A 57,671-nucleotide genomic window follows, 5' to 3' on the forward strand; every position below is an offset into this window, starting at 1 on the left:
TTAGTTACGCTGATCGATTTTCAGGTGCATAAGGATTGATTGGCGAAACAGGCCTCCGTGCGAGGCGAGACCCGACTTCCATGCGTTGCATGCCCGCGCAGGCGGGCAGTGATGTCCGGCTTAGGTCAAGCTGGCCAGAAACGTTTCCACTTCTTTCGGGGTCAATTCCACATGATCCCCCCGGGATAGCGAACGGGGCATTGTGAGTTTGCCGTAACGGATGCGAATAAGACGGCTGACCTCGACCCCCTGCGATTGCCACAGGCGGCGCACCTCCCGATTGCGGCCCTCCGTCAGCGTCACGTGATACCAGGCATTGGTCCCCTCACCGCCGCTGAATTCAATGCGCTTGAATTTCGCCATGCCGTCGTCCAGTTCAACCCCTTTCAACAGGGCTTTGATTGCTTCCTCAGAAACCTGGCCGTGTACCCGGACGGCATACTCCCGTTCCAGTTCAAATTTAGGATGCATGAGGCGGTTGGCCAAATCGCCATTGTTGGTAAAAATCAATAAACCAGAGGTATTAATATCAAGACGGCCTACCTGCACCCATCGTCCCTGGCGAAGCGGCGGCAATTTGTCGAAGACCGTGCGGCTGTGTTTGGGATCGCTGCGGCTTGAAATTTCACCTACCGGCTTATGGTAAAGCAAAATGCGTGTCTTTGCCTGTGCTTTCAGCGGATTGGCAATGACCTTGCCCTTGACAATGATTTTATCCTCAGGCCCTGCGCTGTCGCCCAGTTTGGCCACCGCACCATTGACACAGACCATGCCCATTTCTATCCAGCGTTCCATTTCGCGTCGAGAACCAAAGCCTGCCTGGCTCAGTATTTTCTGTAATCGTTCTGTTGTCATTTATTCTACACACTCTTCTGCTGATTCTTCGCGGATTGGGGCGGGTATGGCCTCTGTTATCTTAAGGGGCGGCAATTCATCAAGACTTCTTAAATTAAAATAATCAAGGAAGGCTCTGGTTGTGACATACACGGCGGGTTTGCCGGGAACATCACGATGTCCTGCGACCCGAATCCATTCCCGCTCCAACAAGGTTTTTAACATGGAACTGCTGACAGCGACCCCGCGGATGTCCTCGATGTCCGCCCGCGTTACGGGTTGCTTGTAAGCAATAATGGCTAAGGTTTCCAACAAGGCGCGGGAATATTTAGCCGGCTTCTCCGCATTGAGACGGTTTATCCAGTGACCATATTTTGCTTTGGTTTGAAAACAATAACCGCTTGCAACCTGTGTTAACTCAATACCCCGATCGCTGTAATCCTGTTTCAGCTCCAAAAGCGCCTGTTCCACGCGCTCAAGGCCCGGATTCTCCCACTCATTGAACACCGAAAGCAACTGTTGCATGCTTAACGCTTCCGAAGAACTCATCAACAAGGCTTCAAGGATGGCTTTTAATTGTTGATTATCCATGATCCACCGCCATAATATGAATCGGGCCGTAAAGGGCTCCCTGATTGATGATCACCAGTGACTGCCTTGCGAGTTCAAGAACGGCCAACAGGGTGACCGTCAGGCCCATTCGCCCTTCGGCCGTTGAAAAAAGACGCGTAAACAGCAGCGTTTTTTCCTGACTTAAGCGCTCGAGAACCATCGTCATTCGTTCACGAACCGACAATTGCTCACGACTGATCTGATGGTTGCTCTGATGGCCTTGTTTTTCAGCCAGTTGCCGCATCATTTCCGGCAATAAAGACAGTTCAACATCAGGATGAATGGTCATCACCGCCAGGCCAGTGGCCTGGATTTCAACCCGAAAATAATCACGTTCGCAACGCGGCAGCTCATCGAGGCTTTCCGCCGCCATTTTCATTTCCTCATAAGCTTTAAGCCTGCGCACCAGGGCCATGCGCGGGTCTTCTTCAGGTTCATCCCCGGCATTGGGAGTCGGCGGCAAAAGACAACGGGATTTAATTTCCGCGAGCATGGCCGCCATCACCAGGTAATCGGCAGCAAGCTCGAGGCGGGTCGTTTCAATCAGCTGGATGTACTGCATGTACTGCCGGGTAATATGCGCGATGGGGATATCCAGAATGTCGATATTCTGACGGCGAATGAGGTACAGCAGCAGATCCAGCGGACCTGAAAAACTGTCGAGGAGAACTTCCAGCGCATCGGGCGGAATAAACAGATCCGGCGGCATCTCGGTAAAGGGCTTACCGCTGACTAAAGCCAGAGCCGGTGCAGGATTATCCGCCAGGATTGGGTCCATTAATAATCCAGCCCCATCACTTCGCGGACATCATTCAGCGTTTTATTGGCTTCTTCCCTCGCTGCTTCACTGCCGTCTGCAACGATGCGCTTTACCGAACCCAAATCTTCCTCAAAATCCTTAATCGCGGCCTGAAGGGGTTTTAACTCCTGCTGAATGGCATCAACCACCGGACGTTTGCATTCAATGCAACCGATGCCGGCCGTGCGGCAGCCGGTTTGCACCCAGCCCTTCACATCGTCTGCGGAATAGATTTTGTGTAACTGCCAGACAGGGCACTTTTCAGGCTCTCCGGGATCGGTACGCTTGACCCGGGCAGGATCTGTCGGCATGGTCAGTATCTTTTTCTCGACCTGTTCAGGCTCTTCCCTAAGACTGATGGTGTTATTGTAGGATTTAGACATTTTCTGTCCGTCCGTCCCCGGCATTTTCGATGTCTCAGTCAGCAACGGGTGCGGCTCAGGGAGAATGATTTTTCCTGAACCATCCAGAAAGCCGAGCAGGCGTTCTTTGTCACCCAGCGACAGGTTATGCTGATTGGCAAGCAGGGCTTTGGCCGTGTTCAAGGACTCATGATCGCCATCCTGTTGAAACTGACGCCGTAATTCCGTATAGAGGCTGCCATTTTTCTTACCCATTTTTTTGATGGCTTCCATCGCCAGGGCTTCAAAATTAGGCTCTCGACCATAGATGTGATTAAAGCGACGCGCCACTTCGCGGGTTAATTCAATATGAGCCACCTGATCCTCGCCCACAGGGACATAATCGGCTTTGTACAGTAATACGTCAGCGCTCTGCAGCAGGGGGTAGCCTAGAAAACCATAGGTCGCCAAGTCCTTTTCGTGCAGTTTTTCCTGCTGATCTTTAAATGTGGGCACGCGCTCAAGCCAGCCAAGAGGGGTAATCATGGATAAAAGCAAATGAAGTTCGGCGTGTTCGGGCACCCAGGACTGGATGAAAATTTTGGAAAGGCTGGGGTTAATTCCGCATGCCAACCAGTCAATGACCATATCCCAAAGGATGGTTTCAATAAAGCCGGGTTCATCGTAACGGGTGGTGAGGCCATGCCAGTCAGCCACAAAGAAATAACAATCGTATTGATGTTGTAATTTCAACCAGTTTTTAATCACACCATGGTAGTGTCCAAGATGAAGACGACCACTGGCACGCATGCCAGAGACTACACGTTTACTCGCACTAAACAAGGCTGACATCGAACTCCTCAATGGTTAATTATTACTTAAAAGGTTCAGGATCCCCTTTCCCTTCCCGCAGAATGACAGGGTAATCGCCGGTTAAATCAACCACCGTGGTGGGTTCATAACCGCAATTCCCGCCATCGATGATCAAATCGACCTGATTGCCCAATAAATCCTGAATCGCTTCCGGCTGGCCCAAAGGGGCATTAGCGCCGGGCAGAATCAAAGTGGTGCTCATGAACGGCGTTTCCAGATGTTCAAGCAACGCCAGGGTAATGGTATTGTCCGGCACCCTCAAACCCAGTGTTTTTCGTTTGGGATGCAGCATTAAACGCGGCACCTCGTGGGTGGCATTCAGAATAAACGTGTAAGAGCCGGGCGTGAACGCCTTGAGAAGCCTGAAAATGGGATTGGACACGCGCGCATAGGTGCCAAGCTGCGACAAGTCGCGGCAAACCAGCGTCATGTTGTGGTTTTTATCAAGCTGCCTTAATTTGCGTATACGTTCCAGGGCGGCTTTATTCCCCAGTCTGCAGCCGAGGGCATAACCTGAATCCGTGGGATAAACCAGAATACCGCCCTCTTCAATGAGATTCGCTGCTTTTCTCAACAGCCGGGCCTGCGGATTATCAGGATGTATAGCAAAAAACTGACTCATTAATATCCCCTGTCAAATAGTCCATTGTTGCCATATAGGTGTACAGTTTAGCGGGAGTTGACGCTGACGTCCAAGGGAAATGCGCGACACCTGCGCGCCATGGTAATCCGACCCGGAAGAAGCCAGAAGCTCATAGCGAAGCGCCAATCCAGCCATCTCCTGGACCTGGGTGACGGTCATTTCACCGGATACGACTTCGATGCCCACGCCACCGGCTGACTTGAATTCGCTGACCAGTTCATGCAGTCGGGTGCGGGTTAAATTGTATTTTAAAGGATGAGCCAGAACCGCCTGCCCGCCGGCTTTCACAATCCCTGAAACGGCGTCAGGAATAGACAGCCAGGGCGTAGGGACATAGGCCGACCGACCACGCCCAAGATAGCGTTTAAACGCAGCCTGCCTGTCCATGGCCAATCTTTCCTCGACAAGCACCTGAGCAAAATGAGGCCGCCCTACCCGTTCATGCCCCGCTAAATCGCAGGCTTTTTGATATGCGTTATGAACACCGGCCAATTCAAGACGTTGGCCGATTTCACGGGCGCGATGGATTCGGCTTTCGTTTTGCTGCTCGTTGAGTTGGATTAACACCGGGTTATGCGGATCGATCATTAAACCCAGGACATGAATGTCGTATTTTTTCCAGCGGGTGCTGAGTTCGATGCCGTTAATCACGGTAAGTGACGCGTGTTGATTGGCCTGATGCAATGCCGCTAATCCGGCAACCGTGTCATGGTCTGTCAGCGCTAAAAGACTGACACCTGCCTCGACGGATTGCCTGACCAATTCTTCCGGGCTGTGCAGTCCGTCCGAGTAGTGGCTGTGGCAATGCAGATCAATCATAAGGGAATTAGGACTTAACGACACGGATTCATTCACTTTGAGTACTTTTTACCTAAAATTAGAGTAAATTGTCTATCATATCATAGTTTCGTGCTATTCGCTCATTTAAGCATTCTGACTTGCGGATAAACACGGTTATGAACTATCCTTTACTTAGAGTCACTCATTTCCATTTAACTAACATTGAGCAGTACACTACAGATTAAAAAGGTTTCCCTATCCCCTTTAAACATAAAGCGTCTTGCCAATCTATGTGGTGCCCTGCATGAAAACATCACCCTGCTCGAACGTCATTTCTCTCTGTCGGTTCGTGTTGCCAATGATCAGATTTTCCTTTCGGGACACTGCCTTAAGAATTTGTCCAGAGCGGAACAGGTTATTCAGCAATTGTACCGTGTTTCAGACAAGCCCATTGCCAAGGAAACGGTATTACCATTAATTCACGACGAGGAACCGCAAACGGTTATGAATCACCCAGTCAAATTAAGCCGAAAATCCATTCTTGCCAAAAACAGCAAACAGGTTGAATACCTGGAAAGTATCCAGCGCCATGATATTACCTTCGCCATAGGGCCTGCCGGTACCGGCAAAACCTACCTTGCTGTTTCCAAAGCCATTGAAGCCTTTGAGAAAGGCGAAGTCCAAAAACTTGTCTTTGTAAGGCCCGCTGTCGAGGCAGGCGAAAAACTGGGCTTTTTGCCTGGCGATCTGGTTGAAAAAGTATTGCCTTACCTGCGCCCGATTTACGATTCGCTTTACGAAATGATAGGCTTTAAGGAAGCGCAAAAATTAATCCAGAGCGATGTGATTGAAATTCTGCCCCTGGCCTTCATGCGCGGCCGCACCCTCAATGAAGCATTCATTATTCTTGATGAAGCACAAAACACCACCGTGGCGCAGATGAAAATGTTTTTAACACGCATGGGCTTTGGCTCCAAAGCCGTGATCACGGGGGACATGACCCAGACCGATTTGCCCAAGGGTATTCAATCCGGTCTTATCCATGCAGTGAAAATCCTTAAAGACATTGACAACATCGGCATTCATACGTTCACCAGCCGGGAAGTGGTGCGTCATCCGCTCGTGTCCCGCATAGTCGATTGTTATGAAGCCTCATCGAAGGAAGGCAAATCATGAGTTACGTGATAGACCTTCAGGTCGCCTGCGAGGACCCCCTGCCTGTCACCGAAGCCTCCCTGATTGCTTTCGCCGAATCAGCGCTGAAGGCGCACCGCAATAAAGCGGAGTTAACCCTGCGCCTGGTCAGCCCTGAGGAAATGATTGATTTGAATTCAACCTACAGGAAACAGCACAAAACCACCAACGTTCTGGCTTTTCCAGCCAATCTACCCGCCGCTATTGCCATGGATTATCCCTTGCTTGGCGATGTCATTGTATGCCCTGCCGTTTTACTGGCTGAAAGTCAGGCATTCAATAAAGCCCTGGATTTTCATTGGGCCCACATTGTCATTCATGGTGTCTTGCATTTACTGGGCTTTGACCACATGGAAGAAGACGAGGCCCGACTCATGCAGGCTCAGGAAATCCGTCTGCTGGCGGAACTTGGATTCACCAACCCTTATCTTGATGAGGATAATTACCTTGAGTAAAGAGGACGAAAACAGCTCCTGGTTCATACGTTTAAAACAATTTTTACAACTGGAGCCGAGAAATAAAGAGGAGTTAATCAGTCTGCTGCGTGATGCGCAGATCCGCGCGCTGATTGATTCAGAAACGCTGGGCATGATTGAAGGCGTGATTCAGTTTTCCCAGATGCGTGTCAGAGACATCATGCTGCCTAAAAAACAAATGGCCAGCATTTCCCAGAATGACAGCTTGAAACAAGTCATCGAAACAGTAACCAGTTCGGGTCATTCCCGCTTTCCGGTGACAGGGGATCACCCGGATGAAATCATCGGAATTCTGCATGCTAAGGATTTGTTAAGGTATCAGGCGCAAAATAATAGTGAGTTTGATTTAAACGACATTGTTCGCACAGCCACGTTTGTTCCAGAAAGTAAACGTCTGGATTTGTTGCTCAGCGAGTTTCGTACAAATCGAAACCACATGGCTCTTGTTGTCGATGAATACGGCGGCGTCAGCGGTTTTGTGACGATTGAAGATATCATTGAGCAGATTATCGGTGATATTGAGGACGAGTTTGATATTGATGAAGAGGCTTACATTAAAGAACATGGGGATGCGCAATACATTGTTAAGGCCCATACACCCATTGAAGAATTTAACGAGCAGCTTCATGCCAGTTTCAGCGATGAATCGTACGACACCATTGGCGGCATCGTCATGGCCAGCTTTGGTTATTTACCCAAACGCGGCGAAGTGACGACCATCGATGAATTTGAGTTTAAGGTGATAAATGCTGACGCGCGCCGCATTAAACTGCTGGCCTGTTATGACAAGCGCGCTGTATTTGAACATGAACCATTACCAGGACAACGAGTTAAATGAACAATAACATCCTAATTGTTGATGATGATACCGAACTGACTGATTTGCTTGTTCAGTACCTTGAACCCGAAGGTTTTCATGTCGTCTGCGCGCATGATGGTGAAAACGCGGTAAAACGGGCAGTCAATCAAACCTTTGATGCCATTATTCTGGATGTCATGCTGCCCAAATTGAACGGCTTTGAAGTACTCAAAGCCATCCGCGAACACACGCAGACACCGGTTCTGATGCTAACCGCACGGGGTGATGACATTGACCGCATTGTCGGACTTGAGATCGGCGCCGATGACTATTTACCCAAACCCTGCAATCCACGCGAACTGGTCGCCCACTTGAGGGCCATTTTGCGGCGCACGCAAAAAATGCCTGCTCACAGGCCCGTTATTGAACACCATGACATCGTGGTGGACTGCTCGAAACGCATTGTCACCTATCATGGAGACCCCATGGAACTGACCAATGCCGAATTCAATATTCTGGAAATGCTGATTAAATCGCCCGGTCAGGCCTTCTCCAAAGAGGAACTGACGGAATATGCCTTAGGCAGAAAATACACGGCTTACGATCGCAGCATCGATGTTCACATCAGCAATTTACGCAACAAGCTTGGCGATAATCCTGAGGGTGAACCTCTGGTCAAAACCGTTCGTGGATTCGGGTACATGTTTAATGCGTAGCCTGTATTGGAAAATTTTCCTGACCTTCTGGTTAGCCTCCAGCCTTATCATTCTGACTACGGCCTGGGTAACCAGCGAAATTGCGCAGAAATCTTCCATACCGGCCCGTGAACAGGTCTTTATGGACAGCTATGCCAATGCCGCCGTGGCCACATTTGAGTCCGGTCAGCATGCCGCATTAACCCAGTGGATGCAGCAAACCGGCACGTCAAAAAAGATGACCCTTTTTCTTTTGGTCAGTACCGGTGAAATCGTCAGCACCCATTCCCCGCCGCCGGTCGTGAAAACCATTGCCGATGAACTGGTCCATCAGCGTCTTGATGACGGTTTACTGAAATTTGGCGACATCGTTGTCAGTCATGAAATTTTGTCAACCACGGGCAAAGCGTATCGCCTGGTCGCCGTCAGCGAGAAACCACTGGCTCATTTTGTGCAAATTCCCTGGGCCGGTCTGACACTGCGCCTCCTGATTGCCATTTTTATCAGCGGCTTAATCTGTTATCTGCTCTCGATTTATTTAACCAAACCGCTGCGCTCCCTGCGTATGGCCGCCAAATCCATTGCCACTGGCAAATTAAATACCCGGGTTGGCCGCGTTAAAGGGCATCACCGCGATGAAATTGCCGAATTAAGCGGCGAATTTGATCGCATGGCAGAGCAATTGGAAAACATCATGAATTCCAAAGAAAGGCTTTTGCAGGATATCTCCCACGAGCTGCGCTCACCCCTGGCAAGATTGCAGATAGCCATCGAGATTGGGCGAAAAAAATCCAGTCGTGAGGCCGAAAGTGCTTTCTCGCGCATGGAAGAGGAATGCCTGCGCTTAAATACCCTCATTGGCGAGATACTCGAATTTGCGAGGCTCGATAAATCGGTCAACGAAATACACCTCTCGACGGTCGATATGCCTGTCTTGCTGCAGCAAATCGCTAAAGATGCCAATTTTGAGTCTGGTAATCAACGAGTGCACGTCATTTCCCGGGTCGATCATTTTATTTTAACGGTGGATGAGCGGCTTGTTCATCGGGCGATTGAAAACATCGTCCGTAATGCCTTACGGTATTCGCCCGCGGAAGAAGAAGTGTTTATCATTTTGTCGTTTAACGACGAGCGTTCATTGCTCTTCATCACCATTGAAGACCGCGGGCCAGGCGTACCCCAGGATCAGCTGGATAAAATTTTTAATCCCTTTTATCGGGTCGACACGTCGCGGGAGAAAAAAACCGGAGGTTACGGCCTGGGCTTATCCATTGCCCAGCAGGCCATTGCTCTTCACAATGGCAGCATTATCGCCAACAATCGCGCAGAAGGCGGATTACAGGTTATCATTACTTTGCCGGCAGGCGGCCTTTCATCCGATAAAGTCTGACATCGGCTCTGTAAGCAAATTTTTAGCATCTCAAACATTAAATTAACACTTTCTATAGTAATTTTCCTATGTTAATTTAATTGATTGATATCCCATCTGATTAAACCGATGAAAACAGCAGCCAAAAAGCTCCGCCATGCTAAACGCCTGGATAAAGCCAGTGGTGTTTTTTTTCTCATGGGTTTTATTTTTTCCAAACTGCAGACTATTCCCATTGTCTTTGTATCATCCATTTTCAATCTTTTATCGCTGATGTGTTACCTGACGGCTTATTCTCTCTGGCTTGCCGCCTGCGAGCGCTACCCTGATCACCCCCCGCGCGCGCAATCATGGTATGGCCTTGTCCAGTTTAAAAGCCAGCATAAAGTGGCAGCGGTCATGGGTACCCTGGCCATTCTGACTTGTCTGGCAGCCATTGCCTTTCCCCCTGCTCTAATCCCCTCAGCATGGCTCTTTCTCGTCAGCAATGTGTTATGGTGCATCGCAGAATACCATAAAATGCGCCATCCGCCAGTCTATGATGAGGATTATTCCTCTAAACGGCAGGCGGTGTACATGCGCTATGCGCTGTTGATGACCTCCGCAAGCCTTGTAACCGCGCTGGCCACGACGCTGGTTTTTTGTTTCCCTCCTGCGGCGTTGGCTACATTAATGACTGCCACCATTCTCTGCATTTTGATTAACCTGGCCGCTCTTCAGGACTGGGTTGCCTTTACCTGGGTTAAACATCCCCCCGACACATGGGATGAAAGCCATGCGCTTATAAACAATGAATTAGGCTGCGAGCCCGGGCATGAACTGGCATTGGAGGAGGAAGAAGAGGACGTTTCTATCGCGTCCTTGTCGTCTGAGGCGCCAAATTCCGGCGAAGGGACGCCATTACAGCCCATGTCGAGATCCACTGCTGTCTTTGATGACGAAGCATTGGGCGATGCGCCATTTACCCGCTTACAATCCACTTAAAATTCTTAACAATGGAGGGCTTGGATTACTGAAAGACTTCCGGTTAAAATGGGTTTTTGTTTATCTTGTCGTGGAAAATAGAATCAACACAGGATGTGATTAAGGATGTTAAATGGGTAAAATCGCTGAAATTTTTGCCAGTAAAATCGACGAGGTCAGCAATAAGGCGCTTAAATCCTTTCTTCTTAAACACTTCAATCCCAAGGCCGAAACCCAGGCCGCATTGTTCTGTAACGTTTCCTCATCATCACGTCAGGGGGTACTTCAGGGACGCGCCGCCCTTCTCGATAAGGAATTAAGCTACCAAAATCCCCTGAGCATGGTCTTTGCCTATGCTCCGGAAGAGGTCTGTAGCCAGGCAGCTGACGTGCTTCTTGCCATGGAAGCCCGTGACATGGTGGCGTTATTGTCCGCCTTCCGCACCCATCCTGCCAATGACTCATTGAATGAACGTGTCATGCACACGCTCATTCATTATGCCCCGCCGGCCACACGAAAAAAACTTCTGGCGGCCATCCAGTCCCTGCCCATGGATGACGTTGTCCTTCTCTTGTTCGGCAAAGATTATTTCAGCCGTTATTTCAGCGTTTTTATGGCGCTTTTAAATCCTGACGATCAGGAAAGCCTGAGTGATTTATTGTCCATCCTGCACAGTTACTCACAGAAGGAGGACAAGAAGGGTCAACTGTATGACTTATTGCAAACCGACCCTTTCCCATCCCGGGCTTACACCGCCCTCATTGATTTATTTAAACTACCGCTGACAGACGAACAGGCACTGCTTGTATTGTCCATTCTTGCAGTGTATGACAAAGACAGGTTAATGACATTAACCGCCGGCATCAGCGGTCAATTCAATCTGCTGCACCGCGTGTTTGAAAGCCAATCCGAAATTGTCGTCGCGAAACTTCTGACCATTCTTGAAAAACTGCCGGATGAGGAGTTGAAGTCATTATTGACTGCCCGGGCTTCTTTTAAGCAAAATGAAACGCCGCTATCCATCGCCTTTTCGCGCAAAAAGTGCCCGGGCATTGCCTGTCAGCTCATTGATTTTGTCAATAAACGACCGCCATTAAAGCCGTTATTGAAAGCCACATCCCTTCAACAACCCTTTTCGCCGGTGCATCATGCCGTGCTTCAACAAAACACCGCTGCTGTCGCCTATTACCTGAAACAGGAAAGCGACTGGGAGCACAAGAGCAGCATCGGCTCGAAGACGCTGCTCGATCTGGCCACTGAAAAACAGCATCATGATTTGGTTCACCTGATACAGATTCATCAGGCACGACTGAAAGACAACAGAGAGACACTGACTCATTTTATAACCCAAGCGGATGCCCATGCAGCCAGAGCCTGGGCTTACGAACTGGATGGAATAAAACCTGTCCCGCCAACCTGCACTGCCTTGCAGGCCGCATTCGAGCAGGTTAAACCCGCCTCCGTAAGCGATGCCCTTACCGACTATTGCCTCGAAAAAAAGGATACCTTTCTGTACTTCCTTTTATTGACAAGCAGGCTTCTTATCTCTCAAAACGGAGAACCTCTGGAATCGGCGGTCAGACGATTCATTGAAAACGCGCTGCGTGAACTGGATACGCAAGCCAGCCACGCCCTTGCCAATGGCCTGCAACTGCAATTAATCACCTTGTTTTTTACCCTGCCGTCCAGTGTTCAAATCCGGTGCATGGAACAGCTTCAACTGGATGGGCAACAGAAAAAGCAATGGGCTGCCGTTTTATTTCGCGGCCTGATTCAACCGGCTGTTTTTTCCACCTTGACGCTTAAAGAACATGAATTTTTCCTGGAAGCACTTAAGCAATTAAGCGGAGAACAAACCCTGCCTCTCGATTTGGCAACCCATTATCTGCTGCACGCCCCTTTAGAGCATTTGCCTCCGCAATGGGTATTGGTCTTAAGTGATCTGGTTTCAGTCTCTCAGCTAAACGAAATCATAAAAAAGAAACGCAACCCGGTGATTCTCCTGCTCACGCTGCAAAAACACCTGACCATGGGCAGCACGGATGAGGCGGCACTGGTTGATCTTTATAAGCAATGCGGGCAGGAATTGGCGTTAATCCGGCAGGATAAATCGCCAATGACTTCAAAAGAGAAGGTGTTATTGCTTAATTTGGCTCAGCATCCCAAGCTTAAGGAATGGATTAAGGAGCAGGCAGGAGACAGCTTAATCCCGCTGGTTAAACACACGTTTAAACATCTCTCAGCGAACACCGCCATTCTACCGCAAAGCCTTCTCAGGGACATGCTTCTGCAGCAGGCAAAAGCCCCGCAGACGACTTTAAATTCCGAAAATCAGGCGGTTTACTCCATTCTTTTCGCCACGGCCACGCCCAAAGAAACATCGGCCCTGCTTACCCATCTGCAGCCAACACTGGAACAGGCCGCCGCCCGTCGCGATGAGGTATTTCTTCAGACGAACCAGGCAGGGCTTTACGAATCCCTGCGTCGAGTACGAAGCCTCCGGTATAGACTGGATCTGGTGCCTTTTACAGAGCAACTGGAGGTCCTTCGTCAATCGCTGCCGCTTGAACCGGCGCTCGGCGAGTTTAAGCATCAGTTAGGCGTGCTATGCAACCTCCTGTCGAATAAACGGCTGGAAACGGCACCCTCATTGGTTTTCGACTCTGAGCTTAGGTCTTCGCTAAAAACAACCAGCGAGCTTTTTTCGGCACTGGACTTAAGGGGTGCTGAATTATTAAAAAACTCGCCCTGGCCCATAACCAGTTTTACTGAAATCATCAAACACATCCGCACGCTGGCGAAACATATTGATACCGAGGAAGCCAAGCTTACGGCCAGCCTGCCTGCTCAGCCGCTGCAGGAGCAGGATCATTTCCTCTCGCAGTTTCGACAGGCAGTGATCAAAGGATTGCGGAATAATACCCACATTGCAGAACAGCTCCCCTCGCTGTTTTACTGGTATTTTATGAGCTTTGACACCAGCAGCAATGACGGCATGCATGAGCAGATTCAGGCGCTGCGTGAACGGATTCCCGGCCAGTCCTGGACACCTATCCAGCAGCAACTGAATCAGTTCCTTTTGTTACGTCGTGAAGCCTCCCCTGTTATCCTTGCATTAAACACCCTGCTGAACGACAACCTGTTTTTTGGTCTGGATGCGTTGCTTCATTGCCTTGAAAAAATACCCGCGGCCACACTGGAACAATTTAAGGCTTATTGCGCCTTATGCCACCAGCGCGAGCTGGTGTCGATTCTGGATTACGTCATTGAATGCAAACTCCTGCAATTACCGCTTAAGTTAGAGGACGCACCGTCAGTAAACCCTTTCTCTACCATTGATCTCTGGCTTAAAGATTCTTTGAATTCGCTGGAAAAACAGGCTGCCAGAGCCGTGTCATGCAATGCATTAATCAGTGGATTCGATTTAAAAGCGCATCCGGTTTCTGAGCTGAAGCGTTTAAATCGGTTCATTGCCGATCAGGACGTGTCCCTGGATGCCAAAACCCTGGCTATTTTTATCAGTACTGCAACTGATTCGCTGGAGAAATCGCCGCCTCAGGGTGTCAATGACTTTATTCTAACCTTGAATGAATTGCTGAATGCTCATCGCATCCTGATCGTGACGGAGATGATTAATCAGCTTCCCTCTTCCGTAATCACATCGCTGACGAAGCATTGCCTTGCAGGATTAAACAGCAACGACAGGGCAATAAAGCAGGCAAGCCGGAATATAATGACCCTGCTCTGCCAGTGCGCGTCACAGTCGGAAGAGAATCTTGCGATCATTAAATCGAATCTGGGAGCTCAGGATTTGAGTTTACTCGGTGATGAGCAACTCATCAAAATGGCAGGGCATGTTTTAAAGCAGGAACACGCCACGCTTGCCGAATCCACACTGAACGGGGTTTGGATCCAGCGTCTTCTCACCTCACCGCAATTCGTCGCAGTCAGCACGCCAGAAGCTATACGTGCCTTGCTGGAACGCTACCGCTTTTTGTCGCTGACTCTGAAACAGGCCGAGTTTGAGCAACTGAATGCCCATATTAAGAGCCAGATGGTCTTCTTCAAACACCATGCCGTCAAGCTTGCCGAGGTAGATGAACAAATGGCCGCCAATGCCAGTCTTCGCGCCCGCCTATTGGAAAAACGTCAACGCCTGTTGCAATTTCGCGCCGATGACAGCATTCGTGCCTTGCTGATGCAATTGGAGGATGCCTGTTTTGCGCTGCGGAAAGACAACCCGGCCATGGCCAATGCCGCGCTTAACGTGCTTTATGCACATTACAATGCCAGCTTAAGCAGCCTGCGATCCGACTGGTTATTTAAAGTAGCTGACTTTGTTTTTGAACAAAGCACAGCCAGCAAGGGTGACCTGGCATTGGCGCAAAATACTTTCCTTGGTTGGCTGCAAAAATATTTACCTCATAAAAATTTTGAGCAAAGCGAATTGGCCCGCAAACAATCCGTTCTGCTCTACGATGTCGCCGGCAAAGAAATCGGCTTTATCAATGAAGCCAATCAAGCCATGACGTTTGTGGACGATATTCCCAAACCGTTAATCGAATTACGAGGCTACAGTGCGGGCATGCAGTTTTACGACAACAACCGCTATACCCTTGGCTTTCTTCTGCCTTCCGGCGAAGTCAAACGGATTAACCTGTTTCAGAGAGAAACGAGCGCCCTGTTGTTAGCCAAAGTTCCTGTCGAACAGTTATCCGCCACAACCGCAACCATGGAGTTGTTGCTGGCCGATGCCATCAATGAAGACTCATTGCCACGTCTTTATCAGGAAAGCGACACAGAAAAACTGGCCTGGATAAAACAACAGGTGGAAGCCTATGCGAGAAAGACCACTAAACCGCTGCCACGCGCTTTTTTTGAGTTGTTGATCCTGGAGCATGGCCCCGAGGCTTCGTTTAACCTGCTCGCTGTCATGCCTTCAAGCCAAAACAGCCATTCATTGTTTCAAACCATTCTTGAACAGGAAGGCGCGCGAGAACAATTATTCAGCAAAGAACGAATCGCCGTGTTTCAAGCCTACCTGGATAAACACGATCCCGCCCTCATTATGGCAGACTTTCTCGAAAAACATCATTCCAAACCCTATTTTGCTCAGGGGTTACAGGCTTTCGCAGACTATGCTGCTTCGCACAATCAACGCGATATTCTTCTTCGCGCCTTAACTTGTCTTCAGGAAAAAAGACAGAAAAACACGGTACTTGACAAGCAGTGGGATACACTGTTGACGGCTTTGATAGCAAAAGACAATATCGCCAAAATGGTTTGGCGGGCTTTTCTCGATGCGGACATCAACTCCCCTTTAGACACCATGGACAGCACCCTGTCAGGGTTGACGGCTTTCTTCCACAGAGTGCATTGCACGCCGGCCATTTCCGCTGTTAACTGTTTAAAAATCAATGACTTGTCCACGAGTTACCAATACCGTCTGCTGTTACTGATTCTTCACCGGCAACGTCAGGATTTCTTTCAACGGGTCGAATTGCGTTACAGCCCGGATCATTGGACGAACGAGGAATTGAGTAGCTACAGCCTGTTTGTCAAACGGCATTTCGGTCTCGCCGGTACGCTGGATAACAATAAAAAAATCGGCAAAAAATTATTAAGTGAGCTGGTCTTTCGCACAGCCAATTGCGGTAATACGTCACTGTTTTATCACCACAATCAATTTGACAGTCAACTGGCCGGCCTGAAATTTGAACGAAGCACCCTCAACGCCATCGCCGCCCGTAATTTTTTACCCCCGGCCTTTAAGGAGAAACTGCAGGAGGTAGTTGACACCTTAGCCAACTGGTTTAATGGCAAAGCGCCGCAAACGAAAAAAACCATCCAGGAATTAAAAGCCAACAAAGCCATTATTGATTGGAAAGAAATCAATAAACAAAGCTGGGCCATCACCGATTCCGTAAAAATGCCTTTAATCAGTGCCTACCTTGCGAATTACTCCGGTGACGTGTTGCCTTTAAAAAACCTGCTTAACGATTATTGCAAGACACCAAAGGCTGATTTGCTGCCGCTTTCAGAGGTGATGATTAAACTGCCAAACCGTAATGTCAGCCCCTGCATTTTTCAAGCGCTTGAACATTGCTTTACAGCCAACCCCTCCCGGATGGACTACACTCTGTTCAGTCAAATGGCCGCCCACCATGCCCAAAACCATCTCAAGCGTCAATCCTACACCCCTGAACAATGCCAACTGGCTTTGATCGAACATTTCGGGCAACAGAAAAAATATGATCTCGTCAGGCATGCCTGCGAGCTGCATAAAACCAACAGCAAAGAGAAAAAAACCAATCAAAAAATAGAACGAATTCATTTGGAAGCCGTGGTGGAGGGCGAGTTAAACGCCCATGTAGGCAGTTGGTATTTTAAATTCTGGCAACTGATTAAACGGTGGTGGCATTATGGCATTACCGGCAGTAAAACGCCGTCGGCTGCTGTGGTTTTTTGTGACAAGGAAAGCCTCTATGATTCGCCGGTTGTGGTGCCAAAGACGATTACGACACCCGAATTAAACGGGGGGCATATCGAAGCGCAATTGAACATGCACCAGAAATTAAAAAATTTAAAGCAACGCTATGACGTGTTTGTCGCACAACAACCCAAAAATAAAACGGACGCGTTACCACCGGTGATGGATATTAAAAAATTATTTTTCCACCCCATTGAACCCATTCAAGTGGAGTCCGTCCAGCCTGCGTCACGTGAAGAAATGGTTTACTAGATCAGGGACTCACCAAAGCCAGAAGACGCACCCAGGCTTCGGTAGCGCCCTGGACTTTTGTGGGGAGAATTAAGGCAAAACTGCCTTTGGCAGGAAGTCTGTCCGCATTAGCCACGTTTTCAACGAGGTATCGTTTTGACCCCAGTATGATTTGATGAACCGGATAGCCGCCATCCGGCCTGTCCGGTGACAGGGTATCGATGCCAAGCCCCGCAATGTCGCGCTTCAGCAATAATTCAGCCGTTTCTTTAGCCACGCAGGGAAAAACCAGATTGTTACGGTATTTTATTGGATCGGCCCAAAATCGGGCCCAGCCGGTATGAAACACCACAAAACTGCGGGGAGGCACCGGCCCGTGCTGTTGTTCAAACGCGATGAGATCATCTGGGCTGATGCGATAGCTGGCATGGGCTTTCGCCGACACATCAATCATCACACAGGGCACAAGCAAATCGCTTAGGGGCAGTTTGTCCACGGTAAGGCCATGGGGAATGCAGTGAGCGGGCGCATCGAGGTGGGTGCCCAGACCAGCCTCAAGAGTAAATTGTTGTACACAAAAAGGCGGTTCTGTAGTACATTGCCCGTAATCGAGCAAAACCTCCTGCTTAAATCCGACAGTCCCTTCCCAGGTTGGGATGGCGGGCGTAAGGGTGTGGGTTAAATCAATCACGTGGTAAGGAAACGTCATTTTTGTCCCCGCCTTTTATCCGGTATGGCTTTGCTTTAAATATCAATCAATTCTAAATGGAAATTACTGCGGTGGCCATGCAAAATAAAACATTGCAATCCTATCTTTTCCCCTCGTTGCTGCTTTTATCGATAGTTGGCGGCGGCGCCGCCGGTTATTGGTTTCCACAGGAGGTTAAATGCCTTAAACCCTTAGGCGATATTTTTTTAAATTTAATTTTTACAGTGATTGTTCCCCTCATTTTTTTCAGTGTGTCTTCAGCGATTGCCAAAGCAGGCTCATTAAATAAACTGGGTAAAATCATGGGCAGTATGGCCGTGGTTTTTGTATTAACCGGATTCATTGCTGCCTTGTATGCCCTGCTCGTCGTCAAGCTCTTTCCACCGGCACAAGGGGTTTATTTGCCCTTACCGCCAACCCCCGGCAGTGAAACCGTTCATTTTTCAGAACAGCTGGTTGGTATGTTTACGGTACCGGATTTCAGCCAGCTTCTGTCCCATCACCACATGCTGGCCCTGATTGTTTTTTCGATACTGATTGGACTGGCGCTGACGCATCATCCAAACCCGGCTTTTTTTAGTTTTTTAAAAGCCGGCGATGCGGTTTTTATGCGGGTATTTACCTTGATTATGAGGGTTGCCCCCTTTGGCTTTTTTGCTTATTTTGCCGTATTGGTGAGTGAACTGGGGCCACAGTTGCTGAGCAATTATCTTCGCATTGCCGTACTCTATTCCGCCTGTGCCCTGATTTATTTTGTCATTGGGTTAAGTGGTTACGCTTTTGTTGCAGGAAAAAAGGCCGGTTTGGTTTTGTTCTGGAAAAATATGCTGTTGCCGGCCACCACCGCCCTGGCGACCTGCTCCAGTGCAGCCAGTATTCCTGCTAATCTGTATGCCGCCAGGGCCATGCGCGTGCCTTCGGAAATCACTGAAACGGTTATTCCGTTAGGCACCCTGATTCACAAAGACGGCTCCGTCATTGGCGGCGTGTTCAAAATTGCCTTTCTATTTGGACTTTTTCATCTTGATTTTAACGGCCTTGCGGTGCTGACGCTGGCCGTTGGCGTTTCCGTACTGGTCGGCACGGTGATGGGCGCCATACCGAGCGGCGGCATGCTGGGAGAGTTGCTGATTTTAAACGTCTACGGGTTCCCGCCTTCGGTTCTGATTGCTGTAGCGGCCATCAGCATTATCATCGATCCCGTTGCCACCCTACTTAATGTCACCACCAATACCGCGAGCAGCCTGATGATTACGCGGTTGGTGGAAGGGAAAGGCTGGCTTTCATCGCAGGCATTGCCAAGCCCGCCCGAGGTTGACGATGCCCCGTCTGTCGAACTGCCGTCATTCCGGTAAGTGAATAACGCCTTCAAGATAAAGCTGGCACGCACCGCTTAACAAGACGCGGTTGCCTCTGACCTCGCAACTTAATTCACCGCGTCGGCGACCCCCCTGTTGTGCGGTTATTTTGTCTTTACCGAACTGTTCGCACCAATAAGGGGCAATCACACAATGGGCCGATCCCGTGACCGGATCCTCCGGTACATCACACCCCGGATAAAAACACCGTGAATACACATCAGTCCGTGTTGAGGGCGCCGTTAAAATCAGCCCGCGGTAATCCAGTTGAGCCACGGCCTCAAGGTGGGGTTTTGCAGAAACCACCTCCGCCTCGTCCTCATAAACAAACATCAAATCAAAACGGCTTTTAAATACCTTCGCGGGTTTTGGCAAGCCGGTTATCCCGTACTCAGGCTGCCAGGATATTTCTTCATAGGGCAAAGCAGGAAAGTCCATCATGAACCCCTGTGGCTGCCGCGAAACGACAAGCTCGCCGCTTAAACAGGTAAATGAAATGGTTTGCCGGGTATAATTGAGTTTCTCAAAAAGAACATACGCACTGGCTAAAGTCGCATGGCCACAGAGTTCAATTTCTTCATTTGGCGTAAACCAGCGCAAATGAAAGCCATCCTCTTTCGGAACAAAAAAAGCGGTTTCGGAAAGATTATTTTCACTGGCAATGGCCTGCATCAGATGATCAGGCAGCCATTCCTGCAAAGGGCAGACGGCGGCAGGATTGCCGCGAAAGAGGGATGAGGCAAAGGCATCGACTTGATAGAGGGTTACTGTTTTCATTGATTACTCCTGAATAACTGGGTATAGTTTAACATAGTCTATTATTATATAGCAAGCTATACAAATAGAAGGAAACCATGTACCTGTCAACCCTGTTAAAAAAAACCAATCGGCTGCTGCTGAAACGCGCCAATGAATTATTAAAGCCGCATGACATCAATCATGCGTACACGTTTATTTTGATGGAGCTTTTAAATCAGGACGGGTTGACGCAAACCGACCTGGTGCAACGCATCGACGTGGAGCAGCCAACCGCGGTAAGAACCCTGGATCGCATGGAACGCGACGGCTTCATTTATCGCCAACCCAGCCCCACGGATCGGCGTGCGGTATTAATCTACCTCAGCGAAAAAGGCAAACAGACAGAATCCATGCTCGCTGACAATGCCAATCGCCTCAACGAACATGCGCTGCAGGGTTTCAGTGAAGCAGAAAAAATTGAGCTTCAGGGCTTGATTCAACGGGTGCTGGATAATTTAAAAATGGATTTGCGCTGACAGTTGAGGAAGTACACTGACCCTGGCAGTCAGAAGGGGTATTGGTATTTTTCTCATTGAAACAAAGGCTTATTCTCATTAAAATAAACCACCTTCCTGTTTCAAGGATGAAACGTGCGCCTTTTAAATATCGTTACTCAATACAATGATCATGACATTGTTGTCCTGTTTGAAACGCTTTCTTTCTTCGAGAACGAGCAGGAAGAAATCTGGTATAACCACAAAAAGAACGCAGGGCATGTCCTGCACAGGTTTCTGGATTTGTTCAATAGAAGTTATCCCATGGATGCGGTGGCTTTTCAGAAGGAGCTTCAGATTACAGAGTTAATTGCTGAGGAGCCTGACTTCTTCATTGAGTTGAATTACCAGAATAAACCCTTCCTCTCAAGAATTACATCCATACACTATCGCTTGCCGCATCATCGTCTCATGGCGTTGGATTTCCTTGCAGCCATTGATGCCTACCTTGAAAACAGGGAATTTGATCACACCGTGCTCAGCGATTCGGTTCTTTACGAAAAGGTATCGGAAGGCCAGCTAATCCAACCGCTGGAAAACCTCCTTGCACGTTCATTGCCGCGTCAGCAGGTGACACAACGATTAACAGCGACCATCCTCTCATGGCAGTGTTCTCTTCCCCTTTACCGCTCGACGCTTGATGCCCTGGCCAAAGTCGATCATTTTGCCAGGCAACAGGGCAAGTCGTTTAGTGAATGCCTGGACATGAAAAACCGGTATCTCATCCTCTATACCTCTGCCAATAAGCTTCTTGCCTCACCACTTGATCATTACAGCCAAATCAGGATGCTGATTGAAATGACTCAATCGCTCTTGACCTACCGAAAGGTTGAATTAATCCACCTTGTCGACAATTTAGGCCTGGAGGCAAAAAAACGATTTTTCCGACCTGCGATTGGTCAACTGGCTCATGACAAGGGGCATTACACCTGGAATTATACCGAATGGTGGCTGTTTAGCGACGCAGAATTCACCCTTCGACAGGACGGTTGCCTTGCTATGGATATGCCAGGCAATCCGGCCTATCGGGACATTTATGCCAAGGGCAAACCAAATCACGCGATCATCGAGCAGGAATTGACCTTTTTGAAAAAATACCTGCCCCTTGAATTTCACCCTAAAACCGATTTCCATAAAACCATTATCTTTTCCCCCAAGTGTTCCGCTCTCTTATTGCAGCAAGGAGTTCATTTGAATAAAAGTTACATTCAGAAATTACTGAAAATGAAAAACGCCATGACTTTTTTTGGCAAACAAAACGAAAACCCCGCTGCCTCACCAGACGCACGCCGGATTTATGAAAACCTGCTTCGATTGCCCCTTGAAATAACAGCCCTCATCATGGGCTACTCATTCCCGGAATTGGCTGAGACACTGCATAAAAACGACCTCATCGAATTAATGCACTACACGAACGCCCAAGCTGATTTCAGGCTGGCTCGCCAGACAGTAAAAGCTAACGAAGAGCCTTCTCTAAACTTATGTCAGATTGTGTAATTTTTACCGAATCTGTGATTTAAATATCCCCTGATTGGTACCGATATAAACGATACCATTTTTTAACGCCGAGATACTGTTGACTGAATCGGTTTTTAACCCCTTCCGGGCTGAAAACCAGTGCACGCCGCCATCCACCGTATAATAAACCGCCCCGCTTCGCGCCGCATCGGTTCTTGCCCCAACGTAAACCAGTTTGTCATTGTCAACGTAAAGTCCTGACAGGGAATACGTGGTGGCGTTAAAGGAGATGGGTAAACCGCCATTGACCGCCATCCAGTAGCGGCCGCCATCGGTGGTTTTTAACAGACCTTCCGAGGTGGCTGCATAGACAGTATTGGCATCGTAGGCTGCGAGATTGGTTATCTGCAGGTGACGGGATCCAACGTACAGCGTCGACCAATGCGCCCCGCCATCGGTGGTTTTAATGAGTGTCCCGTTGGTAGCCCATCCGGGGCTTATGCCCGCATAAACCGTATTGGCATCAACCGCATCCAGGCTTAACACCCGGTTAGGCCAGGTCTTGTAGACGCGTTGCCAATGGGCGCCGCCATCGACTGTTTTAAAAATACCGCCGCGCGACGTCAACTTACCTGAGGTACTGACATACAGCGTGTTCTCATCCACAACCGACATCGCAAGGATATCCTTACCCGGTAAGCCTTCATTGATACTCAACCAGGTCTTGCCGCCGTCTTCTGTTTTAAAAACGCCGGCGCCCCAGGTAGCGGCATAGACTTTGTTTTCGTTTAAGGGAACCACGGCGTTCACCAGTGCATTCTCAGGAAAACCCTGACTTGCAACCACCCAGCTTTTCCCACCGTCAAGCGATTTGTACACCGGCCCATTGTCATCATTCAGGGCATCAAAGCCCCCCGCATAAATCACACGGGTGCCAGGAACAACCTGTACGGTTTCCATCACCCCTCTGCTCAGTGGTTGCCAGGGGGATACCTCTTTTTTCCTGGTATTGACAGAATCCGCTGTCGGTGTGGGCAACATGTTGGTGGTCATCTGGCGATTCGCCCAATAGTGCATGATCCGCAGACTTAAGTTAATCAGGATAAGGAGGACGACAACGGTCAGTAAAGCAATTCTTCTTCTTTGGACTGTGGGCATGAATGAAATTAATCAACAAAATGACCTATAGTAACCTGATTGGATAATGACAACAATAAGAACGCAAGCGTGTTTGCCTGCTGCCAGGACACTGGGTTAACTATCAAATGATGGTGCTTCCTGATTAACGCCTTCATTTATAAGCCATTTAACTGCAAAAAAAATCTTGCGTAGTCTTAACGTCTTGTAAGCCCAGTCGATAATGAGTATAGTCAGCAGCGATTTGTAACCAAGAGATATTGGAAGAAAAATGACGCAGACGAATTTGAGCCCGGCCCATCTGGCAGCAGCGGAAATTAAGACCCGTGTTCCTGACTTCAGCCCAGCCATTGGTATCGTTTTAGGCTCCGGCTTAGGCAGTTTTGCTGAGCAATTGGAAAATGCCGTATCCATTGATTATGCCGAACTACCCGGCTTTCCCAAAACCTCCGTGCATGGTCACGGCAGCAAGCTGGTCCTGGGTTATTTGCATGGGGTTGGCGTGGTGTGTTTGCAAGGCCGTGCCCACACGTACGAAGGCGTCGATTACAGCGTGGTTAAAACCTATGTCCGTACGTTAAAGTTACTGGGTTGCGAATATTTTTTTGCCACAAACGCCTCCGGTTCTTTACGGGAAGACGTCGGGCCCGGGGAGTTAATGCTTATTACCGATCATATCAACCTGCAACCGGGCAATCCATTGGTTGGACCGAATGACGACGAATTTGGCCCACGTTTTTTCCCTCTGGATAATGCTTACGACAAAGCCACACGTCATACGCTGCTGCAGATAGCCCTAAAAGAACACATCAATCTTCATCAGGGCGTGTATTTATCCATATTGGGTCCTAATTATGAAACCGCGGCAGAAATTCGTGCTTTTCGCATCTGGGGTGCGGATGCCGTGGGCATGTCGACAGTACCTGAAGTACTGGTGGCCAACCATTGCGGCATGAAGGTGGCGGTTATTGCAACCATTACCAATTATGCCACCGGTTTAGCCAGTTGCAGCCACAGCCATGAAGCGGTAGTCATGATGGCTTCTCAGGCAGCAGAAAAATTAAACCGTTTGGTTAAAACCTTCATTGCAGGACTTGCATGACCATCGAAAGCGAGTACAGCCAAACACTTCAATGCCTGGAGCGTGACCCAAACCAGCGCATTGTAAGCGCTGAAGAAATACTAACGCTGCTTGATTTGACGCTGCTCGATACCGGAGCAGACGAACAGGCTCTGTCGCAATTCGTGGAAAAAATAACCCAATACCCCGTCGCTGCTGCCTGTGTTTATCCGAACCATCTGCTTCACCTGCCTCGGAGCCTGCCGCTTAAGCGAGCCACGGTCGTGAATTTTCCCGGGGGAGTCCAGTCGCTGGCGGCGGTTGAAGAGGATGCCCGTCGGGCCATTGACGAGGGGCAAGCGGATGAAATTGATTATGTTTTCCCTTATACGGATTATTTAAAGGGAAAAACAGCCCATGCCCTGAACCATTGCCGGACTCTTTACCAACTTTGCCGGAATAAACAGGTTGGCTTTAAAGTAATCCTCGAAACCGGCGCTTTCCCTTCAGTCGAAACCCTTTACCGAGCCTGCCGCGAGATCATCGAGCAAGGTTGCGATTTTCTAAAAACCTCAACAGGTAAAATAGCGATCGGGGCCACACCGCTTGCAGTTTTCACCTTACTGAAAGCCATTTATGACAGCAACTCGGCCTGCGGGATCAAGGTATCCGGTGGAGTAAAACAGAAATCACACGCCTTAGCCTTCATTCATCTGGCAGAATATTACCTGGACAAACCTGTTCAAAAAAGCTGGTTCAGGATTGGCGCCAGCAGCTTATTGGATGAGCTCATTCAATCCCCTTAGTCGCGTGGTATTGCCTGCTTAGTCCCAAGCATCCCCCATCCGGATTTCGAATGGATGCCCGCCTGCGCGGGCAGGACAAGGGAGCATAAGATGACCCTACCTGAAAGCATATCTGCTGTCTTGCCCGCTTAGTCCCAAGCATCCCCCATCCGGATTTCGAATGGATGCCCGCCTGCGCGGGCAGGACAGGAAGGGAGCATAAGATGCCTACCTGAGGGCACATCTGCTGTCTTGCCCGCTTAGTCCCAAGCATCCCCATTCGGGTTTCGAATGGGTGCCCGCCTGCGCGGGCAGGACAAGGGAGCATAAGATGACCTACCTGAGGGCACATCTGCTGTATTGCCCGCGCAGGCGGGCATCCATGAAAGGGGAACAGGTCTCAATAAAGCCATTGGATGAAGGTTGCGTAAGCCTATTCTGGATTACTTAAGCAAGACATTGAGAATTAACCCTATCCAAAGAATCAGACCATAGCAACTGTTGACCGAAAATGCCTTAAGGCAGGCGGTTTCCTTTCTCTCGGAGATAAGCCATTGCTGATACACTAAAAGCCCCCCGCCTGCTAACCAGCAAAGGAAAAAAGGCAGCGACAGGGAGGAAATAAAGGCTAACAGCAGCCATAAGCCATGCAGAATGACCTGCAGGACACCAATGATCAATTTATCCCATTGCGCAAAATAAATGGCCGTGGATTTGACGCCTATGCGTAAATCATCTTGTCTGTCGGCCATGGCATATTCCGTATCATAAGCCACAATCCAGGCAAAATTAATCATAAATAACAACGTCATGGATAAATCCACCGGACGATGCAAGGCAGCAAACGCCATGGGGATCCCCATCGAAAACGCCAAGCCCAAAACCAGTTGCGGACAGGCGATAATCCGCTTGCAAAAAGGGTAAACGAACGTTAAAAACAAGGCGATCAGGGCATAATAAAAACAGGCATAGGGCAATTGCACAAGAATGAATAACGCCAGACACAGCAACACGAAAAGAGTGCCTGCCGCCTGTCGAAGCGTCAATTGACCGCTGGTTAAGGGCCTTTCCCGTGTGCGCTGTACGTGGCAGTCAATGTGCCGATCGGCAATATCATTCATGACGCAACCGGCAGCGCGCATGATGACTGTGCCTAAGAAAAAATAAAGGAGCAACGCGACAGGCGGTGTCCCCTGAGAACCTATCCATAAAGCCCAGGCCGTTGGGGCCCATAATAACAGCGTGCCAGCGGGTTTATGAAAACGCATCAGACGCAGATAAGACTGTACATCCATCAGATTACTCGCAAAAGTCCAGGCAATAAAATTTCGATTAGGTTAAACGGGTATTGGTCAGAAATACTGAATTCTGACAGGCGAATCCAAAGCAGGGATTCATTCTGAGTTAACACCCTGTCAGGCCAATAATACTCCATGCAGGTTGAGTTTACCGCATAATAATCAGAACGGACACGCACCACGCCATCCGTGTAAAAAACAAGAGCGCCTAAAGACTCCTGCCGCAATCGCGCAAAGAATGACTGATTTTTTAACCAGGTCGTCCCAGGAATGACGGTGCGTCCATACCAGCAAGGCGTCCCACCAGCAGAGACAATCACCTCGCGCTGAACGACCGAGGCCAAGGTTAAACCCAGGACTGATTTTTCCCACCAGCCGGTTGGGACCCAATTCTGCTTTAATACATGAAGGTCCACCCTACCCGCCGTCTGACGCAATTTGGCGGAAAGCTCGTCTGCATGCGTCAACCAGGGAAGCAACGTCTCAGGCGGCTTAAATGAGCGGGTCAGTGCTGGTAAAATTTTAAATGGCATAAGCAATCAGCGGCTAGCAAAACGCATGCAGTATAGCATTGAGAACAGGGGGAAATACAGAATGAGAATGGATGCAGGTTAAGGGCAGCTCATTTTACCAATGCTTAATCGGCCACTGGACGTGATGGCTAACGACCGGGCGTTATTACCGCTGCAACCCGCAGCAGAGATGGTCATATTCAACGCCCCGCTGGTCACAAAGCCCGAACTGTCATAACTGACTATCCCCAGATTGGCATTGACGGTTGTACCTGCTGGCAACGCTTCCTGTATTTTAACCACGTCGGCGGCTGAATCAATGGTATTGTTGTTATTGGCGTCAAGAAAAACAATCCAGCCCTGCGCCCATTGCGCCCCGTTACCGCAGGCATTTAAAGCCGCGTTGGCGGCTGGACAAACAGAAACGCGAATCCCCCGTTTAATGGCCTCCATGCGGGCATAGCTGAAACTTGCCGATAGTTTATTGGTCATCCCCACGGCCTTGTTGTTTTGAATTAACGAATAATAGGCCGGTACGCCCACAGCCATAAAAATTCCTGCCACAGCCAGGGTGACCATAAACTCTGTCAGGGTAAACCCCGCTCGGCACGTCCCTTTCAAAATAATCACCATTTTCCGGAAATTCTGTATAAATTATAGGCTATTTTGGTGTTAAATGTAATTAACTACGCAGAGTCGACCCAGCCGGTTGATAATAATCCGGCCAAGTTCAACCCCTTGATAACCAATGGAAAAATGACCATTGAGGGCGGCATGTCCAAGGGCATGGCTGAAAATCAAAGCGTCGGGCGAGTGAAACCCGGACCAGGTAATGGTTAATGGACTGCGTAGGTCGTGCCATTCATACACTACCTCCTCCTGATGGCTGAAACGATGCTCGGCAGGGTCTTTAACCAGCACCATTCCCTTTGCCCAATTGCCCTGCTCCAACGGGTGTAAAATCAGTACCGAATGCTTAACCAGGGCTTGATTACGGGCAAATTGCACGGCTTGTGTCAACCGGTGCTGCGCCACCGACACTTGCGTTTTTAACTGGTTATTTGCATTCATTCCCAGATAAAAACCCAACAACAGGGTGAACAAAGCGAGGCTGATTAACAATTCAACGAGACTGAAGGCCCGTTGCCTGCTGTTCGTCGCCGCTTGACAATCGTTGTTTAACCAAAAGTAAGTCGCTAAACGCTTGTTTTTTGTCTTTTGGATTGCGTAAAAGATAAGCCGGATGATAGGTAACTAAAAAAGGAATCGCTTGATAATAGTGTAATTTAGTCCTCATCTGATTCAAAGGCGTAATTTTACCCATAAGGAATTGCCCGGCAAAACGCCCCAGGGCGAGGAGTAATGCGGGCGACACCAATTCAATTTGTCGTACCAGGTAGTCGCGGCACTGTTCAATTTCGTCAGCCGCTGGATCACGATTATCCGGCGGACGGCATTTTAAGACATTGGCAATGTATACCTGCTGTTCGCCCAATCCAATGCTCTTTAGCATGCGATCAAGCAACATACCGGCCTTGCCGACAAACGGCTTGCCTTGTTTATCCTCATAAAATCCCGGGGCCTCACCAATAACCATGAGTTTCGCATTGGGATTACCGCGGGAAAAAACCGTCTGGGTACGGGTATCGGCAAGCGGGCACCGTCTGCACGAAGCCACGGCGCTCATCAATTGCTTTAATTGTTTTTCGCACCCGGCGTGACCCTCACGTAAAATCCAGGGTTCTATTCCCATCTGTTGTAGATAATAATGATTTAAATGATTCGACATTCCACCTTAAACCTGTTTTCGATGAAAAAAAGCGACAATTCTCGTGGACATAAACCGGGGGGAGAGTTTCGCAGCAAAAACCAGAATTTTATTCATTATACCGGGAATAATAAACAATTGATTGTTATTTAATCCGCTGTAAGCCTTACGGGCAACTTTTTCTGCACTCATTAAGCCAATAATGCCGCGGGCCAGCCAGGAGCCCTTCATGTGAGCCCTTTCCATAAAATCGGTTTCTGTTGGACCAGGACACAGGATCGAAACCGTCACCCCATGCGGTTTCAATTCATAGGCCAGAGCCACTGAGAGGGAAATCACATAGGCTTTCGTAGCGTAGTAAACTGACATGCGCGGCCCCGGTTGAAAACCAGCCGTTGAGGCCACCTGTAAAATTTTTCCACGGCCAAGTTTGCTGAAACGGGCAGCGTAATGGTGAGTCAGTTCGGTTAAACAGACCATGTTCAATTGCATCGTGGCATTGACTGTTTCCCCATCCATGTCTACAAAATCAGCCAGACAGCCGATGCCGGCATTATTAATCAGGCATTCAATGTCCAGTTGTTTTTCTTCAAGGGAATTTATCAACTGCTGTGCACTGCCGGGACGGCTTAAATCCATGGCTATGCTGTCAGCCTGAATATCGAATTTTAATCGAAGCGTGGCTGCCAGTTCATTGAGCCGCGGCTCCTCACGGGCTACGAGAACCACATCGTGCCCCTGCCTTGCAAACTCAAAGGCTATGGCTTGCCCTATTCCCCGTGATGCTCCAGTAATCAGTGTCCTCATAATGTTCATCCGTGTAAATGAGTTCATCCCCCAGCCCCTTAACGACTGTCTGCAGGGGCTCCTCTTTATTCTTTAAGCTGGAACAGATAACGCGTACTGTGTTTAGATTACCGGTCTTAAAGGCTTTAAACAATCGGCTGGCCTGCTCGGGGGTTAAATCCCAGTTTCCATAGAACACCGGTTCTTCGATCATCCATTTGTTATTGAGAATCGCTTCAAAGCATTTCAATTGCTGGCATTGTTCCTTTAACGATTCGACATTTAACCTCGAGGTGATGTGTTTTAGGATGGCAAATAAAACATGCACGTCGCCATTGATTTTAAGCAGCATATCAAGGCTTTGATGGGGATTGCTCAAGGCAAAGGAATGCCTTGCCACTTTATAGATTTTCAAGTCAGCCGGCTTTTTAAAAACACAGGTAGGCAATTTTAAAAAAATGGGAAACAGGCATTCAAAAATCTGCATGTTGCACAGCGTGTTGACGCGGCGAAGCCAGGAGGAAAGGCCTGCATTAAAAAAATCACCGTCAATGGCCGACGGCGCCCTGATGGGTTCTGGCCTGGATTCCGGGAAATGACGCTCGCGTATCTCTTTGATTTTCTCAGCCGTCATCCCACGTTTCAGGGCGATGGCAGCCAGACGCTCAAACCAGTCTTTGCGATTACGGAAGCAGGTAAAATAAAGCGCCTCTTCGATACTAGCAAAATTGGCATACATGTATTCTTCATTACGCGCCTTAGCGCCCTGGTTAGTGTCGTAACGAGGGGTAATGTAATTTTTTACGGCTTCCTCACCGTACTGCATCAACATAGCCTGCTCTTCCGGGGTAATATTAAACTGAGTCGCGGACACATTCCCGGTAGGCAGCAGGACCACTTGATTGCTGTGCTGCATCAGCCTTAAGCGATCCTGCTCCCAGCCGCTGACCGGATCTTTCACCCCGGTTAAAAAACCATAGATCCAGTTCCAGATAAAATTTTCACGATAGATACGATCAACCAGCTTGTCGAGTAAGCCGCGTTCACAACCATTGTCAAATTGAAAAGCAAGCAAACTTAAGCAATTGCCATATTCTGAAGTCAGTAAGGTGGAGTGATTGTCATGAAAGACATTCGTAGGAAGATTGTTTAATATGCCGCCATCATTGTAGCGTTCTCCTTCAAAAATGGTGGGTTTAAAAACCACAGGCAGGCTGGCCGAAATGGTTACTGCTGCACTGACTTCAAGATCCGGCGAGGTCGTGCTCGAGAAATAACGGGTTTTACGTTGCGGCATGTTGGTGGCAGTAACAATCAACTCATTACCGAGTCCACAATCCGGGTAACGCTCTTTAAGCGCTTTAAGTGAGGCAAAGGTGATTTTATTATTATAAAGCACTTCTTCAGAAAGGAACTTTCGGCCTTTGGCGGTGGTGTCAATCCCGTAGCGTTGAATGATTTGGTTCACTTTCTGCGTCACCATAAAATCCAGGGCCCCTTTTACTGCCTGGGTGTCTGACATGCCTGAACTGTCAATGTCAAAGTGAATCAGGTTTTCCTGCCTGAACTCTTTAAAGAAATTCAATATCTCTCCGGAGGAATAACCTAAATAACACAACACAGCCATGATGGCGCCAGCCGAGCTCCCCGCAAATCGGGTTGGCGTGATACCGGCCTCTTCACAGGCTTTATAAGCCCCTACGTGGGCAAAAATTTTTCCGCCGCCACCGCAAAACACCATGTTGTCAAGCTCAGGACGTTTTTCGGTTATCAGAATTTCCCCCGTGGATGGCCGCTCTGACACAATCACGTCATCCTCTTCGATCAGCGGTTGGTAATTTTTTTCCCTGAATTTGAATTCTTCCAGTTCATATTCGTTATTAGGCTTTTCGTACCAGGATTTAATCCAGCGCCACAAGCGCTGGTACCAGGTTTGTGTGGTGATAAACCGCTGCGTCTGGCGGTATTCGTACATCTCCTCCATACGCTGGTTATGTAGAGGAACACGAATGGCGTAAGGATGCGGATTAAAGATCATGTCATCATAATTCAGAGAGCCAGGATCATCATTGATTAAATTTTCAACTAACCTGTCGGTTAATATCAGGCGTTTGGCATTCCGCAAAGGGGTAAGCTGATTATCCTCCGGATCGCGGTATTTACTGCCATTATTTTCGGTGGCAAATTGCTTAAGTCCAATCAGCAGGCCGTATTTATCTGGACAGATGTCAATGCCTGTTAACTGATAGTTCAGGGTTAATTCCAGCGGGGTGAGCGGCCAGTGGTAGGCTTTGCGGCGATAATAAAGAAGATTGATAATACGACCCCACCAGCTTAAACCGACCTCTGCCGTATATCCCCGGTAATCATTCGTCGCCACCCCGCTTAAGAACGCTTTTTGAGCATCCTGATAATGGGGCATTAAAAACCATTGGATAAATTTTTCCTTCGCTTCATCGCTTAGACGGGTGTAATCGAAAATAATACGTTCGTCATCAAGCAGGTAATCCCCCAGCGTATAATGGTTGTCTGGGGCCAGGCCATTGACTCTAAACCAGCCTCGATGAACACAAAGGAGTATTTTTTGAAGAAGACGCGTGTTGGGATGTTCAGTACAATTTCTACGTAACAAATCACTTAACACATTTTCTCGAGCCATAATAAATCCCTTTGTTATGTGATCGTATGAACCACGTTTCGTCCAAAGTGGCCTGACTGCTAAATTATTTATCCAATTTAATAACTAACATAAATCATCGCAGAATTGAATACGGAAGGGAGAAGTTTATTAAACGATACACGTGTCTGTTAACAAGACACGGGTCTATTAATCAGCCAGAGAGGCTAGAATGTCAGCAATCACCTGATCAGGATTGGGTGAGCGGGTAATGGAACGGCCCATGACCAGGTAGTCGCTGCCCATCATAAAGGCATCCCTGGGTGTTACAATGCGTGATTGATCATCGGCCGCATCGCCAGGCAAACGAATTCCGGGGGTCACGGTTAAAAAATCATCTCCACACAGTTGCTTGACTATGGGGGCTTCCAATGCCGAACAGACAACGCCGTCCAGTTCCGCCTGGTGCGTCAGGTGAGCCAGACGATTAACCTGATTGGCAATGGAGGTATCGATGCCTATTTCGGGCAATTGCAGTGAGTTCATACTGGTTAACACCGTGACTGCAATCAGCAGGGGCTTGTCTTTGCCGAAAGCATCCAGTGCGTTTTTTGCCGCGCGCATCATTGCCAAACCACCGGAGGCATGGAGGTTGATCATCCAGACACCCATTTCCGCAGCCGCCGCGCAGGCACGCGCGACCGTATTCGGTATGTCATGAAATTTCAAATCCAGAAACACCTTGAATTGCTGATCAATCAGTTTTTTTACAAACGCAGGCCCAAGCAGGGTAAACAGCTCATTGCCCACCTTGAGGGCGCAATGAGCCGGGTTTATCTTTTCAACAAGCCTTAACGCATCAGTCTCATGATGAAAATCAAGGGCGACAATCAGTTCGGTCGTCATCAGGCGACTTCAACCGATAAGGCGATACACTTTTTTACAGCATCAACCACCCTGTTTTGTTCTTCCATCGTCAAATAAGGATGCATCGGCAAGCTGACCACACGCTTACTGGCTGCTTCTGCGCATGGGAAGTCGCCGGTTTTATAGCCTAAATACTGCAGGGCTTCCTGTTCATGCATGGCAACCGGGTAATGCACAGCCGTAGGAATGCCCAAAATCTGCATTTCCTTTTGGAATTGTTCACGATGAGGGACTTCAATAGTGAATTGGGCATACACACTGGTATTGCCTGCTTTAACAACGGGGGTCTGGGCAATGCCATCCAATAAATGCATGTAACGCTCAGCCACTTGCTGGCGCAGTTCAATTTCTTTAGGAAATAGCTTCATCTTCTCAATCAGGATAGCAGCCTGCAGGGTGTCCATGCGGCCATTGATTCCTATGCGGCGATGGCAGTAACGGGCATTCTGGCCATGAATGCGAATTTCAACCAGGCGCTCAGCGAGAATGTCATCATCTGTAAAACAGGCACCGGAGTCCCCGTAACCGCCCAAGGGTTTTGATGGGAAGAAACTCGTGCAGCCAATGGTGGATAACGCGCAGGAATAATGGCCATTCTGGGTGGCGCCAAAACTTTGCGCTGCGTCTTCAACCACCGGCAAACCGTATTTTTTGGCAATTTGATTAATTGACACCATATCTGCGGTCTGGCCATAGAGGCTGACTGGCATAATCGCTTTTGTGTTCGGGGTAATTGCTGCTTCCAGTTTTTTAACATCGAGATTATAAGTCGCAGGATCAATATCGACAAAAACGGGCTTGGCCTGACATAGGGCAATCACTTCTGCTGTCGCGAAAAAACTGAATGGGCTGGTAATCACTTCATCGCCGGGTCCAATTTCAAGTGCCAGAAGCGCCATTAACAGAGCATCTGTGCCGCTGGCATTGACAATGGCATGGCGGGTACCGACAAAGTCAGCCAGTTGACGTTCCAGCAGACCAATCTCGGGTCCCATGATGTATTGGCCATGATCCAGTACTTTTTTAATACTGTTTAGCACGTCGTTTTCGATTAATTGATACTGCTTTTTAAGGTCGATAAATTGCATAATGTTCTCGTTAAAAGCGATTTAAACCAGAAATCAGGATAAAACCTAATCTCCCTCTAATCCATGAACAGGTTTCATTCTACCCCACTGCTTACAACTTGGGCAATGCCAATGTAAGTGTTTACCGCCAAATCCACACTGGGTGCAGCGATAAATGGGTTTATTATCAAGAAACTTGCTGGTAATGTCATAAAGCATTTGCAGCTTGTCCCGCACTTTGCCATGCGCTGTTTCAAGATGCCAGCAAATCAGGCGGTTGAGTCCCTTGATCGACGGGTAAGTGCTCAATTGCTCTGAAACAAAATCAATGGCGGCATCCATGCTTTTTTCCCTGCGCAGGTAATCACCAATCACAAAAATAGTGGACGCGCGCGGATGATCATTTAGTGTGTCTTCCAGATAAGCCACGCATTCATTCATGCAATCCAGATGGCGATGGCAAATGACCAGCGGTTCAATGATTTCACTTAAAAACTCGGGATCCTGCTGTGGTACTCGTTTGAGTGAACGAATCGCCTGTTTGAAGCGGCCCTGCTCCATGTCGAAAGACGCCTGCATTAAACTGCCCCGAACTGACATTTTATCTATTAAAAGCGCTTGTTTAATCGCATTCTGTGCTTTTTCGAGGGCATTGGTTTTCAAGGCCTGGGCGGCAATTTCACAATAGTAATGTGCGGCCTGCATGTGCATGCTCTGTCCGGTTGACAGTTCCAGCTTTTTAATGACGTCCAGCGCATTTTCCCAGGATTTCTCCTGCTGATAGATGGCAAGCAGCCCTTGCAGACTGGAGGTTTCCCGCGCTCCGCCAAGCTCGACCACTTCAAGAAAAATGCGTTCGGCGCGATCAAACACACCAGCGCTCATGTAATCCTGCCCCAAGGCCATGAGCGCTTCCTTTCTTTCCACAAGACTCAACTGCGGGCGAGCAATTAAATTTTGATGAATTCGGATGGCACGATCCACTTCACCACGACGACGAAATAAACTGCCCAGTGCCAGATGGGTTTCAACCGTTTCACTGTCGACTTCCAGCAGTTTAATGAACACATCCACTGCTTTATCGGGCTGCTCATCCAACAGATAATTAAGACCAACGACATATTCTCTTGATAAGCGGTTTCCTGCCTTCAATTCTTTGCCAGCAAAGCTTCGATTAGCAACCCACCAGCCTGACCAGGCTGCGGCGGGTAATAACAATGGCCATAAATTAATCATCAACGGTCTCCATGACGAATAATCAATTGATTGAAATCATCACAACGGGGCGGTTTTATCTTAATTTCTGAAACGCTGTCAAACCTTCGCTTCAATGTTGATCTTTTAATGGTATATCCCTTAAATTTTTAATTTCTTTCTCCGTCAGACGTAACTGGTTTCTTACTCTGGCTAATTCGCGCTTAAGCCGCCAATAGCGCAAAAGAAAGATTAAAAAGCCAACCACAATCCCTATTCCGAGCATGATTGTCATTAAAATGGAGATGGGCATTGTCACCGTGGTCACGTAAAAGTTCACTTCGACAGAACTGGCATTTAAAGCCGCAAAGCTCACACCAACCAAAATCAACAACAAATAAAACAATATCATCAAAAGACGCATTGCATTTATCCTTATACGCTTACACACGCTTTTAGGCTGAAACCTGGCACAGACGAATGTTCATTAATCCAACCAGGGTATTCAAATGAAGTGCTCTAAGTCAATCACAAAAAAAAAGCGTAGTAAACTACGCTTTTTTTCCTTACCGATGTTTATTCAACATCTTTGCTGGCCATTTTCTCTTTCAAGAGATCACCCAGTGTCGTGGAGGCCATTTCGCCGCTACGTGAGTATTTCTTGATTGCTTCAGCCTGGTCTTGTGCGTCTTTCGCCTTAATCGAGAGGGAGATGGTGCGATTCTTCTTGTCAACATTGACAATTTTCGCTTCAACATCATCGCCTTCTTTAAAGAACGTGGTCGCATCATCGACTTTGTCTTCAGATAATTCATTGGCACGAATGGTTCCAATCACATCCTGCATTAATTCAACAGTGACTGTTTTTGGATCAACGGCAACGACTTTACCTTTGACAATAGCGCCCTTGGTATTCTCTTCAACGTAGCTTGTGAAGTTATCACCTTCCAGTTGCTTAAGACCTAAGGAAATTCGCTCACGCTCGGCATCAATCGCAAGAATAACGGCTTCAAGCTCCTGACCTTTCTTGAACTGCTTGACTGCTTCTTCGCCTGGTGTATTCCAGGAAATGTCAGACAAGTGGACCAGGCCGTCGATTTCGCCGTCAAGACCGATGAAAATACCAAAATCAGTGATTGATCGGATTTTACCGGTAACTTTTTGACCCTTGCTGTGGGTTTGAGCAAATTGATGCCAGGGATTGCCGACACATTGCTTCATGCCCAGGGAAATACGACGTCGTTCTTCATCGATCTCAAGAACCATGACATCCACCACGTCGCCCATGGAAACCACTTTGCTGGGGTGAACGTTTTTGTTGGTCCAATCCATTTCAGACATGTGGACCAGGCCTTCAACGCCCTCTTCGATTTCAACGAAGCAGCCGTAATCGGTGATGTTGGTCACTTTACCCTGCAATTTCTTACCGACAGGATAACGCTCAACCAGATCAACCCAGGGATCATTCCCTAATTGTTTCATGCCTAAGGACACGCGGTTACGCTCGCTGTCAAAGCTCAATACTTTTACTTTGACATCCTGGCCGACAGACAGCACTTCACTTGGGTGCTTGACGCGTTTCCAGGAGATATCGGTGATATGCAGCAGACCGTCGATACCGCCAAGGTCAATGAAGGCACCGTAATCCGTGAGGTTTTTGACAATACCATTCAAAACCTGGCCATCATGCAGCGATTCCAGCAGGGCCTGACGATCCGCGCTGCTTTCTTCTTCGACAACAGCACGTCGGGAAACAACGATGTTGTTTCGCTTCAGATCCATTTTGATTACTTTAAACTCAAGCTCTTTGCCTTCGAGGTAGGATGGATCACGTACAGGTCTGACATCAACCAAAGAACCTGGCAGGAATGCACGGATTGTACCGATTTCAACAGTGAAACCACCTTTAACCTTGCCAGAAATCAAGCCGGTTACTGTATCGTTGTTTTCGTGGCACTTGGACAGTTTGCGCCAGGCTTCCTGACGTTTGGCTTTTTCACGGGACAGCAGGGTTTCGCCATAGCCGTCTTCGACCGAATCCAAAGCGACTTCGACCATGTCGCCGACATGGACTTCCAACTCGCCATTCTTGTCCTGGAATTCTTCGACAGCGACAATCCCTTCTGATTTCAAACCCGCGTTAAGGGTGACGAAATCGTCATCGATATCGATTACTTTTGCAGTGATTATTGCGCCAGGATAAAATTGAGCACCAACGATACTTTGCTCAAATAATTCTTTGAAACTTTCAGACATGTTTAATTAACTCTTTAGTGAAATAATGGAAGTATGAAATCCACTCAACTTCCCCCCTTGTTCGCTTTTTTAGCGAAAAAACGAATGGTGTCCGATTAATTTTAAAACATTATCGAACACTTGTACAATCGTTAATCCAGTTGTATCAATCCTCACTGCATCCGATGCAGGTTTGAGCGGCGCATGCGAACGCTGTGTATCCCGCGCATCGCGTTTAGCCAATTCATCAACAACCTGCGCGAGGCTAACATCAATTCCCTTTTCTTTCAACTGAAAATATCGTCTGGCTGCTCTTTCTTCTGCTGAAGCATCCAAATAAATCTTCAAAACTGCATCTGGAAAAATCACAGTGCCCATATCGCGACCATCGGTAACCAATCCCGGCGGTTGGGCAAACGCGCGTTGACGTTGCAGAAGCGCCTGCCTTACTTCAGGAATCGCGGCAATGACGGAAGCATCCTGACCACACTGTTCAGAACGTAACTGATCATAAACATCCTCGCCGTCCAGAATAACCCGGCTCTGTTGATGAGGGTCGGTCTCAAAGCGGACATCGAGAGCATGGGCCAGCTTTACTATATCCTGAATCTGATTAAAATCAATCCGATTTTTTCTTAAGGCATAGGCAAGCACCCGATAAATGGCGCCGCTGTCAAGCACATGCCAGTTCAAATGATCGGCCAGCATATGACAAATCGTGCCTTTACCCGTACCGCTTGGCCCATCAATGGTAATTACCGGAACCATTTTATTGCACTTCATCAACGTATTCCTCAATCGACATGGCGATGGCTCTGGAGGTTTTAACAAAATCCGGAAACGAGGTTGCCACGTTGGCGCAATGCCTTACCGTAATTGGTCCATCGGCGACAGCGCCTGCAATGGCGAATGCCATGGCAATACGATGATCATTAAAACTTTCCACTTCACCACCTGAAATTTTTCCACCTTTTATGAAGACCCCGTCTTCAAAACCCTGAGCATCCACGCCTAAACGCTGCAACCCTTCCACCATGGCACCAATGCGATCGCTTTCTTTCACCCGCAATTCTTTGGCGCCATGAAGTCTGGTCTGACCATTGGCACAGGCTGCAGCAATAAAAATAACGGGAAATTCATCAATGGCCAGAGGCACAAGGGCTGTGGGAATATCAATTCCCTCCAGTGGCGCGTATTTTACATGCAAATCAGCAACGGGTTCCTCACCGCATAAACGTTTATTCGTCATAGTAATATTAGCACCCATCATGTCCAATATTTGTATAATTCCAGTGCGTGTAGGATTAATACCCACATTACGAATAATCAAATCGGAGCCCGGGATAATGGACGCGGCCACGATAAAAAAGGCAGCAGAGGAAATATCGCCGGGAACAATGATATCACAACCGATGCACTCACTCTCTGAATTGACAGTGATGCCGTTTTCAAGCTTTTGAATGGGGTAGGAAAACGTAGTCAACATGCGCTCGGTATGATCACGGGTATGTCCCGCCTCGACCACTGTCGTTTCCCCTTCGGCGTACAGTCCCGCCAGCAACAGGCAGGATTTCACCTGGGCGCTGGCTTCCGGCATTTCATAGTGAATGCCTCGCAGTTGCTGACCGCCGCGAATATAAACCGGCGGTTTTCCTTCCGTTGTCACCAAATCCGCACCCATCTGCATCAGGGGTCGGCTGACGCGCTCCATCGGACGCTTCCTTAAACTTTCATCGCCATCGAGTTCAGAATCAAACGATTGGGCAGCAAGAATCCCGGCCAGCAGGCGCATGCTGGTTCCCGAGTTCCCGCAATCAATGGGTTTTTCCGGTTTTTTCAAGCCGTGTTTTCCAACCCCATGAATGACAACCCGTCGTGATACAGGTCCTTCGATTCGAACCCCCATGGCCTGAAAGGCTTTCAGTGTGGCCATGCAGTCATGGCCCTCCAGAAACCCGCTTACTGTGGTTGTGCCCTGAGCAATAGCACCCAGAATAATCGCACGATGGGAAATGGATTTGTCGCCAGGAACGGTAATGTCTCCGGTCAGGGCAGTCACCGGCTTACTGATGAAATGTAAATCACTCATAACGGATGTTCCTTAGCAAAATCACTCATGAATTGAATCAGTGCATCAACACCCGCCATGGGCATGGAATTATACATACTGGCACGCAATCCTCCGACAAAGCGATGGCCTTTTAATGCCAGAAGGCCGCGGGTTTTTGCCTGAGTCAGGAACAGTTCCTCCAGCGCACTTTGAGTTAATGAAAAACAGACATTGACAATGGATCGGTAAGGGGGATCAATTTTGCACTGATAAAAGTCAGACGAATCAATGTAGTGGTAAAGCCGCTTCGCTTTTTCCAAATTGCGCTGATACAACGCCTCAACCCCACCCTCATCCAGTATCCACTGGAACATTTTGTCCGCCATGTAACAGTTAAATGTGGGCGGTGTGGCGTATAGGGAATGGCTTTCGGAGTAGGTGCGGTAATCAAGCATGGTTGGCAATGCCGGGTCTTTGATGGTTTCAAGCAGGCGATCACTCACAATTACCAGGGTCAAGCCCGAATTGGCAATGTTTTTTTGAGCGCCGGCAAAGATCAAATCATAATCCGCCACCTGAATGGGCTCGCTCAGCAGGCAGGAAGTCATGTCTGCGATCAGCGGAATACCATGGGTTTTGGGAGGCTCAGGCAAGCGGATGCCATTGACGGTTTCGTTCGGTGTGTAGTAAATGTAGGTACTGTCTTTTTTAATTTCCCACTGATCGGCAGTAGGAATACGGGTAAATCCTTCTGATTTACCCGAGGTAACACAGTAGGCCGCTTTGAGTTTCTTTGCTTCGTCAAAAGCAAATTCTGACCAGATACCAGTCACCAGGTACCCGCCAAATTGTTTTTTTCCTAAAAAATTCATGGGAATGACCGCAAACTGCGTCCGGGCGGCGCCTCCCATGAAAAGCACATGGTAATTATCAGGAATGCCAATGAGTTGACGCAAATTACTTTCAGCACGCTTCATCAGGGTATCAAACTCCTGAGTGCGGTGCCCGGCCTCCATCACGGACATTCCTGTACCCTGCCAATCCAGTAATTCGTTTTGCGCCTCAACCAACAAGGGCTCCGGCAACATCGCGGGCCCGGCGCCAAAATTATAACCTCTAGTCATTGCTGTCTTCTTCTACCTCATTACCCTGCTCTAAATTTTCTTCATCCTGATCGCCTTCTTCACTGATTTCCTCGATGCGCTGCATGCCCACGACATGCTCACCCGAACTGACATTAATCAGGCGAACGCCCTGAGTGTTACGCCCGATAATCGATAATTCACTGACACGGAAGCGAACCAGGGTCCCCTGATCCGTAATCAGCATGACTTCATCGCCCTCATCGACCTGCAGGGCACGCACCACTTTGCCATTGCGTTCATTGACCTGAATGGAAATAACACCCTGGCCGCCGCGGCCTGAAATGCGGTATTCCCCGACATCCGTCCGTTTACCATAACCTTTTTCTGTTGCTGTAAGAATGGTGCCTTCGGGCTTGGCCACAACCAGGGAAATGACGGACTGCTCTTCCGCGAGGCGAATACCGCGGACCCCTCTGGCAGTACGGCCCATGGGTCTTACCAGTTTTTCATCAAAGCGAATGACTTTACCCGCATCAGTGAACAACATGATGTCTTTACTGCCGTCGGTAATATCCACACCGACTAAACGATCGTCATTGTCCAGATCGACAGCAATAATCCCTGTGGAGCGCGGTCGGCTGAACGCTTCAAGCGGCACTTTCTTGACCGTCCCGTGGCGGGTGGCCATAAACACAAAATACCCTTCCTGGTACTCCCGCACCGGCAACATGGCATTGATGGCTTCATCTTCGGCCAAAGGCAGAATGTTAACAATGGGTTTGCCGCGGGAAATACGGCTTGCGAGCGGTAATTGATAGGCTTTCAACCAGTACAGTTTGCCATGGTTGGAAAAACACAGCAGGGTATCGTGGGTACTGGCAATAATTAAGCGCTCAATGAAATCCTCGTCTTTGACATTGGTCGCGGATTTGCCCTTGCCGCCACGGCGCTGCGCCTGATAAGCGGAAATGGGTTGGTATTTAACATAACCCTGGTGCGACAAAGTCACCACCACGTCTTCTTCGGTAATTAAATCCTCAAGCGTAATGTCTTCCTGAGAGGCAGTAATTTCCGTACGCCGCTCATCACCGAACTGGCTTCTTATTTCGACAAATTCTTCACGAATTACTTCCATTAAGCGCTCGGGCGAAGCAAGGATGTTAAGCAATTCTTTAATTTCATGAAGTAATTGCTTGAACTCATCAATGATTTTATCCTGTTCAAGCGCGGTCAGACGATGCAGACGCAATTCAAGGATAGCCTGGGCCTGATTGACAGAAAGACGGTAGCCATCGGGCAAGAGGCCAAATTCAGGCGCCAGATCATCCGGTCGACAGGCATCGCTGCCGGCGCTGTCAAGCATGGCTTTCACCAGACCGGGACTCCAGGTTCTTTCCATCAGCCGCTCTTTGGCATCCTGCGGGGTGGGTGATTTTTTGATCAAATCGATCATTTCATCAATATTGGCCAGTGCAATGCCCAATCCTTCGAGGATGTGGGCGCGGTTGCGGGCTTTCTTTAACTCAAAAATCGTTCGGCGGGTTACTACTTCGCGGCGATGCTTGATAAAATATTCGAGAACCTGTTTAAGATTGAGCGTCCTGGGTTGTCCATCCACCAGGGCCACCATGTTAATACCAAACACATTCTGCATCTGCGTATGGGCATAGAGGTTATTGAGAATGACCTCAGGAACCTCACCGCGTTTAAGCTCGATGACGACGCGCATCCCGGATTTATCGGACTCGTCTCTAAGACCTGAGATGCCTTCCAATTTCTTTTCACGCACCAGGTCGGCTATTTTTTCAACAAGCCGGGCTTTATTCACCTGATAAGGCAATTCATTGATAATAATGGCCTGACGTCCGGACTGGGATTCCGTTTCGATTTCGGTACGGGCACGAATCAAAATTCGTCCACGGCCAGTCCGGTAAGCCTGAACAATCCCTGCCTTGCCATTAATAATGGCGGCCGTTGGGAAATCAGGGCCAGGAATATGATTCATCAGATCATCAACGCTTAACTCCGGATCTTCAATCAGCGCAATGCAGGCATTGATGACCTCCGTGAGATTATGGGGAGGAATATTGGTGGCCATCCCCACAGCAATCCCCGAGGAACCATTGACTAGCAGATTCGGCACGCGGGAGGGTAAAACCACGGGCGCAAACTCGGATTCGTCGTAGTTAGGGCTGAAATCCACGGTTTCTTTATCAAGATCGGCCAGCAGCGCATGGGCTACCTTGGACATCCTGACTTCGGTGTATCGCATGGCGGCTGCAGAATCCCCGTCAACCGAGCCGAAGTTACCCTGTCCATCAATGAGCAGGTAACGCATGGAGAACGGCTGGGCCATACGAACAATGGTGTCATACACCGCCGTATCGCCGTGGGGATGGTATTTACCGATAACATCCCCGACCACACGGGCTGATTTTTTATAAGGTTTGTTCCAATCGTTGCCCAGTTCGCTCATGGCATACAATACGCGGCGGTGAACCGGTTTCAAGCCGTCGCGTACATCGGGCAACGCTCGCCCGACAATCACGCTCATGGCGTAATCCAGGTAAGATTGTTTCAGTTCATCTTCAATATTGACTGGTATGACTTCTTTGGCTAAATAAACCATGGCTTGGAGGCGTCCTTATGCAATCATCGAATAAATGACCATAGGAAGATAAACTTTCCTTCTGGCCGGTCTGCTACGTCACTCAATTTAACGTGTAAGAATACCATAAGCCAGCCTTTATTTGAATCCAGCAGGCGAACAGGACAGTGATTAAGGATGAATTTCTTCCTATTTTTATCCTTAAACAGGCAAAAATAGCCTGTGATGATATGATTAAAGGAGAGCGACTTTTCAAAACGGTCCTGGCACCCTTATACTCAACTCTTTCTGTAAAGATTTAATGCAATGATAAATTGACTGTGAAGGTGCGTTTTAATATAGTTTCGCAACTGATGTAAGCGTGAGGCTTAAGAAGCCAAGCACCAAGGAGACATAATGACAACAAAAACCGCACAACTGATTCTTGACGGACATTCTCCCGTTGAGTTACCGGTCTACACGCCAACTCTTGGAAAGGATGTAATCGATATTCAGAAATTAGGATCAGTGGGGGCGTTTACCTATGACCCTGGGTTTGTTTCTACAGCATCCTGCGAGTCAAAAATTACTTACATTGACGGCGACGAAGGCGTTTTACTGTACCGCGGCTACCCCATTGAACAACTGGCTGAGAAAAAGGACTTCCTGGATGTCAGCTATCTGTTGATGAACGGTGAATTGCCCACAGCAGACGAAAAAAAGAGCTTTGTCAGCCTCATTAATAATCACACCATGGTTCATCAGCAGATGTATCGGTTCTTAGACGGCTTCCGCCGTGATGCGCATCCTATGGCGATTATGGTCGGTATTGTCGGTGCCCTGTCCGCTTTTTACCATGAATCCATGGATTTAACCAATCAGCATGACCGTTACATTTCGGCTATTCGTCTGATTGCCAAGATGCCTACTCTGGCGGCGATGAGCTACAAGTATTCTGTGGGACAACCCTACATGTACCCCCAAAACAAAATGTCTTATGCGGAAAACTTCCTGCACATGATGTTTGGCGTGCCTTCCGAGGAATATGTGCCTGATCCCACAATCGTGGATGCCATGGACAAGATTTTTATCCTGCATGCCGATCATGAGCAAAATGCCTCCACGTCCACCGTCCGCCTGGCCGGTTCAACCGGAGCCAACCCCTTTGCCTGCATTTCCGCCGGTATCGGCGCGTTATGGGGTCCTGCCCATGGCGGCGCCAATGAAGCATGCCTCAACATGCTCAAAGAAATCGGCGATATCAAAAACATCAGCCATTACATTAAGCGTGCCAAAGACAAAGACGATCCTTTCCGCCTGATGGGATTTGGTCACCGTGTTTACAGAAGTTATGATCCACGCGCCAAAGTCATGCGGGAAACCTGCCATAAAGTCCTTGAAGCCGTCGGTGCCCATGATGCGCCTATCTTCAAACTGGCCATGGAACTTGAGCGCATTGCCCTGGAAGACGACTACTTTGTCGAAAAGAAACTCTACCCGAACGTGGATTTCTATTCCGGCATCACTTTAAGCGCTATTGGCATTCCAACCAACATGTACACGGTGATCTTCGCGCTGGCAAGAACCGTCGGCTGGATGTCGCACTGGATGGAAATGGTCGCCAGCAAATCCAAAATTGGCAGACCCCGCCAGCTTTACACCGGCGAAAAACTGCGTCAAGTCCCCTAGGATCCCTGATTCCCCCGATGACAGCAAGCGCCTGCGCGGGGGATGACAACAAGGGCCAGGGAATGACAATCAGGGCCGGGAGACAAACAATCGACGCGTGGCAGTTAACGTGCCTCTAACCCTGTCTTTCCCACGAAATAACCTGTTTTTCCCGCCAAAGCGGGAATCTATCCACGGCTAAACCTCTTTTTTTTTCAGACTGTCCTAATCATACGCATGGCATGCAGCCAGCCTTGAAAATCATGCTCGACAGTCTCCCGCTCATTACCCGGTGAAAATTCCAACTCGGCATGCCAATTGGCTTCAAGCATGGACAGCGATCCAATGTGGCCAACCCCCAAGGCAGCCAGCAGTGCCGCACCCTGGGCCGTGGTTTCAATATCATGGGGCCGTTGCACCGTCGTCTGGCATTGAGAGGCTAAAAACTGAAGGAACCATTGATTGACAGTCATCCCCCCATCCACTCGTAAAGGCGAAATACGCAGGCCGCTGTCTTCCTCCATACAGGTCAGCACTTCCCGGGTCTGATAGCATACCCCTTCAAGCGCTGCGCGGGCAAAATGGGCTCGCGTGGTGTTTCGTGACAAGCCAAAAATGGCCGCGCCGGGTGTCGATAGCCAATAGGGAGCCCCCATGCCGTTAAACGCAGAGACTAAATAAACACCCTCATTACTGGGCAGACTTTTGGCCAACTCTTCAGTTTCAGCCGCATTGACCAACAGTTTCATCTCATCACGTAACCATTTGACCGTGGTGCCGGCCTGATAAATGCTGCCTTCAAGGCCATACATGGTCTGCCCCTGGATTGTATAGGCAATAGTCGTCAACAGATGATGATTGGACAGCACAGCCTGTTCGCCTGTGTTCATTAATAAAAAACCGCCTGTGCCGAACGTGGCCTTGGTCATGCCCTCAGTGAAACAGCGCTGACCAATCAATGCGGCCTGCTGATCGCCGGCCACGCCATGAATGGGAACCGTAAAACCCAGATGAGAAACATGGATGTCCCCATAATAGGCATCGCAGGCTTTCACGTTTGGCAGTAACACATCGGGAATAGCGAACAGTTTAAGCAGCTCCGCATCCCATTGCTTGTCATGAATATTAAAAAGCATGGTGCGGGACGCATTGGTGATGTCGGTGACATGCGATTTGCCTTTCGTCAGACGCCAGATTAAAAAAGAATCAATGGTACCAAAGGCCAACCGCTCCTGCGCCAGCAGAGCTTCCACACCTTCCGTGTGCCGGAGCAGCCAATGCAGCTTGGTCGCTGAAAAATAAGCATCCACTAACAAACCGGTTTTTTCGCGAATCATGCCCTGATAATCGGATAAGGATTCACAGAAAGCCTGGGTTCTCCTGTCCTGCCAAACGATCGCCCGCGATAGACACTTTCCGGTTTCTTTATCCCAAAGCAGTGTGGTTTCGCGCTGATTGGTAATGCCGCAGGCAATAATTTTCCCACCTTCGGCCTGCCCCGCGACATCACGAAGAGCAGTTAAGGTTTTCTGCCAGATTTCCTCCGGATCATGCTCAACCCAACCCGGTTCTGGATAATACTGGGTAATGGTGTATTGGCTGGTTGCAACCAGTTCAAACCGATCATTATAAAGCATGGCGCGTGTACTGCTCGTTCCCTGATCAATGGCCAGAATATAATTCATTGCTTTCTGCTTCCCTATCGTGATAATTAGAAAGAGATTTTATACGCTTTTTGCGGAGACCTGAACATGGATGAGTTTTTTGATGTGGCCATCATTGGCGGCGGCATTAACGGCTGTGGCATTGCAGCCGATGCCGCCTTGCGCGGCCTGTCGGTGCTATTAATTGAAAAGGATGATTTGGCCTCCAAAACGTCTTCCAGCAGCAGCAAATTGATTCACGGCGGCTTGCGTTACCTTGAGCAATATGATTTTTCTTTAGTCAAAAAAGCCCTCGACGAACGACAAACCCTGCTTAAAATTGCTCCCCATTTAGTTTACCCGCTGCCCTTTGTCTTACCTTATGAGCAAAGCATGCGCCCAACCTGGTTATTGCGTACCGGTTTGTTTCTCTATGATCACTTAAGCCGAAAAAACCGTTTGCCGCGAAGCCGTTTAATCCGACGTTCCCAAGCCATCAATGAGTCTTATTTTTCCCCCTTATCCGCGGAATACCACAAAGGTTTTGTTTTCTACGACTGTGCCACGGACGATGCGCGTTTAACCATCAGCAATGCCTTACAGGCCCGCACACATGGCGCCATGGTACTGCCCCGCACAGAATTGATTAACGCAACGGTTGAAAACGAGCGATGGCACCTGCATGTGAAACTGCAAAGCCAGCGCGAGGTGGTTTTTAAAGCCAGGGCAGTCATCAATGCCGCAGGTCCCTGGGTTGAACAGGTCAATCAACGCCTGAACATCCCCAACCGTTATAAAATGTCGTTGGTCAAAGGGAGCCATCTGGTCGTGCATAAATTGTATGAAGGCAATCACGCCTACCTGTTACAGAACAAGGACAAACGCATTGTGTTTGTTATCCCCTACCACGGCAATACCATGATTGGGACGACCGATATTGTCTTTAAAAACAATCTGGACCATTTCAGCATTTCACCCGAAGAAATGGATTACCTTCTTGACCTGACCCGATTGTACTTCCGCACGCCGGTTAAAAAAGAAGACATCATAACGACCTGGAGCGGTGTCCGACCCTTGTTGTCATCGGATGAAGAAAAACCTCAGACGTTGAGCCGCGATTATGCCTATCATTACTCCACCCACCCCGCGCCAGCAGTGGCTATCTATGGCGGCAAAATAACCACTTATCGGCAGCTGGCCAGCGAAACGGTGGATAAATTAAGGGGCATTTTCCCATCCCTTCCCCCCACCCTGTCGAATAAAACCGTCCTGCCTGGAGGCCAAAGCGGTGATTGGGACTATAAAACTTACGTGACCCATGCCAGAGAAAAATATTATTGGCTTGAGGACAGCATTCGTGAGCGACTTTTAAGAACCTACGGAACACGTACTGAATTGATTCTTAGCACGTTGAATCAAACTGCCGACTTAGGCGACCATTTTGGCCATGGACTTTATCAGGCGGAAGTGGATTATTTGGTTGAGCAGGAATGGGCCGAGACCTGCGATGACATTTTATGGCGGCGCAGCAAGCTGGGTCTGCAGTTTTCGGCTCGGGAAAGGGATGCGTTACGGCAATACCTGCAAGAGAAAATCATTCACGTCGAGTCTTGATTCATTTCTCTGTCAATCCCGGATTACGACCTGCTAAAGCCGTAATCCGTAGGCTTTTTAGTGATTAAACGTTTTTTTAAGCCAGGCTATTGCTTCATGGCTCAAGCCCTGCTCCTGCAATGCTAATGCAGGAATGTCCGCCTTTCGCTCCTCTTCATCACCATACATTTCCTCCATTAATTCATTCCAGAGTCGCAGCATCTGGGTTGAAGGGACCTGGCCTGCCTGGGATAAAACCTGATGAAGACGCTGACGCCAGTAGGCATCCACTGCTTTTTCTATCCAGGCAATGAGCTCAGGGGTTAAACCATGCTCTAAAAGCCCCTTGCCTTCGCCAAACCCTTTTTCAAATTTTTTGGTGCGCAGATGGGCATATTGCTTACCGTAGAGGTTATTCACCCAATCCATCCACTTCTTCCCAAGGGCAATGCCCGCCGATGATTCCGGATCCTGATGAAGATTGCTTTTTACCTCTGCAACCAGAGTAAACCAGCTTTGCTCAAATGCAGCGCGTTGTTCCGGCGTCGACTCGGCTTTCATTTTTGTTTCAAATTCAGCGTATTGCCGTAATTCCTCCGCCGTAAAAATGTCTTTAACCCAGGCGTCTTCCAGTTGTTGTGTCATATGAAATACCTCTATAAGTTCTATTATTTGTTGCCATGGAATGGATTCCCTATCGCTGCAATTGGAGGTAATGCCCTTAATAATGGCCTTGGCTTCCAACAGGGCCTGTGCTTTTTTTTGTAAAAGCTCTGCCTGCAGGAGCAGGTTTTCAAAAACATTGACCTCTCTGGCCAGTAACGGCTTGATTTGGGCCAGTTCAAAACCAAAAAATTTAAGCGCAATAATCTGCTGCAGCGTGAGTAAATCCTTCTCGGAGTACAAACGATAATTATTATTCTGCCGTAGACTGGGTTTTAACAGTCCCAGCCTGTCGTAGTAGTGCAGTGTGCGCACCGATACTTTCGCCAGTTTACTGAATGCTTTGGCATGCCAATGTTTCATCGTTTCTCCTCCTTGGCACCAAGGTTAGGGTATGACGTAACGTCAAGGTCAAGCCCTTTCTGACGATTATTGCCTTACGTCTCTCGCCAGCCTTAAGAAATATGTCTATATATAATAATGATAGGGTTTGATAATGCGAAACCATGCGCTGTGTCTTTTAATGAGTAATTCTACGCCGTGAGGAACTATGATAAATCCCGTTGAGCTGGAAGAAGAACGGCTTGCTGCCTTGTATGAATTACAGATTCTGGATACGCCGCCTGAAGAACGATTTGATCGCATTGTCAATCTGGCTGTAGGATTTTTAAGGGTGCCTATCGGCTATATCGCCTTAATTGACGCCCATCGTCAATGGTTCAAAGCGCGATGCGGCATTTTTATTAATCAGTCTGCGCGCAGCGAATCCATTTGTCATTACACCATCCAGCAAAATGAACCGCTGATTATTCCGGATATCTTGATGGATTCACGGTTTGCCGATAAATACGCCGTGTTTGGCGAGGATAACCCCATTCGTTTCTATGCCGGCGTGCCTTTAAGCAATGCAGCGGGATTGAAGATTGGTACGCTGTGTGTGGCCGACAAGTTACCTCGACACTTGAACGAAGGCGAATTAAAGCTGCTTTGTGAATTAGCACGGCAGGCAGAAGATGAGTTGGCCCTGTTGACAGTCACTAAATTAAAAAAATCCTTGCGTGAAGCCAATACTGCCTTGAATGAAGCTAAAAACAAGCTCGAACTGCGAAATGAGCTGCTATTGAAAATGTTCAGTTCGTACATGTCTGATGAAGTGGTTAAACAATTGCTGGCTTCGCCCAAGCCTCTGCAACTGGGGGGTGAAAAGCGAAAAATAAGTGTCCTTTTCAGTGACTTGCGGGATTTTACCTCGATTTCGCGAACATTACCGCCTGAAACGCTGGTGGATTTGCTCAATCACTATTTCTGCCGTATGGCCTCTGTCATTGAAAAATACCACGGAACCATCAATGCGTTCATCGGCGATGCCATCATGGTGATTTTTGGCGCCCCGCAGGACATGGAAAACCATGCCTTGTCCGCCTCCGCCTGTGCCATTGAAATGCAGCAGGCACTGAAAGACGTCAACGAATACACCCGGAAGAATAAATTACCTGAATTGTCGATGGGCATCGGCATCAATACCGGGATAGCTGTTATCGGCAACATTGGTTCAGACAAGCGGCAGCAATACACTGCCATTGGTTGTGCGGTCAATTTATCATCCCGCATCCAGTCGCTGACCTCAGGCGGCCAAATCTTGATTTCCGAACACACGCTTCAGGATACTGGAAATGATCTGATCATTAAAAGCCACTCCAGCGTCCAGGTGAAGGGGTTTGAGGACCCAGTAAAAATTTATGAAGTGGAAGGCATTGACGCCACGACGCTTTCTCTTCTCAAGCAGAAATAAATCTATTTTGACTGCCGTTCTTCTTCCATTTTTGCGCGAATGTCGGTCATATCGACCGCTAATGCCTGCTCAACCAATTCCTTTAAAGCAGATTCAGGCATGTTTCCCGACTCCGAATAAATGATAATGCCCTGCTTAAAGACAATCAGGTGAGGAATGGAGCGAATCTGAAATGCTTCAGCCAATGCGGGAACCGATTCCACATTGATCTGGGTGAATTGAATGGCCGGGTACTGTTCAGCGACCCGGGCATAGACCTTGCCAAATTCTTTACAGGGGGCACACCACTCGGCCCAAAAATCAATAAAGACAATGTCTTCAGAAGTCACCAGGGTTTCCAGTTGTTCCCCACTGACTATGTCCTTGAGCATGATAGTTCCTTGGCATTGATGGCAGAAAGAATATTGGTAAAAATATTGTCTACGCTTCCAAGCCCGCTAACCCGGTGGAATCGTGGAGCCAATGGATCCTGTGTATTGGCCCAACTCTGGTAATAGTCAATCAGAGGCTCGGTTTGCTGATGGTATACATCCAGACGCTTCTGAATCGTGGCTTCGGAATCATCCGCACGCTGGATTAAAGGCTCACCGGTCGCATCATCCAGTCCTTCTTTAAGGGGGGGATTGAATGTCACATGATAAACCCGGCCTGAGGCCACATGCACCCGTCGGCCGCTGATGCGATTAATGATTTCGCTGTCAGGTACAGCGATTTCAATGACGTGATCCAGTTTGATGCCGGCCGTTTTCAACGCATCCGCCTGGGGGATGGTGCGGGGAAACCCGTCAAAAAGAAACCCTTTACGGCAATCGTTTTGTTGCAGGCGCTCCTTCACAAGCGCAATGATGATCTCATCCGAAACCAACTTGCCGGCGTCCATGATTGCTTTGGCATTTTTACCCAGTTCAGTTCCTGCGGCAATGGCAGAACGCAACATATCCCCGGTCGATATTTGAGGAATGTCGAAGTAATTGATTAATTTAAGGGCCTGTGTGCCTTTCCCAGCACCCGGTCCGCCCAGCAGCATTAAACGCATTCATTAACTCCTAATCGAATTAACCTTCTATCCTACCCTGAGATCGCAGCAAAGTCATTAGTTCTGGTCATTATTTATACCAAAGGCGCGAAGCAGGAACCGAACAACGACTCAATTGTGCCTGATAAATCTGAGCTCGGGTCTTCACTTTTCGTGCCACCTGAATCAACCAGGGCTTTTTAAGGTAGGTTTTACGCTGGTAGCCGCCTACGCCCTCATGGTAAGCCAGGTAAAGATTATAGGCATCATAACGTGGAATATGGGCGCGGCGATTGGCCTGATTAGCATACCAGCCGATGAAATCCACCCCATCGGTGAAACTGTCTCTGGAGGCCCAGAAATTACCCCCATCCTGTGATTTTTTGTACAAAGCCCAGGTTGAACGCAGAGCCTGGGTGTAACCATAGGCGCTGGAAGGACGCTTCCAGGGAATTATCCACAACAATTTACCACGGGGCGGCGTGGCTTTGGCATCGAATTTGGACTCCTGATGAATAATGGCCATTTGCACCGGCACCGGAACCCGCCAGCGCCGCTCAACGTCTTTGCTGGCACGATACCAACTGGGGTATTGTTTAAAAATATTGCAAACGTTATTCACATCCGAAGGTTGGCGGGTTGCGCATCCGGCCAAAACCAACACCAAAGAGAGAGTCAACAGCTTTAATTTCATTATTCTGGTTATTGAAGTAATTAAACGGCTATTAGTAACAAAAAGACAGAACAATTTAAATATTTATCGTTAAATTTACTTGGCATGAGTTGATTTAACAGGGGTCCATTGCCCGCAATTAGAAAACCCTGCCGTGGCTGAATGTCTTACGGTGGCTGCATTCAGGTTTCGACTGGATGCCCGCCTTCGCGGGCAAGACAGCGGATGGGTTGTCCGCCTTCACGCGCAAGGCAGAGGATGGATTGTCCTGCCCGCGCAGGCGGGCATCCATGAAAGGGCACCGGTCTTAATAACAGCCATCGCCCGCTTAGTCCCAAGCATCCCCCTGCCGGGTTTCGACTGGTTGTCCGCCTTCGCGCGCAAGACAGCGGATGGGTTGTCCGCCTTCACGGGCAAGACAGCGGATGGGTTGTCCGCCTTCACGCGCAAGGCAGAGGATGGATTGTCCCGCCCGCGCAGGCGGGCATCCATGAAAGGGGCACTGGTCTTAATAACAGCCATCGCCTGCTTAGTCCCAAGCCCTCCCCAGCCGGAATTCAAGCGTTGCCATTGAGGGCGTCCATTCATTGACTGAATCAGTTGCAATTTCCCGCGTGTTAAAGAATACTAGCATGGCAACCCTCTGCATTTCCCATTATTTCTTTGATTACCGTAGGTTAGCGCATGAGTATTCTGGTGTTTGATATTGAAACCATTCCCGATCTTGAAGCCGGCCGCAAACTGTACGATTTGCAGGGACTTTCGGACGAAGACACCGCAAAAGCCATGTTTGCTTTACGACGTGCCAAGGTGGGACATGACTTTTTACCCCATTATCTGCAAAAAATTATTGCCATTTCTTTAGTCATCAACCAGGGCAACCAAATCAAAACCTGGTCCTTGGGCGACGAACAGTCAGATGAAAAAGAACTGATCACCCGTTTTTTTTCAGGCGTCGATAAATACTCCCCGACCTTAGTCAGTTGGAATGGCTGCGGTTTTGACTTGCCTGTACTTCATTATCGCGCCCTGTTGCATGGCGTCAGTGCTCCAACGTATTGGGAAACGGGTGATAATCAGCAACAGTTTCGCTGGAATAATTACCTAAACCGCTTTCATTATCGACACATTGATTTAATGGATATTCTGGCGGCCTATCAGAACAAGGCCTTTGCGCCCCTGGATGAGATAGCCTCGATGTTGAATTTCCCAGGCAAAATGGGGATGAGCGGCGCGCGGGTTTTTGACGAATATTTAGCCGGCAATTTAAAATCCATTCGTGACTACTGTGAAACCGATGTCCTGAATACCTATTGTGTTTTTCTTCGCTTTGAACTCATGCGCGGTATTCTTAGTCAACAGGATTATGAACTGGCTTTGTTGAAATTAAAGGATTATTTAATCGGTGAAACCGACCGACCGCATCTGCAGGAATTTTTGGCCCGTATGGCCTAGCGGGGGATGCTTGGTATCTTGCTTTTGCTGCCCCAGACTACAGTCTATAGTTATGAAAAGACCCGTAAATGGATCAGGTATGTTTAATTATCTAAAAAAAGGCTGGAATGGTCAGTTAACGTTTGGACAAATTTTCTTTAGTCAGGGAGGGGATTACCTTCTGGAAGGTGGTCTGGCCTATGTTGTCTTTTATCTTCTTATACTCACGGCCCTATTCACGGGCGGATTGACATTCGAGAACTTCTGGCTGTTGCCTTTGATGTTGTATGCGGTAGGATTTTATATCTGGTTATTAAAAGCATTCTGGGGCTCAGCCAATCAAAGCAGCAATGCATTTATCGCGACGATGATTCGTCTTTTCACATTATTACTGCCTATTGTCTCTATCGCATTGTTTGTTTTGATTTTACTCTATTATTTTATCACCGCCCTTTTGGAATTACTGAACTAATCGTCATGTTGAACTTTATCATCATCCCTATTCGTGACGAATACATTGACAGTTACTGGTCTGCTCTCGATAGCGTGGCACGCGAGCAGAGCTACCTGGCCTTCCTTAAAGGCCCGCCGCTTGAAATGACCCGTGATTTTGTCAAACAGAACAGGGAAGGTAACTGGCCGCACCTGATCGCTCTGCATGAGAATGAAGTCATCGGCTGGTGTGACATTTCAGCACTTGATCGTCCTGTTTTTGCTCATATTGGTTCACTGGGGATTGGGGTTCGAAAGGCGTATCGCGGCATGGGCGTGGGCAAAGCCCTGCTGGCTGAAGCCCTCAGACAAGCCCGTGAAAAAGGATTAACGCGCATTGAGCTCACGGTGCGGGAACACAACAAAGCTGCCCTCGCCCTTTATCACCACGTTGGCTTTGTCATTGAAGGTATCCATAAAAATGCGGTTCGCATTGACGGGCGGTATGAAAACCATCTCTCTATGGCTTTGCTTTTTGAGTAAACTCCGTTTTTTCAGGCATGTAACGGCGACCCCAGTCTCGCAATGCGAGCAATAAGGGTTCTAATTGAGCACCGTACTCCGTCAGCGAATAGTCAACTCGGGGAGGAACTTGAGCATAAACCTCACGATGAACAACCTCGTCTTTTTCCAGTTCACGCAATTGCAGGGTTAACATGCGTTGCGTAATGCTGGGTATCAAACGCCGAAGCTCATTAAACCGTTTAGTGCCAGAAAGCAGATGGAAGAGAATCACCCCTTTCCATTTATTGCCAATGACATCAAGCGCTGCTTCCACAGCACAGCCGTAATGGCAATTGTTTTGTCGTCGACTGGGTTTCATCATCAGCCTATCTCCGGTATATTTTTTGTAACTATATTACAAAATTGTGCATTCTTGCACGAAAAGAAAGCATTGTTACACTGTTGCAGACTTAATAACGAGTACTGATCATGACTAAATCAATGTGTTTTTTTATAGGATTGACCTTGTTTTGCAGGATGCTTTCAGCAGCGGGGTGGGCATCGGTTTCATTTTTCGCCTCCAATAACACGGGCATAATTCAACCGGAACAAGCCTATCAACGGTTACTGAGCGAAGCACAGAGCCATTTGAAAAATACCATGATCACCATCCTGCAAGCCCATCACATGGAGCAGAGTCAGTGTGAGGACGGCATCGGCATGTATCAAATGGCAGGTGACGGCCGTCTAACCGCGGATAATGGTAAAATTTTTACAACATCGCCTTATCAAAAGCTGACCGACGAAACGGTGCTTGCTCTCTCCCAACAGATGGCGACAGCCTTGCACCAGGAAAGCGTGGCCGTTTTTATTCCTGATGAACAGGCTGAAACCGCCGATACCACCGTCCATCTTAATTCACATCATTACCCTCTGTCGCAAACCATCCGATTGATTCATGAGCGGCTGCCTGCCGATTATACCCAGGCCTTTACTCTGCATTTTGACAGTAAATACGGCGGTTTTGATCAGGCGACCATTAGCGGTATTGAATGGCTTGGCCGCAACATTGATCCCGCTGTTATTCAGACCGCCTTTCCTGAAGATAAAATAACCACGAAGCATGGTAAGGCTTTTCTGGTATTTAAAGACGGACAAGTAAAAACCTTATAATGAATGGCTTGCAGACTACCGGTAACCCATTTACGGACTTACCGGTAACAGGCCTGCACACCTGACGCTTAGATCAGGCTGTTTAACAGAGCCGCCAGGCGGCAACCCGCTAAGGCAATGCGCTGTTCAGCCGTTTCCTTAACCAGTTGCTGGTATTCATTGCTGGGTTTATCGCCGCTTTTAATTTGATAGACTTTGGCAATCGCCAATTGGTAAGACTCCTGACTCCAGGCTTTGGCGTCAAGGGTCATTTCATTGACATGACAAGGCCAGCGCTGTTCAATCTTCCACGCCTTGGCATTCAATTGTTTGTTGCTCAATTTGGCTGTTTTAAGAAAACCACCGCCGTTATCCCAATACGAATGCAGGTTAGGCCCCACGGAATTTTCACCCAGAATAACCAGATTCCCCCCCATATCGCCCTGCGGATGCTGAACGCTGAATTGGCTGATGGCGTGCAAGGGTTGATGGATGTCGCCCACCACATGCAAAAGAATTCTTAAACTGAACCCTTTGTTAAAAAAGCTGGCCTTGGGATCTTTCAGTACCTTTTTTGCCTTTTCAATGGCGTAAACAGCATTAATTTCATCCGGTTGAATCAGTTCAGTGCCATCGACCGAATAGGGAATATCGATGTAGTGCATGGGTTGCAGCCACAAATCATTCATGTAACGCAGCCCGTCCATCCAGGGTGCGGCATTTACCAGGGATTGCGATTTAAACACGCTATCCAGTCCATGGTTGTAATGAACATACTGGGAACGGGCTTCCTTTTTCAGATGATGGTAAGCAATCTGGGCGACCAGACGGTGTCCGGTCGCATTCCAACTGTAAGCCGTGCCGACGGCCGACAAAGCAACCATGGCAACAAAACGAATAACTCCTTTTTTCACAGGAACTCCCTTTAATGGTTTTGATTAGCCTAAAAACGGTGACCAGGCTGGCTCCTGCACATCGCCTTCACGTGCTGGTAAGCGCATGTGGATCCGGCCATCGAGAGAAACGATACCCAATACACCCTTGTCATTATGGCGCGTGGCGTAGAGAATCAGCCGTCCATTGGGAGAAATGGAAGGGGATTCATCCAGGGTGGCGAAAGTCACCTGCGTGACACGGCCATTTTCGTCCTGAACGCCGATATTAAAACGGCTGTCCTGTTCTTTATGCAGCATGACAATGTGCCGTTGATCCGGAGTGTAGGAAGCACGCGCATTGTAGCTGCCGTCATACGTGACACGCGACACGCTGCCGTCGGCCAGTGACAAGCGGTAAACCTGAGGCGAGCCGCCGCGTCCGGAAGTAAACAGCAGGCTGCGTCCATCGGGAGCAAAACGAGGTTCGGTATCAATGGCATCCCCAAAGGTCAGTTGTTTTAAATGGCCTGAAGACAAGTCGACAGTATAAATTTTAGCGCTGCCGCTTTTTGAAAGCACAACAGCTAACTGATTGCCGTCAGGCGACCAGGCGGGCGCCCCGTTAATGCCGGTGAAATCGGTCACCAGACGCCGCTTACCCGTTTCAACAGAAACAATAAAGATCTGCGCCTTCTTCTTTTCAAATGACACATAAGCAATTTGCCGTCCATCCGGCGACCAGGACGGCGACATAATCGGTTCAGGGGAAACCAGCAGACTCTGGGGATTAAACCCATCGGCATCCGCCACTTCCAGAGAATAACGGGGACGGCCGCTGTTGCGTTGCACCAGCACGTACGCAATGCGGGTAGAGAACACACCGCGTTCGCCAGTCAATTTTTCATAGACCAAATCGCTGATATGGTGCGCCAAAGCCCGGATGTCGTTGCTGCCCACCTGGAAACTTTTGGTTAACAGACGACCATTGGCTACCGCGTCAATCAAATCAAAGCTGACATCATAACGGTTAAAACCCAGTTTGCTGACGCGTCCGGTCAACACGCTGTCAGCGCCAGCGCCGCGAAGAATGCTCACCCCTTGCGTACCTTCAGGCAAACCCGGCGGTGTCGGAATGATTTTAAACTGGCCAGACAACTGCAAATCATGATTAATGAGCGTGGTCAGTTCAGAGCCGGCACTGTC

54 protein-coding genes (2 of these 54 running past the window's edge) are annotated in these 57,671 nt (G+C 48.6%); 21 read left to right on the forward strand and 33 right to left on the reverse strand.

Features of this window, described 5'->3' with window-relative positions:
• On the forward strand, positions 1 to 39 hold the 3' portion of the coding sequence (locus Lrub_RS02725) for a hypothetical protein (RefSeq protein WP_058530674.1). 1,191 nt of this gene lie to the left of the window's left edge; the window shows 39 of its 1,230 coding nt (coding positions 1,192-1,230); its start codon lies off the left edge, out of view; its stop codon occupies positions 37 to 39.
• An 81-nt stretch (positions 40 to 120) separates the two neighbouring features.
• On the opposite strand, the gene rluB is transcribed toward Lrub_RS02725, so the two are convergent.
• The 6 genes from rluB to Lrub_RS02755 are packed head-to-tail and all read right to left on the reverse strand — an operon-like array spanning position 121 to position 4,921.
• Entirely contained in the window at positions 121 to 855 is a 735-nt protein-coding gene (gene rluB, locus Lrub_RS02730; protein ID WP_058530675.1) for a 23S rRNA pseudouridine(2605) synthase RluB, read from the reverse strand.
• Positions 856 to 1,425: an SMC-Scp complex subunit ScpB gene (gene scpB / locus Lrub_RS02735; RefSeq protein ID WP_058530676.1), complete on the reverse strand. Its 570-nt coding sequence runs from the start codon at positions 1,423 to 1,425 to the stop codon at positions 856 to 858. It lies immediately after the preceding gene.
• Positions 1,418 to 2,224, reverse strand: a complete 807-nt coding sequence (locus Lrub_RS02740) for a segregation and condensation protein A (protein ID WP_058530677.1) — start codon at positions 2,222 to 2,224, stop codon at positions 1,418 to 1,420. Before Lrub_RS02740 ends, scpB begins: the two co-directional genes overlap by 8 nt.
• The gene (locus tag Lrub_RS02745; RefSeq protein WP_058530678.1) at positions 2,224 to 3,438 is read right to left on the reverse strand and encodes a tryptophan--tRNA ligase; all 1,215 of its coding nucleotides are present in this window, start codon (positions 3,436 to 3,438) and stop codon (positions 2,224 to 2,226) included. The genes Lrub_RS02740 and Lrub_RS02745 overlap by 1 nt, the downstream gene beginning before the upstream one ends.
• A 22-nt stretch (positions 3,439 to 3,460) precedes the next feature.
• On the reverse strand, positions 3,461 to 4,081 hold the full coding sequence (locus Lrub_RS02750) for an L-threonylcarbamoyladenylate synthase (protein ID WP_058530679.1): 621 nt from the start codon (positions 4,079 to 4,081) through the stop codon (positions 3,461 to 3,463).
• A 12-nt stretch (positions 4,082 to 4,093) separates the two neighbouring features.
• A complete protein-coding gene (locus tag Lrub_RS02755; RefSeq protein WP_058530680.1) occupies positions 4,094 to 4,921 on the reverse strand; it encodes a PHP domain-containing protein in 828 nt (275 codons plus the stop codon).
• A 183-nt stretch (positions 4,922 to 5,104) separates the two neighbouring features.
• Here Lrub_RS02755 and Lrub_RS02760 point away from each other — a divergent pair, with 183 nt between their 5' ends.
• From Lrub_RS02760 to Lrub_RS02790, 7 genes are all read left to right on the forward strand, one after another.
• Complete coding sequence (locus Lrub_RS02760) at positions 5,105 to 6,058, forward strand: PhoH family protein (RefSeq protein WP_058530681.1); 954 nt, start codon at positions 5,105 to 5,107, stop codon at positions 6,056 to 6,058.
• Entirely contained in the window at positions 6,055 to 6,531 is a 477-nt protein-coding gene (gene ybeY / locus Lrub_RS02765; RefSeq protein WP_058530682.1) for an rRNA maturation RNase YbeY, read from the forward strand. Before Lrub_RS02760 ends, ybeY begins: the two co-directional genes overlap by 4 nt.
• Positions 6,509 to 7,390, forward strand: a complete 882-nt coding sequence (locus Lrub_RS02770) for an HlyC/CorC family transporter (RefSeq protein WP_133134085.1) — start codon at positions 6,509 to 6,511, stop codon at positions 7,388 to 7,390. Before ybeY ends, Lrub_RS02770 begins: the two co-directional genes overlap by 23 nt.
• Positions 7,387 to 8,067, forward strand: a complete 681-nt coding sequence (gene cpxR / locus Lrub_RS02775; RefSeq protein ID WP_058530684.1) for a two-component system response regulator CpxR — start codon at positions 7,387 to 7,389, stop codon at positions 8,065 to 8,067. The genes Lrub_RS02770 and cpxR overlap by 4 nt, the downstream gene beginning before the upstream one ends.
• Positions 8,060 to 9,436, forward strand: a complete 1,377-nt coding sequence (gene cpxA / locus Lrub_RS02780) for a two-component system sensor histidine kinase CpxA (protein ID WP_058530685.1) — start codon at positions 8,060 to 8,062, stop codon at positions 9,434 to 9,436. The genes cpxR and cpxA overlap by 8 nt, the downstream gene beginning before the upstream one ends.
• 108 nt (positions 9,437 to 9,544) lie before the next feature.
• On the forward strand, positions 9,545 to 10,399 hold the full coding sequence (locus tag Lrub_RS02785) for a hypothetical protein (RefSeq protein WP_058530686.1): 855 nt from the start codon (positions 9,545 to 9,547) through the stop codon (positions 10,397 to 10,399).
• A 112-nt stretch (positions 10,400 to 10,511) separates the two neighbouring features.
• Positions 10,512 to 17,120 (forward strand): hypothetical protein, encoded by a 6,609-nt coding sequence (locus Lrub_RS02790; RefSeq protein WP_058530687.1) that lies wholly within the window; start codon positions 10,512 to 10,514, stop codon positions 17,118 to 17,120.
• 1 nt (position 17,121) lies between these two features.
• On the opposite strand, the gene Lrub_RS02795 is transcribed toward Lrub_RS02790, so the two are convergent.
• The gene (locus Lrub_RS02795; protein ID WP_058530688.1) at positions 17,122 to 17,808 is read right to left on the reverse strand and encodes a cyclase family protein; all 687 of its coding nucleotides are present in this window, start codon (positions 17,806 to 17,808) and stop codon (positions 17,122 to 17,124) included.
• A gap of 71 nt (positions 17,809 to 17,879) precedes the next feature.
• Here Lrub_RS02795 and Lrub_RS02800 point away from each other — a divergent pair, with 71 nt between their 5' ends.
• Positions 17,880 to 19,163 carry a dicarboxylate/amino acid:cation symporter gene (locus Lrub_RS02800; protein WP_420324339.1) on the forward strand — a complete coding sequence of 428 codons (1,284 nt, stop codon included), beginning with the start codon at positions 17,880 to 17,882 and terminating at the stop codon, positions 19,161 to 19,163.
• Here the strand turns inward: Lrub_RS02800 and Lrub_RS02805 are convergent.
• Complete coding sequence (locus tag Lrub_RS02805; protein ID WP_058530689.1) at positions 19,152 to 19,943, reverse strand: PhzF family phenazine biosynthesis protein; 792 nt, start codon at positions 19,941 to 19,943, stop codon at positions 19,152 to 19,154. The two genes, Lrub_RS02800 and Lrub_RS02805, sit on opposite strands and share 12 nt — an antisense overlap.
• Before the next feature lie 77 nt (positions 19,944 to 20,020).
• Between Lrub_RS02805 and Lrub_RS02810 the strand changes: the two genes are divergently transcribed.
• Both Lrub_RS02810 and Lrub_RS02815 read left to right on the forward strand, forming a co-directional pair.
• Positions 20,021 to 20,440, forward strand: coding sequence for a MarR family winged helix-turn-helix transcriptional regulator (locus tag Lrub_RS02810; RefSeq protein ID WP_058530690.1), 420 nt, complete (start codon positions 20,021 to 20,023; stop codon positions 20,438 to 20,440).
• A gap of 114 nt (positions 20,441 to 20,554) precedes the next feature.
• Complete coding sequence (locus tag Lrub_RS02815; protein ID WP_058530691.1) at positions 20,555 to 21,955, forward strand: hypothetical protein; 1,401 nt, start codon at positions 20,555 to 20,557, stop codon at positions 21,953 to 21,955.
• Between the two features lie 3 nt (positions 21,956 to 21,958).
• On the opposite strand, the gene Lrub_RS02820 is transcribed toward Lrub_RS02815, so the two are convergent.
• Positions 21,959 to 23,074 carry a WD40/YVTN/BNR-like repeat-containing protein gene (locus Lrub_RS02820; RefSeq protein WP_058530692.1) on the reverse strand — a complete coding sequence of 372 codons (1,116 nt, stop codon included), beginning with the start codon at positions 23,072 to 23,074 and terminating at the stop codon, positions 21,959 to 21,961.
• A gap of 250 nt (positions 23,075 to 23,324) precedes the next feature.
• Between Lrub_RS02820 and Lrub_RS02825 the strand changes: the two genes are divergently transcribed.
• Both Lrub_RS02825 and Lrub_RS02830 read left to right on the forward strand, forming a co-directional pair.
• A complete protein-coding gene (locus Lrub_RS02825) occupies positions 23,325 to 24,155 on the forward strand; it encodes a purine-nucleoside phosphorylase (RefSeq protein ID WP_058530693.1) in 831 nt (276 codons plus the stop codon).
• Positions 24,152 to 24,919 carry a hypothetical protein gene (locus Lrub_RS02830; RefSeq protein WP_058530694.1) on the forward strand — a complete coding sequence of 256 codons (768 nt, stop codon included), beginning with the start codon at positions 24,152 to 24,154 and terminating at the stop codon, positions 24,917 to 24,919. Before Lrub_RS02825 ends, Lrub_RS02830 begins: the two co-directional genes overlap by 4 nt.
• A 422-nt stretch (positions 24,920 to 25,341) precedes the next feature.
• Here Lrub_RS02830 and ubiA read toward each other — a convergent pair whose 3' ends face one another.
• The 16 genes from ubiA to gyrA form a co-directional block, all read right to left on the reverse strand.
• Complete coding sequence (gene ubiA / locus Lrub_RS02835; RefSeq protein WP_193392347.1) at positions 25,342 to 26,196, reverse strand: 4-hydroxybenzoate octaprenyltransferase; 855 nt, start codon at positions 26,194 to 26,196, stop codon at positions 25,342 to 25,344.
• Positions 26,193 to 26,729 carry a chorismate--pyruvate lyase family protein gene (locus Lrub_RS02840; RefSeq protein WP_058530695.1) on the reverse strand — a complete coding sequence of 179 codons (537 nt, stop codon included), beginning with the start codon at positions 26,727 to 26,729 and terminating at the stop codon, positions 26,193 to 26,195. Before Lrub_RS02840 ends, ubiA begins: the two co-directional genes overlap by 4 nt.
• A gap of 78 nt (positions 26,730 to 26,807) precedes the next feature.
• Complete coding sequence (locus Lrub_RS02845; RefSeq protein ID WP_082651422.1) at positions 26,808 to 27,341, reverse strand: GspH/FimT family pseudopilin; 534 nt, start codon at positions 27,339 to 27,341, stop codon at positions 26,808 to 26,810.
• Positions 27,342 to 27,380: 39 nt separating this feature from the next.
• The gene (locus Lrub_RS02850) at positions 27,381 to 27,779 is read right to left on the reverse strand and encodes a GspH/FimT family protein (protein WP_237760737.1); all 399 of its coding nucleotides are present in this window, start codon (positions 27,777 to 27,779) and stop codon (positions 27,381 to 27,383) included.
• Between the two features lie 52 nt (positions 27,780 to 27,831).
• Positions 27,832 to 28,497 carry a uracil-DNA glycosylase gene (locus Lrub_RS02855; protein ID WP_058530698.1) on the reverse strand — a complete coding sequence of 222 codons (666 nt, stop codon included), beginning with the start codon at positions 28,495 to 28,497 and terminating at the stop codon, positions 27,832 to 27,834.
• Between the two features lie 6 nt (positions 28,498 to 28,503).
• Positions 28,504 to 29,283, reverse strand: a complete 780-nt coding sequence (locus tag Lrub_RS02860) for an SDR family NAD(P)-dependent oxidoreductase (RefSeq protein ID WP_058530699.1) — start codon at positions 29,281 to 29,283, stop codon at positions 28,504 to 28,506.
• Positions 29,228 to 31,921, reverse strand: coding sequence for a Dot/Icm T4SS effector VpdC (gene vpdC / locus Lrub_RS02865; protein WP_058530700.1), 2,694 nt, complete (start codon positions 31,919 to 31,921; stop codon positions 29,228 to 29,230). Before vpdC ends, Lrub_RS02860 begins: the two co-directional genes overlap by 56 nt.
• Before the next feature lie 168 nt (positions 31,922 to 32,089).
• Complete coding sequence (gene pyrF / locus Lrub_RS02870; protein WP_058530701.1) at positions 32,090 to 32,785, reverse strand: orotidine-5'-phosphate decarboxylase; 696 nt, start codon at positions 32,783 to 32,785, stop codon at positions 32,090 to 32,092.
• Positions 32,785 to 33,894, reverse strand: a complete 1,110-nt coding sequence (locus Lrub_RS02875) for a DegT/DnrJ/EryC1/StrS family aminotransferase (RefSeq protein WP_058530702.1) — start codon at positions 33,892 to 33,894, stop codon at positions 32,785 to 32,787. Before Lrub_RS02875 ends, pyrF begins: the two co-directional genes overlap by 1 nt.
• A gap of 45 nt (positions 33,895 to 33,939) precedes the next feature.
• Positions 33,940 to 35,109 carry a lipopolysaccharide assembly protein LapB gene (lapB, locus tag Lrub_RS02880; protein WP_058530703.1) on the reverse strand — a complete coding sequence of 390 codons (1,170 nt, stop codon included), beginning with the start codon at positions 35,107 to 35,109 and terminating at the stop codon, positions 33,940 to 33,942.
• A gap of 91 nt (positions 35,110 to 35,200) precedes the next feature.
• Positions 35,201 to 35,491 (reverse strand): lipopolysaccharide assembly protein LapA domain-containing protein, encoded by a 291-nt coding sequence (locus Lrub_RS02885; RefSeq protein ID WP_058530704.1) that lies wholly within the window; start codon positions 35,489 to 35,491, stop codon positions 35,201 to 35,203.
• Between the two features lie 152 nt (positions 35,492 to 35,643).
• Positions 35,644 to 37,323, reverse strand: a complete 1,680-nt coding sequence (gene rpsA / locus Lrub_RS02890) for a 30S ribosomal protein S1 (RefSeq protein ID WP_058530705.1) — start codon at positions 37,321 to 37,323, stop codon at positions 35,644 to 35,646.
• A 69-nt stretch (positions 37,324 to 37,392) separates the two neighbouring features.
• Entirely contained in the window at positions 37,393 to 38,085 is a 693-nt protein-coding gene (gene cmk, locus Lrub_RS02895; protein WP_058530706.1) for a (d)CMP kinase, read from the reverse strand.
• Positions 38,072 to 39,391 carry a 3-phosphoshikimate 1-carboxyvinyltransferase gene (aroA, locus tag Lrub_RS02900; RefSeq protein WP_058530707.1) on the reverse strand — a complete coding sequence of 440 codons (1,320 nt, stop codon included), beginning with the start codon at positions 39,389 to 39,391 and terminating at the stop codon, positions 38,072 to 38,074. The genes cmk and aroA overlap by 14 nt, the downstream gene beginning before the upstream one ends.
• Entirely contained in the window at positions 39,388 to 40,476 is a 1,089-nt protein-coding gene (gene serC / locus Lrub_RS02905) for a 3-phosphoserine/phosphohydroxythreonine transaminase (RefSeq protein ID WP_058530708.1), read from the reverse strand. Before serC ends, aroA begins: the two co-directional genes overlap by 4 nt.
• On the reverse strand, positions 40,469 to 43,066 hold the full coding sequence (gyrA, locus tag Lrub_RS02910) for a DNA gyrase subunit A (RefSeq protein ID WP_058530709.1): 2,598 nt from the start codon (positions 43,064 to 43,066) through the stop codon (positions 40,469 to 40,471). Before gyrA ends, serC begins: the two co-directional genes overlap by 8 nt.
• Before the next feature lie 375 nt (positions 43,067 to 43,441).
• On the opposite strand from gyrA, the gene gltA reads away from it, so the two are divergent.
• Complete coding sequence (gene gltA, locus Lrub_RS02915) at positions 43,442 to 44,713, forward strand: citrate synthase (RefSeq protein ID WP_058530710.1); 1,272 nt, start codon at positions 43,442 to 43,444, stop codon at positions 44,711 to 44,713.
• Positions 44,714 to 44,907: 194 nt separating this feature from the next.
• Here the strand turns inward: gltA and glpK are convergent, their stop codons facing one another.
• The gene (gene glpK / locus Lrub_RS02920; protein ID WP_058530711.1) at positions 44,908 to 46,377 is read right to left on the reverse strand and encodes a glycerol kinase GlpK; all 1,470 of its coding nucleotides are present in this window, start codon (positions 46,375 to 46,377) and stop codon (positions 44,908 to 44,910) included.
• 66 nt (positions 46,378 to 46,443) lie between these two features.
• On the opposite strand from glpK, the gene glpD reads away from it, so the two are divergent.
• Entirely contained in the window at positions 46,444 to 47,949 is a 1,506-nt protein-coding gene (gene glpD, locus Lrub_RS02925) for a glycerol-3-phosphate dehydrogenase (RefSeq protein ID WP_058530712.1), read from the forward strand.
• Between the two features lie 57 nt (positions 47,950 to 48,006).
• Here the strand turns inward: glpD and Lrub_RS02930 are convergent, their stop codons facing one another.
• On the reverse strand, positions 48,007 to 48,954 hold the full coding sequence (locus Lrub_RS02930; protein ID WP_058530713.1) for a MerR family transcriptional regulator: 948 nt from the start codon (positions 48,952 to 48,954) through the stop codon (positions 48,007 to 48,009).
• A gap of 187 nt (positions 48,955 to 49,141) precedes the next feature.
• On the opposite strand from Lrub_RS02930, the gene Lrub_RS02935 reads away from it, so the two are divergent.
• Positions 49,142 to 50,383: an adenylate/guanylate cyclase domain-containing protein gene (locus Lrub_RS02935; RefSeq protein ID WP_058530714.1), complete on the forward strand. Its 1,242-nt coding sequence runs from the start codon at positions 49,142 to 49,144 to the stop codon at positions 50,381 to 50,383.
• Between the two features lie 2 nt (positions 50,384 to 50,385).
• On the opposite strand, the gene Lrub_RS02940 is transcribed toward Lrub_RS02935, so the two are convergent.
• The 3 genes from Lrub_RS02940 to Lrub_RS02950 form a co-directional block, all read right to left on the reverse strand.
• The gene (locus tag Lrub_RS02940; RefSeq protein WP_058530715.1) at positions 50,386 to 50,754 is read right to left on the reverse strand and encodes a thioredoxin family protein; all 369 of its coding nucleotides are present in this window, start codon (positions 50,752 to 50,754) and stop codon (positions 50,386 to 50,388) included.
• Entirely contained in the window at positions 50,739 to 51,419 is a 681-nt protein-coding gene (adk, locus tag Lrub_RS02945; protein WP_058530716.1) for an adenylate kinase, read from the reverse strand. The genes Lrub_RS02940 and adk overlap by 16 nt, the downstream gene beginning before the upstream one ends.
• Positions 51,420 to 51,489: 70 nt before the next feature.
• Positions 51,490 to 52,092: a transglycosylase SLT domain-containing protein gene (locus Lrub_RS02950; protein ID WP_058530717.1), complete on the reverse strand. Its 603-nt coding sequence runs from the start codon at positions 52,090 to 52,092 to the stop codon at positions 51,490 to 51,492.
• Positions 52,093 to 52,225: 133 nt separating this feature from the next.
• Between Lrub_RS02950 and Lrub_RS02955 the strand changes: the two genes are divergently transcribed.
• From Lrub_RS02955 to Lrub_RS02970, 4 genes are all read left to right on the forward strand, one after another.
• A complete protein-coding gene (locus tag Lrub_RS02955) occupies positions 52,226 to 52,645 on the forward strand; it encodes a hypothetical protein (RefSeq protein WP_058530718.1) in 420 nt (139 codons plus the stop codon).
• A 110-nt stretch (positions 52,646 to 52,755) separates the two neighbouring features.
• The gene (locus tag Lrub_RS02960) at positions 52,756 to 53,526 is read left to right on the forward strand and encodes a 3'-5' exonuclease (protein ID WP_058530719.1); all 771 of its coding nucleotides are present in this window, start codon (positions 52,756 to 52,758) and stop codon (positions 53,524 to 53,526) included.
• Positions 53,527 to 53,605: 79 nt separating this feature from the next.
• Positions 53,606 to 53,977 carry a hypothetical protein gene (locus Lrub_RS02965; RefSeq protein ID WP_058530720.1) on the forward strand — a complete coding sequence of 124 codons (372 nt, stop codon included), beginning with the start codon at positions 53,606 to 53,608 and terminating at the stop codon, positions 53,975 to 53,977.
• Positions 53,978 to 53,982: 5 nt separating this feature from the next.
• Positions 53,983 to 54,480 (forward strand): GNAT family N-acetyltransferase, encoded by a 498-nt coding sequence (locus tag Lrub_RS02970; RefSeq protein WP_202813743.1) that lies wholly within the window; start codon positions 53,983 to 53,985, stop codon positions 54,478 to 54,480.
• Here the strand turns inward: Lrub_RS02970 and Lrub_RS02975 are convergent.
• Positions 54,458 to 54,823 (reverse strand): winged helix-turn-helix transcriptional regulator, encoded by a 366-nt coding sequence (locus Lrub_RS02975; RefSeq protein WP_133134078.1) that lies wholly within the window; start codon positions 54,821 to 54,823, stop codon positions 54,458 to 54,460. The two genes, Lrub_RS02970 and Lrub_RS02975, sit on opposite strands and share 23 nt — an antisense overlap.
• Positions 54,824 to 54,930: 107 nt before the next feature.
• Between Lrub_RS02975 and Lrub_RS02980 the strand changes: the two genes are divergently transcribed.
• Positions 54,931 to 55,614 carry a hypothetical protein gene (locus tag Lrub_RS02980; RefSeq protein WP_133134079.1) on the forward strand — a complete coding sequence of 228 codons (684 nt, stop codon included), beginning with the start codon at positions 54,931 to 54,933 and terminating at the stop codon, positions 55,612 to 55,614.
• Between the two features lie 68 nt (positions 55,615 to 55,682).
• Here the strand turns inward: Lrub_RS02980 and Lrub_RS02985 are convergent, their stop codons facing one another.
• Together Lrub_RS02985 and tolB are read right to left on the reverse strand one after the other, a co-directional pair.
• Positions 55,683 to 56,507, reverse strand: a complete 825-nt coding sequence (locus Lrub_RS02985) for a S1/P1 nuclease (RefSeq protein WP_082651424.1) — start codon at positions 56,505 to 56,507, stop codon at positions 55,683 to 55,685.
• A gap of 24 nt (positions 56,508 to 56,531) precedes the next feature.
• Positions 56,532 to 57,671 carry the 3' portion of a Tol-Pal system beta propeller repeat protein TolB gene (tolB, locus tag Lrub_RS02990; protein WP_058530722.1) on the reverse strand. It continues 123 nt past the right edge of the window, so only the last 1,140 of its 1,263 coding nucleotides appear in the window; its start codon lies off the right edge, out of view; the stop codon is at positions 56,532 to 56,534.

The sequence above is a fragment of the Legionella rubrilucens genome (assembly GCF_001468125.1).
Taxonomy (GTDB): Bacteria; Pseudomonadota; Gammaproteobacteria; order Legionellales; family Legionellaceae; genus Legionella_C; species Legionella_C rubrilucens.

Coding starts and splice junctions, on each gene's coding strand:
- rluB (WP_058530675.1), bottom strand. CDS start 855: ATGACAACAGAACGATTACAGAAAATACTGAGCCAGGCAGGCTTTGGT.
- scpB (WP_058530676.1), bottom strand. CDS start 1,425: ATGGATAATCAACAATTAAAAGCCATCCTTGAAGCCTTGTTGATGAGT.
- Lrub_RS02740 (WP_058530677.1), bottom strand. CDS start 2,224: ATGGACCCAATCCTGGCGGATAATCCTGCACCGGCTCTGGCTTTAGTC.
- Lrub_RS02745 (WP_058530678.1), bottom strand. CDS start 3,438: ATGTCAGCCTTGTTTAGTGCGAGTAAACGTGTAGTCTCTGGCATGCGT.
- Lrub_RS02750 (WP_058530679.1), bottom strand. CDS start 4,081: ATGAGTCAGTTTTTTGCTATACATCCTGATAATCCGCAGGCCCGGCTG.
- Lrub_RS02755 (WP_058530680.1), bottom strand. CDS start 4,921: ATGATTGATCTGCATTGCCACAGCCACTACTCGGACGGACTGCACAGC.
- ybeY (WP_058530682.1), top strand. CDS start 6,055: ATGAGTTACGTGATAGACCTTCAGGTCGCCTGCGAGGACCCCCTGCCT.
- Lrub_RS02770 (WP_133134085.1), top strand. CDS start 6,509: ATGAGGATAATTACCTTGAGTAAAGAGGACGAAAACAGCTCCTGGTTC.
- cpxR (WP_058530684.1), top strand. CDS start 7,387: ATGAACAATAACATCCTAATTGTTGATGATGATACCGAACTGACTGAT.
- cpxA (WP_058530685.1), top strand. CDS start 8,060: ATGCGTAGCCTGTATTGGAAAATTTTCCTGACCTTCTGGTTAGCCTCC.
- Lrub_RS02785 (WP_058530686.1), top strand. CDS start 9,545: ATGAAAACAGCAGCCAAAAAGCTCCGCCATGCTAAACGCCTGGATAAA.
- Lrub_RS02790 (WP_058530687.1), top strand. CDS start 10,512: ATGGGTAAAATCGCTGAAATTTTTGCCAGTAAAATCGACGAGGTCAGC.
- Lrub_RS02795 (WP_058530688.1), bottom strand. CDS start 17,808: ATGACGTTTCCTTACCACGTGATTGATTTAACCCACACCCTTACGCCC.
- Lrub_RS02805 (WP_058530689.1), bottom strand. CDS start 19,943: ATGAAAACAGTAACCCTCTATCAAGTCGATGCCTTTGCCTCATCCCTC.
- Lrub_RS02810 (WP_058530690.1), top strand. CDS start 20,021: ATGTACCTGTCAACCCTGTTAAAAAAAACCAATCGGCTGCTGCTGAAA.
- Lrub_RS02820 (WP_058530692.1), bottom strand. CDS start 23,074: ATGCCCACAGTCCAAAGAAGAAGAATTGCTTTACTGACCGTTGTCGTC.
- Lrub_RS02825 (WP_058530693.1), top strand. CDS start 23,325: ATGACGCAGACGAATTTGAGCCCGGCCCATCTGGCAGCAGCGGAAATT.
- Lrub_RS02830 (WP_058530694.1), top strand. CDS start 24,152: ATGACCATCGAAAGCGAGTACAGCCAAACACTTCAATGCCTGGAGCGT.
- Lrub_RS02840 (WP_058530695.1), bottom strand. CDS start 26,729: ATGCCATTTAAAATTTTACCAGCACTGACCCGCTCATTTAAGCCGCCT.
- Lrub_RS02845 (WP_082651422.1), bottom strand. CDS start 27,341: ATGGTGATTATTTTGAAAGGGACGTGCCGAGCGGGGTTTACCCTGACA.
- Lrub_RS02850 (WP_237760737.1), bottom strand. CDS start 27,779: ATGAATGCAAATAACCAGTTAAAAACGCAAGTGTCGGTGGCGCAGCAC.
- Lrub_RS02855 (WP_058530698.1), bottom strand. CDS start 28,497: ATGTCGAATCATTTAAATCATTATTATCTACAACAGATGGGAATAGAA.
- Lrub_RS02860 (WP_058530699.1), bottom strand. CDS start 29,283: ATGAGGACACTGATTACTGGAGCATCACGGGGAATAGGGCAAGCCATA.
- vpdC (WP_058530700.1), bottom strand. CDS start 31,921: ATGGCTCGAGAAAATGTGTTAAGTGATTTGTTACGTAGAAATTGTACT.
- pyrF (WP_058530701.1), bottom strand. CDS start 32,785: ATGACGACCGAACTGATTGTCGCCCTTGATTTTCATCATGAGACTGAT.
- Lrub_RS02875 (WP_058530702.1), bottom strand. CDS start 33,894: ATGCAATTTATCGACCTTAAAAAGCAGTATCAATTAATCGAAAACGAC.
- lapB (WP_058530703.1), bottom strand. CDS start 35,109: ATGATTAATTTATGGCCATTGTTATTACCCGCCGCAGCCTGGTCAGGC.
- Lrub_RS02885 (WP_058530704.1), bottom strand. CDS start 35,491: ATGCGTCTTTTGATGATATTGTTTTATTTGTTGTTGATTTTGGTTGGT.
- rpsA (WP_058530705.1), bottom strand. CDS start 37,323: ATGTCTGAAAGTTTCAAAGAATTATTTGAGCAAAGTATCGTTGGTGCT.
- cmk (WP_058530706.1), bottom strand. CDS start 38,085: ATGAAGTGCAATAAAATGGTTCCGGTAATTACCATTGATGGGCCAAGC.
- aroA (WP_058530707.1), bottom strand. CDS start 39,391: ATGAGTGATTTACATTTCATCAGTAAGCCGGTGACTGCCCTGACCGGA.
- serC (WP_058530708.1), bottom strand. CDS start 40,476: ATGACTAGAGGTTATAATTTTGGCGCCGGGCCCGCGATGTTGCCGGAG.
- gyrA (WP_058530709.1), bottom strand. CDS start 43,066: ATGGTTTATTTAGCCAAAGAAGTCATACCAGTCAATATTGAAGATGAA.
- gltA (WP_058530710.1), top strand. CDS start 43,442: ATGACAACAAAAACCGCACAACTGATTCTTGACGGACATTCTCCCGTT.
- glpK (WP_058530711.1), bottom strand. CDS start 46,377: ATGAATTATATTCTGGCCATTGATCAGGGAACGAGCAGTACACGCGCC.
- glpD (WP_058530712.1), top strand. CDS start 46,444: ATGGATGAGTTTTTTGATGTGGCCATCATTGGCGGCGGCATTAACGGC.
- Lrub_RS02930 (WP_058530713.1), bottom strand. CDS start 48,954: ATGAAACATTGGCATGCCAAAGCATTCAGTAAACTGGCGAAAGTATCG.
- Lrub_RS02935 (WP_058530714.1), top strand. CDS start 49,142: ATGATAAATCCCGTTGAGCTGGAAGAAGAACGGCTTGCTGCCTTGTAT.
- Lrub_RS02940 (WP_058530715.1), bottom strand. CDS start 50,754: ATGCTCAAGGACATAGTCAGTGGGGAACAACTGGAAACCCTGGTGACT.
- adk (WP_058530716.1), bottom strand. CDS start 51,419: ATGCGTTTAATGCTGCTGGGCGGACCGGGTGCTGGGAAAGGCACACAG.
- Lrub_RS02950 (WP_058530717.1), bottom strand. CDS start 52,092: ATGAAATTAAAGCTGTTGACTCTCTCTTTGGTGTTGGTTTTGGCCGGA.
- Lrub_RS02960 (WP_058530719.1), top strand. CDS start 52,756: ATGAGTATTCTGGTGTTTGATATTGAAACCATTCCCGATCTTGAAGCC.
- Lrub_RS02965 (WP_058530720.1), top strand. CDS start 53,606: ATGTTTAATTATCTAAAAAAAGGCTGGAATGGTCAGTTAACGTTTGGA.
- Lrub_RS02970 (WP_202813743.1), top strand. CDS start 53,983: ATGTTGAACTTTATCATCATCCCTATTCGTGACGAATACATTGACAGT.
- Lrub_RS02975 (WP_133134078.1), bottom strand. CDS start 54,823: ATGATGAAACCCAGTCGACGACAAAACAATTGCCATTACGGCTGTGCT.
- Lrub_RS02980 (WP_133134079.1), top strand. CDS start 54,931: ATGACTAAATCAATGTGTTTTTTTATAGGATTGACCTTGTTTTGCAGG.